This is a genomic window from Nostoc sp., from assembly GCF_036917275.1.
GTDB lineage: Bacteria > Cyanobacteriota > Cyanobacteriia > Cyanobacteriales > Nostocaceae > Nostoc.
Window position 1 is genome coordinate 57,672 of record NZ_JBALDF010000060.1, and the last position, 57,671, is coordinate 115,342.

The 57,671-nt window shown below is 42.9% G+C and carries 50 protein-coding genes and 1 pseudogene (2 of these 51 cut by a window edge); 32 read left to right on the forward strand and 19 right to left on the reverse strand.

Annotation, left to right across the window (positions count from 1 at the left end):
- A protein-coding gene (cphA, locus tag V7K35_RS23545; protein ID WP_335082285.1) for a cyanophycin synthetase crosses the window boundary here: on the forward strand, positions 1 to 2,165 show its 3' portion. 541 nt of this gene lie to the left of the window's left edge; the window shows 2,165 of its 2,706 coding nt (coding positions 542–2,706); its start codon lies off the left edge, out of view; the stop codon is at positions 2,163 to 2,165.
- Between the two features lie 57 nt (positions 2,166 to 2,222).
- On the opposite strand, the gene V7K35_RS23550 is transcribed toward cphA, so the two are convergent.
- The 4 genes from V7K35_RS23550 to V7K35_RS23565 all read right to left on the reverse strand — a co-directional run bounded on the left by V7K35_RS23550 (position 2,223) and on the right by V7K35_RS23565 (position 6,804).
- Entirely contained in the window at positions 2,223 to 2,396 is a 174-nt protein-coding gene (locus V7K35_RS23550; RefSeq protein ID WP_334724757.1) for a Sec-independent protein translocase subunit TatA/TatB, read from the reverse strand.
- 170 nt (positions 2,397 to 2,566) lie between these two features.
- Positions 2,567 to 4,042 carry a restriction endonuclease gene (locus V7K35_RS23555; protein WP_335082145.1) on the reverse strand — a complete coding sequence of 492 codons (1,476 nt, stop codon included), beginning with the start codon at positions 4,040 to 4,042 and terminating at the stop codon, positions 2,567 to 2,569.
- A gap of 45 nt (positions 4,043 to 4,087) precedes the next feature.
- Positions 4,088 to 5,173: a DNA-methyltransferase gene (locus V7K35_RS23560; RefSeq protein WP_335082147.1), complete on the reverse strand. Its 1,086-nt coding sequence runs from the start codon at positions 5,171 to 5,173 to the stop codon at positions 4,088 to 4,090.
- Positions 5,174 to 5,382: 209 nt separating this feature from the next.
- A complete protein-coding gene (locus tag V7K35_RS23565; RefSeq protein WP_335082149.1) occupies positions 5,383 to 6,804 on the reverse strand; it encodes a serine/threonine protein kinase in 1,422 nt (473 codons plus the stop codon).
- A 94-nt stretch (positions 6,805 to 6,898) separates the two neighbouring features.
- On the opposite strand from V7K35_RS23565, the gene cbiT reads away from it, so the two are divergent.
- The 4 genes from cbiT to V7K35_RS23585 are packed head-to-tail and all read left to right on the forward strand — an operon-like array spanning position 6,899 to position 8,882.
- Positions 6,899 to 7,501, forward strand: a complete 603-nt coding sequence (gene cbiT / locus V7K35_RS23570) for a precorrin-6Y C5,15-methyltransferase subunit CbiT (protein ID WP_335082151.1) — start codon at positions 6,899 to 6,901, stop codon at positions 7,499 to 7,501.
- A 15-nt stretch (positions 7,502 to 7,516) separates the two neighbouring features.
- Complete coding sequence (locus V7K35_RS23575) at positions 7,517 to 8,407, forward strand: phosphatidate cytidylyltransferase (protein WP_335082153.1); 891 nt, start codon at positions 7,517 to 7,519, stop codon at positions 8,405 to 8,407.
- A 45-nt stretch (positions 8,408 to 8,452) separates the two neighbouring features.
- Positions 8,453 to 8,743 (forward strand): hypothetical protein, encoded by a 291-nt coding sequence (locus tag V7K35_RS23580; protein ID WP_442939757.1) that lies wholly within the window; start codon positions 8,453 to 8,455, stop codon positions 8,741 to 8,743.
- Positions 8,736 to 8,882, forward strand: coding sequence for a hypothetical protein (locus V7K35_RS23585; RefSeq protein ID WP_335082157.1), 147 nt, complete (start codon positions 8,736 to 8,738; stop codon positions 8,880 to 8,882). The genes V7K35_RS23580 and V7K35_RS23585 overlap by 8 nt, the downstream gene beginning before the upstream one ends.
- 171 nt (positions 8,883 to 9,053) lie before the next feature.
- Here V7K35_RS23585 and V7K35_RS23590 read toward each other — a convergent pair whose 3' ends face one another.
- Entirely contained in the window at positions 9,054 to 9,767 is a 714-nt protein-coding gene (locus V7K35_RS23590) for an LmeA family phospholipid-binding protein (RefSeq protein WP_335082159.1), read from the reverse strand.
- Between the two features lie 134 nt (positions 9,768 to 9,901).
- On the opposite strand from V7K35_RS23590, the gene V7K35_RS23595 reads away from it, so the two are divergent.
- Both V7K35_RS23595 and V7K35_RS23600 read left to right on the forward strand, forming a co-directional pair.
- Positions 9,902 to 10,660, forward strand: coding sequence for a pseudouridine synthase (locus tag V7K35_RS23595; protein WP_335082161.1), 759 nt, complete (start codon positions 9,902 to 9,904; stop codon positions 10,658 to 10,660).
- Between the two features lie 29 nt (positions 10,661 to 10,689).
- Positions 10,690 to 11,502: a helix-turn-helix domain-containing protein gene (locus V7K35_RS23600; RefSeq protein WP_335082163.1), complete on the forward strand. Its 813-nt coding sequence runs from the start codon at positions 10,690 to 10,692 to the stop codon at positions 11,500 to 11,502.
- A 284-nt stretch (positions 11,503 to 11,786) separates the two neighbouring features.
- Here V7K35_RS23600 and malQ read toward each other — a convergent pair whose 3' ends face one another.
- Positions 11,787 to 13,295, reverse strand: coding sequence for a 4-alpha-glucanotransferase (malQ, locus tag V7K35_RS23605; RefSeq protein ID WP_335082165.1), 1,509 nt, complete (start codon positions 13,293 to 13,295; stop codon positions 11,787 to 11,789).
- A gap of 153 nt (positions 13,296 to 13,448) precedes the next feature.
- On the opposite strand from malQ, the gene V7K35_RS23610 reads away from it, so the two are divergent.
- Positions 13,449 to 13,880 (forward strand): NUDIX hydrolase, encoded by a 432-nt coding sequence (locus V7K35_RS23610; protein ID WP_335082168.1) that lies wholly within the window; start codon positions 13,449 to 13,451, stop codon positions 13,878 to 13,880.
- A gap of 110 nt (positions 13,881 to 13,990) precedes the next feature.
- A pseudogene (locus tag V7K35_RS23615) lies at positions 13,991 to 15,181 on the forward strand (Rid family detoxifying hydrolase).
- 32 nt (positions 15,182 to 15,213) lie between these two features.
- Here the strand turns inward: V7K35_RS23615 and V7K35_RS23620 are convergent.
- Together V7K35_RS23620 and tumE are read right to left on the reverse strand one after the other, a co-directional pair.
- Positions 15,214 to 15,378, reverse strand: a complete 165-nt coding sequence (locus tag V7K35_RS23620; RefSeq protein WP_335082287.1) for a toxin-antitoxin system TumE family protein — start codon at positions 15,376 to 15,378, stop codon at positions 15,214 to 15,216.
- Positions 15,379 to 15,384: 6 nt separating this feature from the next.
- Positions 15,385 to 15,618 carry a toxin TumE gene (gene tumE, locus V7K35_RS23625; protein WP_335082170.1) on the reverse strand — a complete coding sequence of 78 codons (234 nt, stop codon included), beginning with the start codon at positions 15,616 to 15,618 and terminating at the stop codon, positions 15,385 to 15,387.
- Positions 15,619 to 15,941: 323 nt separating this feature from the next.
- On the opposite strand from tumE, the gene V7K35_RS23630 reads away from it, so the two are divergent.
- The 3 genes from V7K35_RS23630 to V7K35_RS23640 all read left to right on the forward strand — a co-directional run bounded on the left by V7K35_RS23630 (position 15,942) and on the right by V7K35_RS23640 (position 20,641).
- On the forward strand, positions 15,942 to 16,415 hold the full coding sequence (locus tag V7K35_RS23630; RefSeq protein WP_335082172.1) for a hypothetical protein: 474 nt from the start codon (positions 15,942 to 15,944) through the stop codon (positions 16,413 to 16,415).
- A 645-nt stretch (positions 16,416 to 17,060) separates the two neighbouring features.
- The gene (locus V7K35_RS23635) at positions 17,061 to 19,736 is read left to right on the forward strand and encodes a tetratricopeptide repeat protein (protein WP_335082174.1); all 2,676 of its coding nucleotides are present in this window, start codon (positions 17,061 to 17,063) and stop codon (positions 19,734 to 19,736) included.
- A gap of 593 nt (positions 19,737 to 20,329) precedes the next feature.
- Entirely contained in the window at positions 20,330 to 20,641 is a 312-nt protein-coding gene (locus V7K35_RS23640) for a hypothetical protein (protein ID WP_335082176.1), read from the forward strand.
- A 327-nt stretch (positions 20,642 to 20,968) separates the two neighbouring features.
- Here V7K35_RS23640 and V7K35_RS23645 read toward each other — a convergent pair whose 3' ends face one another.
- From V7K35_RS23645 to V7K35_RS23655, 3 genes are all read right to left on the reverse strand, one after another.
- Complete coding sequence (locus tag V7K35_RS23645; protein WP_335082178.1) at positions 20,969 to 21,337, reverse strand: hypothetical protein; 369 nt, start codon at positions 21,335 to 21,337, stop codon at positions 20,969 to 20,971.
- 359 nt (positions 21,338 to 21,696) lie between these two features.
- The gene (locus V7K35_RS23650) at positions 21,697 to 22,353 is read right to left on the reverse strand and encodes a (2Fe-2S) ferredoxin domain-containing protein (protein WP_335082180.1); all 657 of its coding nucleotides are present in this window, start codon (positions 22,351 to 22,353) and stop codon (positions 21,697 to 21,699) included.
- 74 nt (positions 22,354 to 22,427) lie between these two features.
- Positions 22,428 to 22,676 (reverse strand): Asr1405/Asl0597 family protein, encoded by a 249-nt coding sequence (locus V7K35_RS23655; protein WP_335082182.1) that lies wholly within the window; start codon positions 22,674 to 22,676, stop codon positions 22,428 to 22,430.
- A 450-nt stretch (positions 22,677 to 23,126) separates the two neighbouring features.
- Here V7K35_RS23655 and V7K35_RS23660 point away from each other — a divergent pair, with 450 nt between their 5' ends.
- The 7 genes from V7K35_RS23660 to nblB all read left to right on the forward strand — a co-directional run bounded on the left by V7K35_RS23660 (position 23,127) and on the right by nblB (position 32,287).
- Positions 23,127 to 23,681: a Dps family protein gene (locus V7K35_RS23660; protein ID WP_334797996.1), complete on the forward strand. Its 555-nt coding sequence runs from the start codon at positions 23,127 to 23,129 to the stop codon at positions 23,679 to 23,681.
- A gap of 602 nt (positions 23,682 to 24,283) precedes the next feature.
- A complete protein-coding gene (gene carB, locus V7K35_RS23665; protein ID WP_335082184.1) occupies positions 24,284 to 27,550 on the forward strand; it encodes a carbamoyl-phosphate synthase large subunit in 3,267 nt (1,088 codons plus the stop codon).
- A 638-nt stretch (positions 27,551 to 28,188) separates the two neighbouring features.
- Positions 28,189 to 29,145, forward strand: coding sequence for an RNA polymerase sigma factor, RpoD/SigA family (locus V7K35_RS23670; RefSeq protein WP_334975453.1), 957 nt, complete (start codon positions 28,189 to 28,191; stop codon positions 29,143 to 29,145).
- A gap of 228 nt (positions 29,146 to 29,373) precedes the next feature.
- Complete coding sequence (locus V7K35_RS23675) at positions 29,374 to 29,718, forward strand: DUF760 domain-containing protein (protein WP_298918048.1); 345 nt, start codon at positions 29,374 to 29,376, stop codon at positions 29,716 to 29,718.
- Positions 29,719 to 30,497: 779 nt separating this feature from the next.
- Entirely contained in the window at positions 30,498 to 30,914 is a 417-nt protein-coding gene (gene mutT / locus V7K35_RS23680) for an 8-oxo-dGTP diphosphatase MutT (protein WP_334797999.1), read from the forward strand.
- Positions 30,915 to 31,094: 180 nt separating this feature from the next.
- Entirely contained in the window at positions 31,095 to 31,559 is a 465-nt protein-coding gene (locus V7K35_RS23685; RefSeq protein ID WP_334798000.1) for a CBS domain-containing protein, read from the forward strand.
- Positions 31,560 to 31,621: 62 nt separating this feature from the next.
- On the forward strand, positions 31,622 to 32,287 hold the full coding sequence (gene nblB, locus V7K35_RS23690; RefSeq protein WP_334798001.1) for a phycobilisome degradation protein NblB: 666 nt from the start codon (positions 31,622 to 31,624) through the stop codon (positions 32,285 to 32,287).
- Positions 32,288 to 32,451: 164 nt separating this feature from the next.
- Here the strand turns inward: nblB and V7K35_RS23695 are convergent, their stop codons facing one another.
- Both V7K35_RS23695 and V7K35_RS23700 read right to left on the reverse strand, forming a co-directional pair.
- A complete protein-coding gene (locus tag V7K35_RS23695; RefSeq protein WP_335082186.1) occupies positions 32,452 to 33,186 on the reverse strand; it encodes a PEP-CTERM sorting domain-containing protein in 735 nt (244 codons plus the stop codon).
- 714 nt (positions 33,187 to 33,900) lie between these two features.
- On the reverse strand, positions 33,901 to 34,419 hold the full coding sequence (locus V7K35_RS23700) for a DUF456 domain-containing protein (RefSeq protein WP_335082188.1): 519 nt from the start codon (positions 34,417 to 34,419) through the stop codon (positions 33,901 to 33,903).
- A 212-nt stretch (positions 34,420 to 34,631) separates the two neighbouring features.
- On the opposite strand from V7K35_RS23700, the gene V7K35_RS23705 reads away from it, so the two are divergent.
- Positions 34,632 to 35,546 carry a M48 family metallopeptidase gene (locus tag V7K35_RS23705; protein ID WP_335082190.1) on the forward strand — a complete coding sequence of 305 codons (915 nt, stop codon included), beginning with the start codon at positions 34,632 to 34,634 and terminating at the stop codon, positions 35,544 to 35,546.
- 261 nt (positions 35,547 to 35,807) lie between these two features.
- On the opposite strand, the gene V7K35_RS23710 is transcribed toward V7K35_RS23705, so the two are convergent.
- Positions 35,808 to 36,446, reverse strand: a complete 639-nt coding sequence (locus V7K35_RS23710; protein WP_335082192.1) for a cofactor assembly of complex C subunit B — start codon at positions 36,444 to 36,446, stop codon at positions 35,808 to 35,810.
- A 75-nt stretch (positions 36,447 to 36,521) separates the two neighbouring features.
- Complete coding sequence (gene rpaB, locus V7K35_RS23715) at positions 36,522 to 37,250, reverse strand: response regulator transcription factor RpaB (protein ID WP_273769721.1); 729 nt, start codon at positions 37,248 to 37,250, stop codon at positions 36,522 to 36,524.
- Between the two features lie 170 nt (positions 37,251 to 37,420).
- On the opposite strand from rpaB, the gene radA reads away from it, so the two are divergent.
- The gene (gene radA / locus V7K35_RS23720) at positions 37,421 to 38,947 is read left to right on the forward strand and encodes a DNA repair protein RadA (protein WP_335082194.1); all 1,527 of its coding nucleotides are present in this window, start codon (positions 37,421 to 37,423) and stop codon (positions 38,945 to 38,947) included.
- A gap of 759 nt (positions 38,948 to 39,706) precedes the next feature.
- Entirely contained in the window at positions 39,707 to 40,954 is a 1,248-nt protein-coding gene (locus V7K35_RS23725; RefSeq protein WP_335082196.1) for a serine/threonine-protein kinase, read from the forward strand.
- A 39-nt stretch (positions 40,955 to 40,993) separates the two neighbouring features.
- Here V7K35_RS23725 and V7K35_RS23730 read toward each other — a convergent pair whose 3' ends face one another.
- Complete coding sequence (locus tag V7K35_RS23730; protein ID WP_334797500.1) at positions 40,994 to 41,902, reverse strand: Tll0287-like domain-containing protein; 909 nt, start codon at positions 41,900 to 41,902, stop codon at positions 40,994 to 40,996.
- Positions 41,903 to 42,195: 293 nt separating this feature from the next.
- Between V7K35_RS23730 and V7K35_RS23735 the strand changes: the two genes are divergently transcribed.
- Entirely contained in the window at positions 42,196 to 44,085 is a 1,890-nt protein-coding gene (locus V7K35_RS23735) for a serine/threonine-protein kinase (RefSeq protein WP_335082198.1), read from the forward strand.
- Between the two features lie 173 nt (positions 44,086 to 44,258).
- On the forward strand, positions 44,259 to 45,152 hold the full coding sequence (locus V7K35_RS23740; protein WP_334797523.1) for an SDH family Clp fold serine proteinase: 894 nt from the start codon (positions 44,259 to 44,261) through the stop codon (positions 45,150 to 45,152).
- A 29-nt stretch (positions 45,153 to 45,181) separates the two neighbouring features.
- Here the strand turns inward: V7K35_RS23740 and V7K35_RS23745 are convergent, their stop codons facing one another.
- Complete coding sequence (locus tag V7K35_RS23745) at positions 45,182 to 45,919, reverse strand: peptidoglycan-binding domain-containing protein (RefSeq protein WP_335082200.1); 738 nt, start codon at positions 45,917 to 45,919, stop codon at positions 45,182 to 45,184.
- A gap of 503 nt (positions 45,920 to 46,422) precedes the next feature.
- On the opposite strand from V7K35_RS23745, the gene V7K35_RS23750 reads away from it, so the two are divergent.
- The 7 genes from V7K35_RS23750 to V7K35_RS23780 all read left to right on the forward strand — a co-directional run bounded on the left by V7K35_RS23750 (position 46,423) and on the right by V7K35_RS23780 (position 55,167).
- Positions 46,423 to 47,871: a hypothetical protein gene (locus V7K35_RS23750; protein WP_335082202.1), complete on the forward strand. Its 1,449-nt coding sequence runs from the start codon at positions 46,423 to 46,425 to the stop codon at positions 47,869 to 47,871.
- A gap of 298 nt (positions 47,872 to 48,169) precedes the next feature.
- Positions 48,170 to 48,631 (forward strand): ribosome maturation factor RimP, encoded by a 462-nt coding sequence (rimP, locus tag V7K35_RS23755; RefSeq protein WP_335082204.1) that lies wholly within the window; start codon positions 48,170 to 48,172, stop codon positions 48,629 to 48,631.
- A gap of 222 nt (positions 48,632 to 48,853) precedes the next feature.
- Entirely contained in the window at positions 48,854 to 50,131 is a 1,278-nt protein-coding gene (nusA, locus tag V7K35_RS23760) for a transcription termination factor NusA (RefSeq protein ID WP_335082206.1), read from the forward strand.
- A 148-nt stretch (positions 50,132 to 50,279) separates the two neighbouring features.
- Entirely contained in the window at positions 50,280 to 50,549 is a 270-nt protein-coding gene (locus V7K35_RS23765) for a YlxR family protein (protein WP_335082208.1), read from the forward strand.
- Positions 50,550 to 51,027: 478 nt separating this feature from the next.
- A complete protein-coding gene (gene infB, locus V7K35_RS23770) occupies positions 51,028 to 54,180 on the forward strand; it encodes a translation initiation factor IF-2 (RefSeq protein ID WP_335082210.1) in 3,153 nt (1,050 codons plus the stop codon).
- Positions 54,181 to 54,283: 103 nt separating this feature from the next.
- Positions 54,284 to 54,904, forward strand: coding sequence for a low-complexity tail membrane protein (locus V7K35_RS23775; protein ID WP_335082212.1), 621 nt, complete (start codon positions 54,284 to 54,286; stop codon positions 54,902 to 54,904).
- 65 nt (positions 54,905 to 54,969) lie between these two features.
- Positions 54,970 to 55,167, forward strand: coding sequence for a hypothetical protein (locus V7K35_RS23780; RefSeq protein ID WP_335082214.1), 198 nt, complete (start codon positions 54,970 to 54,972; stop codon positions 55,165 to 55,167).
- 11 nt (positions 55,168 to 55,178) lie between these two features.
- Here V7K35_RS23780 and V7K35_RS23785 read toward each other — a convergent pair whose 3' ends face one another.
- Positions 55,179 to 55,337, reverse strand: a complete 159-nt coding sequence (locus tag V7K35_RS23785; RefSeq protein WP_334797524.1) for a hypothetical protein — start codon at positions 55,335 to 55,337, stop codon at positions 55,179 to 55,181.
- A gap of 344 nt (positions 55,338 to 55,681) precedes the next feature.
- Here V7K35_RS23785 and V7K35_RS23790 point away from each other — a divergent pair, with 344 nt between their 5' ends.
- Positions 55,682 to 57,376, forward strand: coding sequence for a DUF1565 domain-containing protein (locus V7K35_RS23790; RefSeq protein WP_335082216.1), 1,695 nt, complete (start codon positions 55,682 to 55,684; stop codon positions 57,374 to 57,376).
- Positions 57,377 to 57,591: 215 nt separating this feature from the next.
- Here the strand turns inward: V7K35_RS23790 and V7K35_RS23795 are convergent, their stop codons facing one another.
- Positions 57,592 to 57,671, reverse strand: partial view of a DUF3493 domain-containing protein gene (locus V7K35_RS23795; RefSeq protein WP_334724710.1) — the 3' end only. 214 nt of this gene lie beyond the right edge of the window; the window shows 80 of its 294 coding nt (coding positions 215–294); its start codon lies beyond the right edge, outside the window — the gene reads right to left on this strand; the stop codon is at positions 57,592 to 57,594.

A 57,671-nucleotide genomic window follows, 5' to 3' on the forward strand; every position in this document is an offset into this window, starting at 1 on the left:
GGATGTCTCTGGAAGCCCGCTTTTTAATTCAGCTAGGCTACGGCGTGAACCAAAAGCGGATGCAGGCCACAATGACGGACAACACGAGCATTCTGGGCGTAGAACTAGCCTGTGATAAAGAAGCCACTAAACGCATCCTCGCTGCCGCTGGTGCGCCAGTACCTAGAGGTACAGTGATCAACTTCCTAGACGATTTGGAACAAGCCATTGAATACGTTGGCGGCTATCCGATCGTCATCAAGCCCGTGGATGGCAATCATGGACGTGGGATCACCATTGATATCAGAACTTGGGAAGAAGCTGAAGCCGGATACGAAGCTGCTAGACAAGTTTCCCGGTCAATTATCGTCGAAAGATATTACGTTGGACGCGACCACAGGGTACTGGTAGTAAATGGCAAAGTAGTAGCAGTAGCCGAACGCGTTCCGGCTCATGTGATTGGCAATGGCAGATCGACCATTGCCGAACTGATTGAACAAACAAACCTTGACCCAAATCGCGGTGAAGGGCATGATAATGTCCTAACGAAGATTGAACTAGACCGCACCAGCTACCAGCTGCTAGAAAGGCAAGGCTATACCTTAAATAGCGTGCCACCCAAAGGAACCCTTTGTTATCTCAGAGCAACGGCAAACTTAAGTACAGGTGGTAGTGCCGTAGACCGTACCGATGAAATTCACCCAGAAAATCTCTGGTTGGCACAACGGGTAGTCAAGATTATCGGTTTGGATATCGCCGGACTGGATATCGTCACCACAGATATTGGTCGTCCGCTACGGGAAGTGGATGGGGTGATTGTCGAAGTTAATGCCGCTCCCGGTTTCAGAATGCACGTCGCCCCAAGCGTGGGTATCCCCCGCAACGTTGCCGGCGCAGTCATGGATATGCTATTTCCCAACGAGCAATCTAGCCAAATTCCAATCCTCAGCGTTACTGGTACTAATGGCAAAACCACTACTACCCGACTACTAGCACATATTTATAAACAGACGGGGAAGGTAGTAGGTTATACTACGACCGATGGAACATATATCGGTGATTATTTAGTAGAAGCTGGCGATAACACAGGCCCCCAAAGTGCCCACCTCATCCTCCAAGATCCCACAGTGGAAGTAGCAGTGCTAGAAACGGCTCGCGGTGGAATTCTCCGTTCTGGGTTGGGCTTTGAAGCAGCAAATGTGGGGGTGGTATTGAATGTAGCTTCTGACCACTTAGGAATAGGTGATATAGATACCATTGAGCAGTTAGCTAACCTCAAGAGTGTAGTAGCGGAAGCTGTATTCCCTGATGGCTACGCGGTACTTAACGCCGACGATCGCCGCGTCGCCGCTATGTCAGAAAAAACTAAGGCTAATATTGCTTACTTTACAATGAACCTCGACTCGGAATTGGTGCGAAAGCATATCCAAAAGGGCGGAGTAGCGGCAGTATATGAAAATGGTTATTTGTCAATTGTTAAAGGTGATTGGACACACCGCATAGAAAGAGCAGAAAATATACCTTTAACAATGGGCGGACGCGCACCGTTTATGATTGCCAACGCTTTAGCAGCAAGTTTGGCAGCATTCGTACAAAACGTCACGATTGAGCAGATTCGTGCTGGTTTGAGGACTTTCCGGGCTTCAGTTAGTCAAACGCCAGGACGAATGAATTTATTTAATTTAGGAAACTACCACGCTTTGGTAGACTATGCCCACAACGCAGCCAGTTACGAAGCTGTAGGTTCTTTTGTTCAGAACTGGACTACAGGACAACGGATTGGCGTAATTGGTGGGCCAGGCGATCGCCGCGATGAAGACTTTGTTACTTTGGGCAAATTAGCAGCGCAAATTTTTGATTACATCATTGTCAAAGAAGACGATGACACACGGGGACGCCAACGGGGTTCAGCCGCCCAGTTGATTATTCAAGGCATCACCCAAGTTAAACCGGATAGCCGCTATGAATCAATTTTGGATGAAACCCAAGCGATAAATAAAGGCTTAGATATGGCTCCTAATAACAGTCTGGTGGTAATTTTGCCAGAAAGCGTCACTCGCGCTATTAAGTTAATTAGGGCGCGTGGTGTAGTGAAGGAAGAGACACATCAACAAAATCCTGGCACAATTGTCATTGATTCCCAAAATGGGATCACACCTTCTTCTGTTGTTAATACACTTTTGTAGTCAAAAGTCAAGAGTCCAAAGTCTAGCATCTAAAAGTTTTTCACTTTTGACCTTGGACTATTGTTTTTCTTGTTCCGAATTGGTTTCGTCACTGGGAGTTTTCATCTCCTCCTTAAAACCTCGTAGGGTTTTGCCCAGTGCGGTTCCCAGTTCGGGAATTTTTTTAGGGCCAAAAATTAGAACAGCGACTATGGCAATTACAGCGATTTCTGGCCATCCCAGTCCAAACATATAAATTTCCTCTAAGGCATCTTTAATTAAATATAGACATGTGATGGCTCAAATCCGATGAGTTCGCCACTGATAAGCGCTCTACCCTCTTTCAAAAACAGGGTATAAATAAAATTAATAATGTCTTGCATTTTTACTTGTATAAATACCGATATCGCCAAAGAAATATCTCAAATGTTATCATCTATTTCTTCTTCGATAGCTTCAGCCATCAAATCTTCTTCCTGTTCAATTTCATTTAACTCTTCATCAGACACGTCGAGTTCTTTCTTTGCAAAGACTCGCCTAGCCTTTCTATCGAAAATTTCAACAATATTTGTCTTATCCCTTTTAATTGCTTCAATATCATCTTTTTGTAACAAAATCATATAATAGCGAGATACTTCCATCATTCTATAAGCATATTGATAAGCATCCCTTGTAAACTCACCAGTTGTTACAACCATTACCACGTCTGCCCCTGTAACAAATGTCAGGCCGATTTCTTTGGCTAAAACATCAATATCAACCTTCTTTGTGTTTTTGCATTGAATCTGCCACCGACTATAAACAAACCTGTCTGAAGCTGCCAGAACATCTACTTCCCCTTTGCCATTTTCTCTACTGCGCCATTTTGTAAAACGCAGACTGGTTAGGCGTATCATCCAGACTGCCAGAAGCTCTAACGCTTTGCCTTTAATATGTTTATCTGGATGATTTAATTCATTTACAACATCATCAAAGGTGCGGTTGAGTTCAATTTCCGAAAGCCTTGTTTCATTAGCGATTGATTTTAGAAGGGGTGCTAATAGTTCAGACTGGGCTTTACTGGTTAATTTGACTTTATTCGATTTAGCTCCTCTGCCACCTGTGGTTTTTTCTGTTTCTATTAAACTGAGAGATGCAAGAGGTTCAATAACATCCTTGACTAAATTTTTAGTTGTGAGTCTAAGTTTATAAATACTCCTGGTATGTTGAGCAACTTTATTAGCTGCTATAAGTTCTTTGACATCGAGATTAAGCAGACTCAGCAGAAAATGTTTTTGTCCAGGAGTCAGAGTATAAAGCTCGTCGATAAAATCTTTGTTGATGCCTAGAATTTCTGAAACAATATCCCAGTTTATTTCGTATTCCCGTTCAAAAACACCTGCCTGGGACAACCAACTTCTCATAGTACTTGTGTAAGTGCCGCTAGGTGATATGATATATCCCCTTTCCTGTAATTCATAGGCTATTGGCTCCAGTTGTGCTTCTTCTCCTCTAGCATTAACTGCATCAATAGCTTTTAATAAAGCCATGCCTGACAAATTATTTAATATATGCGCCGCAAACCTTTGATTTACAAATGAAGTATTGTCAGCATTAGCTAAAATTTCTTGAGCAAGAGAAGTAAGTTGATATTGGCGTGGCTGTTCCAAGTCCTCAATCAGCTGATAAGCTCTGAGGGATAAGAAACAGTTCATTGCCAATATGCCGATATTTTTTGCAGATAGTGTAGATGAAGCTCGTTGAGAATGTTTAGAAAAATAACGTTGGCCAATATTAGCTTCCAGTCTATTCCTACTTGGTTGACACTCTTTACATAACTCCAAAATTTCGACTAAAGAAAATTTAGTTGGCTCAAACTGATCTCCATAAGTAAACTTTTTTAATCTTTTAGACTCCATTCGACAATTTCCTTAAAATCTCTAATTAATTTGAGAAAGCCTTTTTTAAAACAGTCCTAACTGTACTCCGTAGTTTTTATTATCAGCATTTTGTGTTGCTATTGGTGGTAAATCTGCTGGAGGTTCAACAACCAAAGGAGCATTTTCTTCAAATCTCAGTTTTGAGCTTATGATATAGTCTTCATCAATCTCAAAAGCTAACCAGCGTCTTTGTAAAGTTTCTGCAACTCGACCTGTCATATTAGAACCAGCAAAAGGTTCTAAAACAATATCACCTGGTTCTGTACAAAGGTTGATGACAAACTCTGGTAAAGCTTGAGGAAATCTTGCCGGGTGTGGCTTAAAACCTTCTTTTTTGCAACGTCTTTGGTAATAATCGTTAGAAGCAGTATTCGAGGCAGAAATCACATTCACAGGTTGGACCAAATCTTCAAATAAAATTTCTTGTATAAGAGTCTGTTGACCTATTTCTTCTTTGTCTGAATTACAACGTCCATCAATAATATTCGGGGGAATAGCTCCTCCCCTGTCCTTCCCAAATTTATCGGAAATATCATGACCTGATGGTCTAACTTTTGGTTTATAGCCATTCTTGAGAAGGTTTTTCATTGCATCACTATAAGGCTTTAAAACCCTTCTATTATTAGCTTTAGGATGCGGTTCTTTTGACAGCCACCAAATTGTATTTACCGAATCTTTAACTCTTTCCCTGCGAACTGTTACCCATTCGGCAGGGGTGGGTAGTTTTGCTGGATTATACCAGTACAATTCTTGTGCCAGATAAAATCCAAGTCCGCCTTTTTCTTTTGCTTTGCACAAAGCAACAACCAATTCAAAATGATAAAGAGAACGAACTGGCATCCCCTTAATCCAACTGCCACCAATATCAATAACCAGTGAGCCTGTTGGTTTAAGAATCCGGTAAAACTGTGCCGCATAATCTTTAAACCATTCAACATATTCATCGGCATCAACATTTCCGTATTCTTTTTTACGAACCAATGCAAATGGTGGAGAGGTACAAATTAAATCGATACTTTCGTCGACAATACCTGCCATTAATTCTAGGCTGTTTCCCAAATAAGCAGCACCAAATTTTGTTTCGTAGTAAGGGTTACAATTAAGTCTCATCTAAACTTTTTTAGTGCAATTGTACTATCTATAAAGACAGTATTATCTATAAAAGCATAAGTTTTCCAACTGTTAGCTATTTTTTTTGATCAATTTGCTGAATGAATAGGGCATGTGCCAAGTATCTGCACTAATAATAGTACTTTTGTTCTATTTTGAGTAGGTCGAGACAGAACTGGACACCTTGAACAAAGCGATCGCTTGCTCAACTAACTTCCCATTGGATTGGTAATTGGCAAACCTAACCACTGACTTAATTCATGAGCTAACCATTCAAGTTCTACTTCGGATTTAATACCGATATCGTTTCCACTAATCTGATATTTTTGCAATCCTGAGCAAATATATAATTGTGCTGGAACGGCAATTCTAGTGCCTTGAGAGCCTTTAGTAAAGTGTTTTGGAATGTAAACCAACTTATTAATACTTTGCCTTCGAGATGGACGGGGACGCTCAAACTTCCAACTAAACAACTCCCAGCTTAGGGCAATTTGTTCTGCATTCAGGCGTAAGCAGATGCGTCCAAACAAACTAAAGAAAAATTTATACACCATCCGAAAGCCAGCAATCCAAAAAGGAAGTGAGAATAAGGCAATGGGAATGTTGGTAGGAAAAGGGGCCGAGAGAACGCTAATTGTCCAAAGCAGGATAAATGAATTCCAGGCGATCGCAAATACACCTGTGAATACTATTGATGGATGGAAACCAGTCGGTGGAATGAGAATTTCTAGAGAATCCCAATTTTTGGTTAGTTGAATTTTACTCCCGTCTGGTTTGCTGCCAACTAAAGCAGGTAATGTCGCTTGTGGTTTCTCTAAGGCTGCGTAGGCGGAGCCCGTCGTAGACATCGCACCAGCAGCAGAACTAAAACGCTTTTCTAAACTGGGTTCTATCATCCACTTTAGCCAATTGGTAAAGCTGGGACTCACATTAGCCGCTTGTTCAAACTGAATGCGAAGATCCTTTTGCGGTAAATCGGCTGGGTGATTACCCGTCATTAAATAAATTAAGGTTGCGCCTAAACTATAAAGGTCAGATGCTGCAACAGTACGTCCACCAAATTGCTCTGGTGGCATATAGCCATAGGTTCCCACCACAGTTCTTGTCCCGCTTTCTGTGGCGAGGACTGTCTGAACTGAGCCAAAATCTACCAAATAAACTTGACCAACATTATTACCAGAACGCTCCCCCAATAAAATATTGCTAGGCTTAATATCACGGTGAATTACAGGCGGATACAGCCCATGTAAGTAAATAAGAATCTCTAAAAGCGCTTTGGCTATCTGTTTGACTTCAGGTTCTGTAAAAGTTCGCCCACTTTGTAAATATTGTTCTAAAGTTTTTGCTGGGATATAAGTTTGTACTAGGGCAAATCCTTTGATGGTTGGTAAATTTACCTCAAAATAGTTTAAATACTGAGGAATTAAGGGATGTGATAAAGATTTTAAAGTTTCAGCTTCCCGTTCAAACAGCTTGAGTGAATCCCATTCAAAATCATCACCAAAAGAGAGTAACTTGATGACAACTAATTCCTGAGTTTGCAAATCACGAGCTAACAAAGTCCGCCGCCCTGCTTTTTTTCCTAGTAGCTGCTGAACTTCGTAGCGTTCGCCTAATATTTCGCCAATCATTATGGTTTCTTATAATGCTAGGTTTGAAAAGTTTTTAGAACTTATAGCTTTTCAATTTGGCAAATCCATATCTTTAGTATAATTGCGTAGTTCTATGCCCTCCCAACTTTGGCCTTATATTACCCCTGGTATTCCCGATGATTTATTCGAGCACTTGCCAGGAATTCCCCTGAGCCAGCGAGAAGTCCGACTACTGTTAATTGCCCAACTGCGATTAAAATCAGATTCTGTGTTGTGGGATATTGGCGCAGGGACAGGTACAATTCCGGTAGAGGTGGGGCTATTGTGTCCAGGCGGAAAGATTATCGCTATAGAAAGGGATGAAGAAGTAGCTAATCTGATCAAGCGTAACTGCGATCGCTTTGAGGTGAAAAACGTCGAAGTAATTGAAGGTAGCGCCCCAGAGTGTTTACATGATCTTAAGATTACTCCTCACCGCGTTTGTATCGAGGGAGGACGCCCCATTCAGGAAATTCTGCAAGCAGCTTGGCATTATTTACCACCATCCGGTCGGGTTGTAGCCACAGCGGCTAATCTAGAAAGCTTGTATGCTATTTCCCAGAGCTTTTCCTTGTTAAGAGCTAGAAATATCGAAGTTGTCCAGTCTGCGGTTAACCGCTTAGAGACACGCGGCTTTTCTCAAACCTTTACCGCCGTTGATCCCATTTTTATCCTCAGTGGTGAGAAACTAGACTAAATCCAAAATACTTCTATGCCTTGGTCTCGGATTATTAGTGGAATTGTTGCGATCGCTCTTGCTCTTTTTGCAACCCTTTTGGGGGGTTGGTACTTTACCATCATCTTTGCAGTTATCATCTTTTTGGGTCAACAGGAATATTTTAATTTGGTGCGAGCCAGAGGTATCGCTCCTGCCGCTAAAACCACTATGGCTGTCAGCCAAGTTTTGCTGGTAATTTGTACCCTTGATGGCAGTTTAGCTGATGCTGTAATGCCAATTGCTGGCACACTTATTTGTTTTTACCTGCTGTTTCAGCCCAAATTTGCCACGATCGCTGATGTTTCCGCTTCTATTATGGGGCTATTTTACGTAGGTTATTTGCCGAGTTACTGGGTGCGGTTACGAGCGATTGATAGTGCTGCTTTTAGCAATCTTCCTTTTGGAGGTTACTGGCCCATAACCTGGACAGATTTCTGGGAAAAGGCAAATTCGGCGTCTTTACCACAAGGTTTTACAGCAACACTGCTGACTTTTTTGTGTATTTGGGCAGCTGATATCGGCGCTTACACTATTGGCAAATTCTTTGGGAAAACCCGTCTGTCTGAGATTAGCCCGAAAAAAACTGTAGAAGGTGCTGTCTTTGGTATTACTTCAAGTGTTGCTGTAGCCATAGCAGGAGCCTATTATCTCCACTTGCCTAGATCCCTTCTTACTGGTTTAGCATTGGGTTTGTTAATTGGGATTGCTAGTCTTTTAGGGGATCTTACTGAGTCTATGCTCAAGCGGGATGCTGGAGTCAAAGATTCTGGACAATTAATTCCCGGTCACGGTGGTATTTTAGACCGTACTGATAGTTATATTTTTACAGCTCCTCTGGTTTACTATTTCGTAACACTACTTTTGCCACTGATAACAGATAGATAAGTTGGGCATTGGGCATGAGGAATAAGGGATGAGTCTTTGATACTCGTGAACGAGTCTTTGATACTCGTGAACGAGTCTTTAATACTCGTGAACGAGTCTTTGATACTCGTGAATGAGTCTTTGATACTCGTGAACGAGTCTTTAATACTCGTGAACGAGTCTTTGATACTCGTGGACAAGTCTTTGATACTCGTGGACGAGTCTTTGATACTCGTGGACGAGTCTTTTTTACTCGTGGACGAGTCTTTGATAGGACTTACGCAAAAATTGCCAAAAAGCTTAATTTATCGAACCGCCAAGACGCCAAGAACGCCAAGAATCGTAGAGTGTGCGTAAGTCCTATTTGATACTTGTGGATGAGTCTTTGATACTCGTGGACGAGTCTTTGATACTCGTGGACGAGTCTTTTTTACTCGCTGACAAGTCTTTGATACTCGCTGACGAGTTTTTGAACTCCACTCCTTCGCCCCCCTAATTACTGAGCTTGTCCTGAGTGTAGCCGTTAACGCAGCCTCTGGTATTGAACGCAGTTGTCGGCGCAGCCTCTGGTAGAGTTGTATGCCCCCCTGCCCCCTGCCCTTAGTTCGAGAAGCATTATGTTATTTAAAGTAAGTAATTGGTATTTTTAATTTTTAATTTTTAATCATCAAGGGTTAACGTTAATCCGCCCACGACACACTAGCTTGCCTGGGATCAGCGTTAGTTCTTGGATATCAACATCTGAGCCAAGATCCAAAATGTACTCATGATTGTCCTCTAATATATTTTCTTGGTCAGGCTTGATTTGGATATTTGCCAGTCGCAACTCATGGCCATTGAATAATTGTAAGCCCAGACAAATCTCTAGAGGTGTTGTTTGACTATTGGTTACTTTGATGCCTCGCAGTATAATTTGGTTGTTCTGAAGGAGAATTTCTTGCCAATTAATTGGTTGTGGCTCTGGGTAATGTGTTGGTGAAACCTTAACCAATAGATCACTCAAAGCAGTCGATAATAAGTTAGATGAGAGAGAAGCATTCAGATCCTTCTCGTCTACAATCAACTCGCCAACCACTGGTACTGTTTCTAACAGTCGCAGTGGCTGTCCCTTGACTACCGAGCCGATATTTATCCGAATATTTTCTGCGATTAATTTAATTTGTGTAATTAGGAGACCTTTATAAACAGCATGAGTAGCAAATATAGATACCAAAGGAATGCGTCCAGAGAGAATTTGACGATCGCTCGCTTTAATCTCCACTTCTAATTCAGATATTTGGCTGACTTGCGTTCTCAACCAGAGCTTTAGGGCTGTTGTGAGTACCTGCGTAATTATGCGGATTTTGTTAGTATTTTTTGTTTGGGAATTTTGCTCTGGCATCTAACTAATCTGTTTATGAGTATTTGCTTAACAACCGAACATAAATTAAATAAGTCTTAAATTTAACATTTATGCCTACTCACTACAAAATGCAAATATCATTTAATTGTTAACAGTAAATAAGCAATTTCCACATGGAGGCACGGTTACAAAAAATTCTCGCTCAATGGGGTATCGCCTCACGTCGTGAAGCCGAAGAAATGATTAGGCACTCACGGGTGCGAATTAATGGGGTGATAGCACATTTAGGTCAAAAAGTTGATCCTCAAAAAGATGCGATCGCGATCGATGGTAAGCCTATATCCGAAAAGCAGCGTCCGGCTTTAATATATCTATTGCTGCATAAACCAGCAGGCGTGGTTTCTACTTGCTACGACCCTCATGGCAGACCAACAGTCCTGGATCTACTACCGAAAGAATTACGAGAGGGTTTAGGTATTCACCCAGTTGGGCGTTTAGATGCAGACTCTACAGGAGCATTAATCCTGACAAACGACGGAAATCTGACATTTGGACTAACGCATCCACGCCACAGCATTTCTAAGACATATCATGTTTTGGTCAAAGGACATCCTCCAGAAACAGTACTGCAAATGTGGTGTCAGGGTGTGATGTTGGAGGGTAGAAAAACCAGGGCCGCTAAGGTACACCTCATAGAACGTCGTGCCGAGCAAAGCTTTTTAGAAATCGTGTTGCAGGAGGGAAGAAATCGCCAAATTCGCCGGATAGCTCAACAGTTAGGATACCCAGTAATCAAGCTGCATCGGACTGCTATCGGCCCAATTCAATTACAAACTCTAAAAGAACCCTTTTTATCAGAGGGTAAATATCGTTCCCTTAAAGATCAAGAGATTCACTTTTTACAACAACAGATAACGCAACCTAATTATTGATTCAGCAGAGTTAAGGAGTGTCAGCAGGCATGAAATGGCTAAGAAAGAAGAATAATCACCAGCCATCAATTTCATTAGAGCAACAACGAGCCGAAAAGTTAGCAGAATTGGGCGCTCAACTTTGGGCATTGCGTCAAGAACAGGGTCTATCTTTAGAGCAAGTGGTTGTATCGACCAGGATTTCTCGGCGATTATTGCAGGCGATCGAAGAAGGTAATTTAACCGAACTGCCAGAACCAATCTATATTCAGGGTTTGATTAGGCAATTTGCCGAGGCACTAGGTTTGAATGGAGTAGAATTTTCTGGCACTTTTCCGATCAGTTCTGCACAAGTGAACCCCCAAGTTAGGGGGAATACTTCACCTTTGAGTCAACTACGCCCGATTCATCTTTACTTTCTTTACATATTCCTAATTGTATGCTCTGTAAATGGCTTATCTCAGTTATTAAATAATGCTGTACTACAAGCAAATAATAGTCAAAACCAGCCATCTCCAAAACAAAAATCTGTCGTTAAACCAGAAATAGCCCAACTAAAAGAGTCAGTAAAGGTTCAGCCTGTCAGCGATACCCTTAGCGGCGTCAAACAGAGACAGGCTGTACAGATTGGTGTCACTTTGAAAGCGTCATCTTGGATTCGCGTAGTAGCCGATGGCAAAACCGAGTTTGAGGGTATTCTACCAGAGGGAACTCACCGGATTTGGAAAGCTCAGAAGCAACTGACAGTGAAAACTGATAATGCTGGTGGTGTTTTAATGAGCGTCAATCAAGAGAAAGCTAAGGAAATGGGAGAGCCTGGGAAAGAGGAAGAAGTTAGGATTGCTGCCAAGCCTAAGTTTTGAAATATGGGGTATGGGGCACTTGTACTGAGCGACTTATGCCGAGCGCTAGCGCAGCGTCTCGTAGAGAAGTCGAGGTAGCCGAGGTAAGCCGTAAAGCCTGCGGCATAGCTACGCTTAGGGCGCAGCCTCTCCAATAGTTGTATTGGGTATAGCGGTTCTCTTTTACGTGAGGGGCACGGCACTGCCGTGCCCCTACACCTCGCAATATAATGTTGTACCGCATCTGAATGGGAACCGCTATATTGGTTATTCTTTCTTCCCCTGCTCCCCCTGCTCCCCCTGCTTCATTGTTCTTGTGGGGCGCGTCCATTGAGTTCAGTAAGAACTTTCAAGCGATCGCCTAATTCCTGTGTCAACGCTGCTGGTTGATAGCGCCACTCCCAGTTACCCTCAGGAATACTGGGAAAATTCATCCGCGCTTGGTTCCCTAATCCCAAAATATCTTGCAAGGGAATAATCGCTTGGTTGGCTATGGAACTCAAAGCTAGGCGAATTAAATCCCAGTGGATGCCTTCAGGACTAATAGAACCCAAATAAAGCAACAAGTTTTGCTTTTCCTGATCGCTAGCTGTATCGAACCAGCCTAAAGTTGTGTCATTATCGTGAGTCCCGGTATAAACTACAGAATTGCGCGGATAATTGAATGGTAAAAATGGATTAGCGGAATCAGCACTAAAGGCAAATTGCAAAATTTTCATCCCTGGAAATTCATACTTGTCTCGCAGCGCTTCTACCCCTGGTGTAATTACTCCCAAATCTTCTGCTAAGACGGGTAGCTTGCCCAACTTTTGCCTAATCACTTCAAAAAAAGCATCTCCAGGTGCTTCCACCCATCTACCATTTATGGCAGTTTGTTCACCTTGCGGCACAGCCCAATAAGCCTCGAAGCCCCGGAAGTGGTCAATGCGAATTATATCTACATAATCTAGCATTGCCTCGAAGCGCTGTACCCACCACTTAAAGTCTTGTTTTTGCAATTCCTCCCAGTTGTAAACTGGGTTGCCCCACAATTGACCGGTGGCGCTAAAGTAATCTGGTGGAACTCCTGCCATTTGGGCGGCAGCTCCTGTCTGTTCATCTAGACAAAAGATGTTGGGATGCGCCCATACATCAGCGCTGTCATGAGCTACGTAGATGGGGATATCGCCGATAATGTCAATACCGCGCATGTTGGCGTAGCTTTTAAGCTCTGACCACTGGCGGAAAAACTTAAATTGGACAAACTTGTAATAAAAAATCTCTCCATTGAGCCGCTCCTGTACTTGCTCCATTGCTTGTGGATCACGCTTGACAAGTTCTGACGGCCATGTGTGCCAATTTGCATTCTCGTTGGCATCTTTCAACGCCATAAATAAGGCGTAATTATCTAGCCAATAGGCTTTGCTGTCGCAAAAACCTTCAAACTCTTTTTGTTGGATGGGTGTGGCATTGGCTCTAAAATGTTCATAGGCTTTTTTGAGTAGCCCAACCTTAACCGACACAACCTCCTTGAAATCTACCTTTTCTTCTGGAAATCCTGGTAAATTAGCAAAGTCTTCTTCTGTCAGCAAACCCTCATCTCGCAGTTTTTCTGGGCTAATCAGCAGGGGATTTCCCGCCATTGCCGAGTAGCACATATACGGAGAATTACCGTATGCAGTCGGGCCCAAGGGTAAAACTTGCCAATATCGTTGATGGCTTTCTTTGAGAAAATCGATGAAGCGATAGGCTTCTAAGCCTAAATCGCCAATGCCAAATCGACTGGGAAAAGATGTGGGATGCAGCAAAATGCCACTTGATCTAGGAAAAGGCATATTTAACCTGAATTATGAGAGGAAGCAATTATCTGATCGACACGCTAGGCGATCGCATCGAATCTATCACGGAACAGCATTCGGTTATCAGTTATCAGTTGTCACAGAGCTAACAAATACAGTTAACTATTAACTGTTCACTGTTAACAGATTATGACTTACCGAAATCCTACACCGACAGTTGATATCATCATTGAACTCGTAGATCGACCTCATCGGCCAATAGTGTTAATTGAAAGACATAATCTACCCTTAGGTTGGGCTATTCCTGGTGGTTTTGTGGATTATGGGGAAGCTGTGGAAGTGGCGGCCCGGCGGGAAGCTGAGGAAGAAACGGGTTTGCAGGTGGAGTTAGTTGAACAATTACTGGTGTATTCTAACCCTGATCGCGATCCGCGTCAGCATACGATTAGTATTGTGTTTTTGGCGACAGCGACGGGGGAACCGATAGCTGGGGATGATGCTAAGGGTATAAGCATTTTTGAGTCTTGGCGTGTGCCTGGTAATTTATGTTTTGATCATGATCGCATTTTGCGGGATTATTGGCGATATCGGCATTATGGGATACGTCCGAGGTTGGGGTAGGAGGGACGAACCGCCAAGGCGCAGAGAGCGCAGAGAGAAGAGGGGAGAGGAATATCTATGACACAAAGTTTTTGTGATTATACTGTGTCAGTGGTATTTAAAGGTGCATTATGGACGCTGAAGAACTTTTAAAACAATATGCACAAGGTCAACGAAAGTTTGATTCAGTAAATCTGAGAGGAGTAAACCTCAAAGGTGCGAATCTGAGTGGGATAGATTTAACAAGTGCAGATTTAACGGGAGCAGATTTAAATAATGCCAACCTGAGTAAGGCATGTCTTAAAAGCACAAATCTCACCAGGGCATCTCTGACAAGTGCAAACTTAAGTAGTTTAGTGGAAAGTTCTAGTTTAAATTTGAGTTGGGCAGACCTAGATAATGCCAATTTGAGTGATGCTACGCTAAATTCTACCAATTTAACTGAAGCTTCTTTCAAAAAAACAAATCTCGTGAGAGCTAACCTTAGCGGTGCAATTTTAAGTAGCGCTAACTTTTTTGAAGCTGATTTGAGCCAAGTAAACCTAATTCAAGTACATTTCAAAGATACCAATTTGCAGGGAGCTAAAATTCGGGGTGTTAATTTATCTCAAAAGAATTTGTCTGGTATGAATTTGGCTGAGGCTGATCTAGGTGCAGCAAATCTCAGAGCTACAAATTTCAGAAAAGCCTGTCTAAAAGAGACAAATTTAGAGAGAGCGGATTTATAACAAGCGGATTTAATGAAAGCAAATCTGAATGGAGTAAATCTTAGAAAAGCTGACTTAACTGGAGCAAATCTTTACGGAGCTAATCTTCAAGATGCAGACCTCACTGGTGCGATAATGCCAGATGGAGAAGTCTACAAACCGATCGCAGCTGAAGCAGAAATCGGTAAACAGGAAACATCGTTAAACAAAGTAATATCTATGACCCGTAAAGTAATTAATACTGATAACGCACCCGCACCAGTCGGCCCTTATAATCAAGCGATCGCAGCTTCTGGTCAATTTGTATTTATCGCTGGACAAATTGCCATCGATCCCCGCCTTGGTGATGTCGTCTACACTGATGATGTCAAAAAACAAACTGAGCAGGTTTTAGCTAACCTGGAAGCCATCCTCACAGCATCTGGTGCGACTTTTCAAGATGTGGTAAAGACCACTGTATTTTTAGCTGATATGAATGATTTTGCGGCGGTGAATGCTATATATGCTAAATATTTCCCGGAAAATACAGCCCCAGCGCGGGCTTGTGTGCAGGTATCGCGCTTACCTAAAGATGTGTTGGTAGAGATTGATGCGATCGCAGTGATTAGCGGTTAGAAGGAACGTATCAATCAGCAAAATCTTAACGTTTACATTTGATTGTTCTGTTTTGACTCTAAAAACTCCATCACTTCTTGTAGCACATCCGCTATATGTGGCTTTTCGCAAGCAATTACATTGTCGAAAAGATGTTTATGGTGCGGGAAGCTAGGCAAGTTAGGAAAGTGTGGTGTACTGTCGTAACGAAAAATCAGATTATTTTACTCATCTTGAAAGTGATAGCGGTAATCGCTATATGTAATCTGATTATCTACAATAACAAAGGCTTCACTGACAGCCAGTAAATATTTAAGAGCGAAACGTATTCTCATGCGGAGATTAGCTCTCTCTGTAGTTAAAATTACTGCACTATATTCCTCAATGTATGTGTTACAGCAGTTGAATAAAAGTTGCTCAATTTCATTTAAATAGGCTTGGATAACTTTACGCGACATCTCTGAGTTTACTCTTTATATCTTGGTGTATAGCTAGATAATGTTGGTAGTTTGCCGCCCATTCGACAAATACTTCATCGTCAGAAGTTTCGCCTTGGCTATATTTGGCAAAAAATTCTTCTGAATTCATTTAGTACTTTATTTCATAGGTATTTAACTGTTTAGTCAGGGCAATGAGCGCATCTAGTAAAGATGTATATTCGATGATTTGTTTACGCATTGACTTCTGCATTCAATTTCATTGTTAATTATCTCTCAACAAACGCGATCGCCTCTATAACTTTGGGAATACTGAAATTAAGTACCCTAAAGGAGTATTAAAAATGGCAGAAAATCGCATCAGTGCCAACTTAGCCCCAGCAGACAAAGAAGCAGTCATGCAGGCGATCGCTACAATTAGAGAAAAGTTACCGTTTTTGGTTGATTTGACCCCTGAAGACCGGCGAACGATGCTGAAGATGGGAGATAAAAGTCGGGCTTTTGTCAGCAAGGCTTTAGAAGTAGCGACACAGAACCCTAACTTTTTACCCCGTTCTTTTGATTTAGAAGAGATGCGCCGAGATTTGGAAATATATGAGGACTTGTATCCAGTGCTGTTGTCTCTAACGCAACTGCAAGAATTAGTGGATGATACCTGTATAGCCTCTGCTAGCGAAGCGTATGCTGCTGCATTAGCAGTTTATAGCTATGCCAAAGCTAGCGGTGATGTTGCAGGTTTGGATGCAGTAATTGATGAGATGGGACGCAGGTTTAACCGCCGTTCTAAGAAAAAGAAACCCGAAGTCCCAGTTAGCTAAACCTTAAAACAGGTAATCATACCAGTTATCAATTTGATAAAATACACATCATTTGTAGGGGCATAACAATGTTATGCCCTTTTCGCGTCTTGTATCCAAAAATTCTTGAAACCCGCGCAGGCGAGTTTTGTGTGTATAGCCGCAACTTTTTTAGCGCATCTCGTTTATCTAAAATACATTTTGACCTCTCTCCAAACCTCTCCCCTACAAGGAGAGAGGCTTTGAATCTTACTCCCCTTCCCTTATAGGGAAGGGGCTGGGGGTTAGGTCTATATTAGACTCCACCGAAAAGTACTAAGTTGCCAAGGCATTTTTGAGCCTCAGAAGGTCAACATCGAGCCTTAGAAGGTCAACATCGAGCCTTAGAAGGTCAACATCGAGCCTCAGAAGGTCAACATTGAGCCTTAGAAGGTCAACATCGAGCCTCAGAAGGTCAACATTGAGCCTCAGAAGGTCAACATCGAGCCTCAGAAGGTCAACATCGAGCCTTAGAAGGTCAACATTAAGCCTCAGAAGGTCAACATTGAGCTTACAATCAAGGTTATACGTAAAAATTACCTAGAAAACATTAGGTATTTCCGAAATACAGCGTGGGTATTGGGTAGTTATTCTGTAAGCATTAACATCTCAAAATTAAATCTGGTCATGAACCCGCAAAACAAGCCCAAGAGTCTACAAGATATTCTTAAGCAGCGCCAGCAATCAGGTTTTGTGGGTCGTGAAGACCAAGTAAACCAATTTCGCCAAAATTTAGGTTTACCGTTAGAAGATGACCGCCGTTGTTTTTTGTTCAATGTTTGGGGTCAAGGTGGGGTTGGTAAAAGCACCCTGTTACGGCAGTTTCGCAAAATTGCTGATGAAGCAAAAATTATCTCGGCTTATATCGATGAAGCTGAAAAAAGTGTCCCAGAAGTTATAAATCGTTTAGCTGAAGAGTTTGAACGGCAAGGTCACAAACTAACGCAGTTTACAGAACGCTACAAAGTTTACCGTCAAAAGCGCCAAGAATTAGAAACGGATCCAGAAGTTCCTCAAGGCTTTTCGGCTTTTGTAGGCAAAACTGTAGTTAAAACTGGTGTGCGTCTGGCGCGTCGAGTTCCCGTTGGCGGTGCTGTCTTTGACTTTGTAGATGAGGATGCTTTGGCTACCCAAGCCGGAGAATGGGCATCTTATGTTGCAAAGAAAATAACAAATAAAGATGAAGTGCTATTAGTTCAAGAACCTGTAGAAATCCTAACCCCGCTATTTTTGCAAGATATTTTTAAAATTGCTAAACAAACTGCTGTTGTTTTGTTTTTTGATACATACGAGCGCACTGGGGAATTCCTAGATAACTGGTTACGAGAAATTTTGGAGGGTCGCCACGGTGAAGTTTCTCTCAATATATTGATAACTATCGCCGGTCGGCAAGAATTAGATAAAAATCATTGGACACCTTACGAGGGGTTAATTGTTCGTTTCCCTCTGGAAGCCTTTACAGAAGAAGAAGCCCAACAATATCTAACTCGCAAAGGCATTACAGACAATCGCATTATTGAAGTGATTTTGCGCCTTTCTGGAAATTTACCCCTGCTGGTAGGAATGTTAGCAGATGCTCATCCCAATGACCCTAACCAAGTAGTTGAGCCTAGCAGCAGTGCTGTAGAACGCTTTTTAAAATGGATTGATGACCCCAAACGCCAACAAGTTGCTCTCGATGCTGCCATTCCTCGGTGCTTGAATCGAGATGTTATAGCCAAATTAAGAGGAGAACAAGAAGCTGATGAGCTATTTACTTGGCTCAAAGAAACATCCTTTGTCAATGAACGCTCTGATGGCTGGGCTTATCATAATGTTGTTAAAACCCAAATGTTACGCCACAAGCGCCTTTCATCGCCGCAAGGTTGGGCTGACATACATGGCAAGTTAGCAGAATATTATGACAGCCTGCGGAACGATCTGCAATTGGACGAAGAGAATAAACAGCGCGATCCTAGCTGGCAAAGTCATACATTAAACGTGTTGTACCACAACTTATGTCAGTCACCGCAAAGGAATTTATCTGTAGCTCTGAATGAATTTCTTGCTGTACTCGAAAATCAACGCAAATTTGCCCAACAATATGCAGAAATGATGCTTCAGGCTGGTAAAGATACGGATTCCTCTGAAGTTGAGCGTTGGGGTGAACAACTAGCTAGTGGGTTAAAAGCCTATGACGAAAATTTTTACCAAGTTACATTAGAAATGTTTACCGCAGTCCTAGAAAATTTTAGGATTGAAGTTAAATGGCAACCAATTGCTTTAGGTTGGCGCGGTGAAACTTACCGCTTAATGGAGCGTTACCCAGAAGCCCTACAAGACTTTGACCGCGCCATTGAACTTAACCCCAAACTTGACTGGGCGATCGCACTTCGCGGTCTAACTTATTACTTAATGAACCGTTACCCAGAAGCCCTAGAAGATATTGACCGCGCAATTAAACTTAACCCCAAACTTGACTGGTCGATCGGACATCGCGGTCTAACTTACCGCTTAATGAAGCGTTATCCAGAAGCCTTACAAGATTTTGACCGCGCAATTGAACTTAACCCCAAACTTTACTGGGCGATAGCAGCACATCGCGGTTTAACTTATTACTCAATGAAGCGTTATCCAGAAGCCCTACAAGATTATGACCGCGCCATTGAACTTAACCCTAAACTTGACTGGGCGATCGCAAGTCGCGGTGAAACTTATCACTCAATGAAGCGTTACCCAGAAGCCTTACAAGACTTTGACCGCGCAATTGAACTTAACCCCAAATCTGACTCGGCGATCGCACATCGCGGTGAAACTTATCGCTCAATAAAGCGTTACCCAGAAGCGCTACAAGATTTTGACCGCGCGATTGAACTTAACCCCAAACTTGACTGGGCGATCGCACGTCGCGGTCAAACTTACCTGATGCTAAAGCTATATAATGAGGCTCTTGCAGATTTCAACCGCGCTATTGACTTAGATTCTGACAGCAATTGGAAATTGTATAATCGCGCTTTAGCCTACCAAGCCCTTAACCAACCAGATAAAGCATGGGCTGACCTAGCACTTGCCATCAAGCTTGCTAAACAGCATTACGAAAAAGATGCTAAAGACTCGTCTAATGCCTTTAATTTAGCCCTTTACTATTTAGCTGCTCAATATCATCAACCAGCAGAGCGGTTATATCTCCATGTTTTATCTCAAGGTGTTTCCTTAGAGCATACCCATGCTGCTATTCAAGACCTAAATGACTTTTTAACCGTGTTCCCTGACCATGTGCAGGCTATATCCATGCGACGGTTGTTGCACTCTTCTCTAACTTAGGTCATGTAATTTCCAACCTACCCGCCAAGAAGCGTGTAAGTCCCAATAATCGCCTGGGAATCAATTCCCTTTTATATACCTAAAATCTTCTAAACAAGACTGGAAGAGAGTTTTAGTCCACTTGAGTAGACTTGCGCTATCAGCCAGAGATTTCAATCTCTGGCGGACGCACGGATAAGCGCAAGATCCGAGCTAACTTGCCTTCTGGAGACTCGCGGCTAAACCTAATTACGTCTAAATATTAAGCGATTTTAGCCTTACGAACTATGCCAAAGCTAGCGGTGATGTTACAGGTTTAGATGCAGTCATTAGACCTCTTGCATAAGTCGTATTACCCCCCTTAATCCCCCCTTATAAAGGGGGGAAACAGGAATCTAGTTCCCTCCCCTTGACAAGGGGAGGGTTAGGGTGGGGTAAAACTGACGCGAAAAACCAGATGAGTAAACTATTTCAGACTTGTGTATACACTGTAGCTTCTAAGAGGAGAGAGGCTTTGAATCTTACTCCCCTTCCCTTGTAGGGAAGGGGCTGGGGGTTAGGTCTTTCTTAACTCCACTAAGAAGCGCTAAGTTCGCCAGGGCATTTTTGAGCCTTTGAACCTCAACGTTGAGCCTTTGAACCTCAACGTTGAGCCTTTGAACCTCAACGTTGAGCCTTTGAACCTCAACGTTGAGCCTTTGAACCTCAACGTTGAGTCTTTTAACCTCAACGTTGAGCCTTTGAACCTCAACGTTGAGCCTTTGAACCTCGACGTTGAGCCTTTGAACCTCGACGTTGAGCCTTTGAACCTCGACGTTGAGCCTTTGAACCTCGACGTTGAGCCTTTGAACCTGAACGTTGAGCCTTTGAACCTGAACGTTGAGCCTTTGAACCTGAAATTACAAGTTTATTTAGAGAAATTATGAAATTTCCTGCTGGTTTTCAGGAAAAATCTGATCGAACATTGTTTAAATATATTGGCTCAGTACATCTACCAGCGTCATACAACAACTATGAGCAATACCTCTGGATTTTCAGTCAGCAAACCTGTTGCATTATGGAATAAACCCATTAAAGCTGACTTTAAGGAACTATTCAAATCCCTAAGCAAAATGTAGGCAATGCTTACAGCAGGGCGGGCTACGGCTACGCAATGCTGTGCCCCTACCGCATATAGGAAAAATTCAAAGTCTCTCTCCTTTTAGGAGAGAGAAATAGAAGTGAGGTTTTCCACATCTCCTGAAAAGTCAAGTCTAAATCCACTCAAATCCCTGTGTGGCTAAAAATTCTTTAGCTGGTTCCAAAATATCTCTGCTTAAAATCAGCGTGATTTTTGGGGAATTAAGATACAAACGAAAACGCTTAATAATAAATAGTTCGTTAGCAGGTTCAATTTTTTTAATAGCACTCCAGGGAATCAACAACGGCGTAAGTCCAAAGCTAAATAAGAAGAAAATACTCAGATAAATCCCTTGAGGAGTTGTACCAACATTTAAAGTTCCTTTGTAGTACACCAAACCCACAGAACCGCTTTGCATTCGGGAGAAGTTTTGTGGCGGCGCTTCTTGGGTGCGGTAGAGTTTAGCAAGGCGATTCCAGTCATGACGGAAAAGAAAAATCATGACTATGGTGGAAAATGCAAAAAAAACGATGTATATCCACTGAGGGATATGTGGCATTTGTTTTTAAGTCATTGATGATTGACGCTTCCACTGTAAGCGATGTCTAACGACAAGCCTCTGTGCGTCTACGTACTCACCAATCAACCACGTTCCCTTGAATCTTTACAAATTATGGGAGCATCGCGGTTAAAAATTGCTCAATAAAGACCCTATGAACTCAAAAAACTGGCCTTAATAAAGCCAGTTTTTTGATTTTATTGCAAACTTTTAGCAAAGTTTACAGCCGAGTCTTAATGGAACACACTTGAAAAGCTATTATTAAACCTTCTCATTAAAATGTCAAGATTTCACTATTTATTTCAGTAAAGCTTGCCATTATATTTCGCCACTTCCTTTAAATTCTTAGGCTGTGCTTCTAAACTTTTGTCACCAAAATGCTGATTCATCAACGCCGGAACAAGTGAGGCTTGAATTCGGCTATGGCGCGTTTTATCTGGCATAACTAGGTTAGGCCCAGCTTTACAGTTCTTCATACAACCAGTGCCCTTGATTGTAACTTGGTCTTCTAAACCGCGATCGCTTAAAGCCGCCTCCAACGCCTGACAAACTTCTTTACCACCGCGTTTTATGCAATCAGACTTTTGACACACCAAAATCGTAGCTTTAGTCTTAACTGGTTTTGCCTTGGCATTATCAATTGATGGTGGTTCTTGTACTGGAGTAGGCGTTTCAACTCTCCCTATCTCAGATTGCACCGCCATCACCCGTTCAGCTTTCAGTGTAATTGTGCCATCCTTCAAATCATGCATTTTGTAACCAACAACTTGCAGCCAAGTCCCTGGTGGTAAGCGTAAATCAAAAGCAGCCCGTAAATGTTTAGCAAGTTTAATATAAAATTCACCCTCATGAGTTGCCAGCAGTAAGCCTTTGAGCTTATAGCCATCTTTAATAACAAAATTTATAAATCTGCCTTCAAGACAAAATTCTGATACTTCCATTTTGTGAGATCCACCCATTTTTTTGACCTCCTTTTAACTAATACAAGCTACTAAGTGAGATATTTTCAAGCAGCAGCTAAAGATTCTAACTGTTAGTAGCGACTTTGCCAGCAGTACTCAAGAATCCAAATCTGGTCTTGACGGGAAGCTGTTAATTGCCGTATTACACTCCAAAGTTGAACAGCTACTATAGGAGAGCCAATTTCAACTTTCAATGGCTGGTTAGCCGTACAACTACAGGGAATGTCTAATTCCTTTAGGCGTTGATAGACTTGCCAGCGATCTGCCCAATTCACCTCTACAAGGTGCTTTATTTCTATTTCTGAACTAAACGATTTCAAGAGAATTGCCCTCAAGTGCAACAAACTTGGAGTAACTACCGCGATTTAACTCCCGGCTTTTTAAAAGTCTCAGGAGTGTAATCTCTTAAAACAGCATACCTTAAGTGCAAAGAATTCTCAGTAATTTTGGAAAAAAAAATCAAATTTTTACAGCGATCGCATATTCAAAAGGGGATAAGGGAGATCGGAAAGACAAGGAAGATAAGGTAAAATTTTCTCTTTCTGCTCATCTCTAGGATAATGCACATTTAAGCATAAATGTCAACAATAATGATAAATACATGCAACTTGATGAGCGTGCCATCATTCAGCAAACAATAAACTTGAGACTTTTTGTAGGCAAAAATACAAAATCTTGTAATGGCAAATCGGCTTGTTATTATTATTAAAATGTTAATATGTAAGGAATAAGCAGTTAAAACCTATAACTGCTAAAGAGCGAGGAGAACAATGTCTGAAACGCAAACTTTGTTACGGAATTTTGGTCATATATATGACAATCCTGTGTTGCTGGATCACAGCGTAACTGCTCCAGTTACAGAAGGATTCAACGTTGTATTAGCCAGTTTCCAGGCGCTATACTTGCAGTACCAAAAGCATCATTTTGTAGTTGAAGGCTCAGAATTTTACTCTCTGCATGAGTTCTTTAACGAAAGCTACAACCAAGTACAAGACCACATCCATGAAATTGGAGAACGCTTGGATGGACTAGGTGGTGTGCCAGTAGCGACCTTCAGCAAATTGGCAGAATTAACCTGTTTTGAGCAAGAATCTGAGGGCGTATATTCCTCTCGCCAAATGGTGGAAAATGACCTAGCCGCAGAACAAGCCGTTCTGGGCGTGATTCGTCGTCAAGCTGCTCAGGCAGAGAGTTTAGGCGATCGGGGTACACGCTATCTGTACGAAAAGATTTTGTTGAAAACAGAGGAACGTGCATATCATTTGTCTCACTTCCTCGCCAAAGACAGCTTGACCTTAGGGTTTGTCCAAGCTGCTCAAAGCTAAAACTCTCATCATCTAGATTTGTCTACCTAGACTGAAAATAAAAGTTGGCACCACTAACTCTTAAAATATTATAAAAAATGGCAGAGAATGATATCCCTATCTCTCTGCCATTTTTTAATCTAAGTAAACATATTCACATAATATTTAACGTTGAAAATATTTAGCAATTAGCTAGTTAATAAATATTTTTAGCTAAGAAATTTCTTTGTGCTGAATAATCAGATAGATATATGCCAGAATAAATCACCATCTGTTACAAAGTATTACCAAATTAAATAATAAAGATTCCCAAAAACTTTAAAAATTTCAGCATCACAATTAAATAAAATTAGAAATACAAAATAATCGTTGGGCATTGGCAAACCCCTTCAAAACCTCGTTTCCAGCTAGAGGCTGGAAATGTTCCTCATTGCAACTCTGCCGCAAGTAAGGGAGGCAGAGCCTCAATGAGGGGGCATTCCCAGTCGGAGACTGGAAACGAGGTAATCCCCACTCCCCTCTCTGTGATCAAACTTAGAAAACTTAATAATAAAAAGGACGACAGAGGGTAAAGACCCTTAAAATAATCAGGATTTGTATTCTCGTATTCCAAGGCAACGACTATGCCCCGCCGTGACGACCTCCGGAAGATTCTCCTGTTAGGCTCTGGTCCAATTGTGATCGGACAAGCCTGTGAGTTTGACTACTCTGGCACTCAAGCCTGCAAAGCGCTGCGAGAAGAAGGCTATGAAGTGGTTTTGGTCAACTCCAACCCTGCAACAATTATGACCGACCCGGAAACAGCCGATCGCACTTACATTGAGCCGCTGACTCCGGAATTGGTCGAAAAAGTCATTGAAAAAGAACGCCCTGATGCTCTCTTGCCAACAATGGGAGGACAAACTGCCCTCAACCTCGCCGTTGCTTTAGCCAAAAATGGGGTGTTGGAAAATTACAGCGTTGAGTTAATCGGTGCTAAACTACCAGCCATTGAAAAAGCCGAAGATCGAAAACTTTTTGGTGAGGCAATGGCAAGGATTGGGATAGCTGTGTGTCCCAGCGGCACGGCCGAATCTTTGGAAGAAGCCAAAGCTGTTGCCCGCAAAATTAGTACTTATCCCCTAATTATTCGTCCAGCTTTCACAATGGGTGGAAGTGGCGGCGGTATTGCCTACAACCAAGAAGAATTTGAAGAAATGGCACAGGTAGGTATAGATGCCAGTCCCGTCTCACAAATTCTCATTGACCAGTCTTTACTCGGCTGGAAAGAATATGAACTCGAAGTAATGCGTGATTTAGCAGATAACGTGGTGATTATCTGCTCCATCGAAAACCTTGACCCTATGGGCATTCACACCGGGGACTCAATTACCGTCGCTCCCGCGCAAACCCTCACTGATAAAGAATATCAAAGGCTGCGGGATATGGCAATTAAAATCATCCGCGAGATCGGTGTGGAAACTGGCGGCTCTAATATCCAGTTTGCCGTCAATCCGCTTACTGGCGATGTGGTTGTAATTGAGATGAATCCCCGCGTTTCCCGCAGTTCGGCTTTGTCTTCCAAAGCCACGGGTTTCCCGATCGCCAAAATGGCAGCAAAATTGGCTGTGGGCTACACCCTGGATGAAATTAAAAATGACATCACCAAGAAAACTCCGGCATCCTTTGAGCCGACAATTGACTATGTGGTGACCAAAATCCCCCGCTTCGCCTTTGAAAAGTTCCCCGGCTCCGAACCAGTGCTGACAACCCAAATGAAGTCTGTCGGGGAAGCAATGGCAATTGGGCGGACTTTCAACGAATCCTTCCAAAAGGCGCTGCGATCGCTAGAAACAGGACGTGCTGGTTGGGGTTGCGACAAAGCCGAGAAATTACCTAGTGGTGAACAAATTCGCGCCCAATTGCGGACACCTAACCCTGATCGCATTTTCGCTGTGCGTCATGCCTTGCAACAAGGGATGACTATTGAGGAAATCTACGAACTCACTGGTATTGACCGATGGTTTTTAGATAAATTCCAGCAACTGCTAGATGTGGAGAAATTCCTGAAGCGGACACCTTTGCAGCAATTGACAAAAGAGCAACTTTATGAAGTGAAGCGGGACGGATATAGCGATCGCCAGATTGCTTATGCCACCAAAACCACCGAAGATGAAGTTCGCGCCTACCGCAAACAACTAGGAATCATCCCGGTTTACAAAACAGTGGATACCTGCGCCGCTGAGTTTGAAGCGTTTACCCCCTACTACTATTCTACCTACGAAGAAGAAACAGAGGTCTTGCCAGCAACTAAGCCAAAAGTATTGATTTTGGGTGGTGGCCCCAACCGCATTGGGCAGGGAATTGAGTTTGATTATTGTTGTTGTCACGCCGCCTATGCTTTGAAGGAAGGGGGGTATGAGACGATTATGGTCAACTCTAACCCAGAGACGGTTTCGACTGACTATGATACCAGCGATCGCCTTTACTTTGAACCGTTAACAAAAGAAGATGTTCTTAACATTATCGAAACTGAAAATCCAGTTGGGGTAATTATCCAGTTTGGCGGACAAACACCGCTAAAGTTGGCTCTGCCGTTACAAGAATTTCTTAACAATGACACTTCAGGACTGCTCACTAAAATTTGGGGTACATCACCAGATTCCATCGACATGGCAGAAAACCGGGAGCGGTTTGAAAAGATTCTTCAACAGTTGAATATTGCCCAACCGCCCAATGGTATTGCCCGAAGTTACGAAGATGCGCTGATTGTCGCCAAACGCATTGGCTATCCAGTGGTGGTACGTCCCAGCTATGTGTTAGGGGGACGGGCAATGGAAATCGTTTATTCCGATGCTGAGTTGGAACGCTACATGACCTTTGCAGTACTAGTGGAACCAGAACATCCGATTTTGATTGATAAGTTTTTGGAAAACGCGATTGAAGTCGATGTAGATGCGATCGCTGATCATACAGGACGAGTAGTGATTGGTGGCATCATGGAACACATCGAACAAGCAGGGATTCACTCAGGAGATTCCGCTTGTTCTTTACCTTCCATTTCCCTATCACCAGCAGTTCTCAATCAAATTCGCACTTGGACGGTGCAGCTAGCACAAGCGCTGTCAGTCGTAGGGTTGATGAATATTCAATTTGCCGTTGTTGGCGCAAGTAGTTATTCTCCCCAAGTTTACATTTTGGAAGCCAACCCCCGCGCCTCCCGCACAGTCCCATTTGTTTCTAAAGCAACGGGCGTACAGTTGGCGAAATTAGCATCCTTAATTATGTCAGGTAAAACCTTAGAGGAGCTACATTTCACCGAGGAAGTCATTCCCACACATATTGCTGTAAAAGAAGCAGTATTACCCTTTAATAAATTCCCAGGAACTGATACAATATTGGGCCCAGAAATGCGATCTACTGGTGAGGTGATGGGGATTGACAGCGACTTTGGCCGGGCCTTTGCCAAAGCAGAAATGGGTGCTGGGGAGCGTTTACCACTGACGGGAACTGTATTTGTATCAATGAGCGATCGCGATAAAGCGTCTGCCGGTGCTGTGGTGAAGGAATTTATCGATTTGGGCTTTAAAGTGATGGCTACCCTTGGTACACGACGAGTTCTCCTGGAACAGGGATTAAATATTGAATTAGTGTTGAAACTCCACGAAGGTCGTCCCCACGTCCTAGATGCAATCAAAAACCAGAAAATCCAACTTATTATCAACACACCTTCAGGGGAAGAAGCCCAGACTGATGCTAGGTTAATCCGCCGCACAGCCTTAGCTTACAAAATTCCCATCATTACTACCATCGCCGGCGCAAAAGCTACTGTCGCCGCCATCCATTCTTTACAAAATACGACTTTGGATGTAAAAACCATTCAAGAGTTCTGCCCTATTACCAGGGAGTAGGAACTGGGAAGTGGGGAACAGGGGAGCAGAGGGGAAGTTGCTTGCAGTAAGTCTTTCTCCTCTGCCCCAATGAGGCCACTTGCTTGTTCTATTCAAAGACGCAACTCTTAGAGAGGCTTTGCCAACGCGAACAACCAGGGGAACCCCAGCAACGCAGTGGCTCCCTAATGTCCAAGAAAATTAAGTAATTGTTATAAGAGAATGACTATAGTTCTCATTAGAGATACCTTAACAAATATGAGGAAGCTTATGTCAACCAAATAATTTCTTAAATTGACTTCTAGTCAGCCTGGAGAGAAAGGGCAATATTGGATGAACTGGAACAACCAGGAAATTTAATGTCGCCATCTAGCCAAAACATTCTCATAAATGTTACAATTGTTAATAAGGTTTATATAAAAAAATGTTTAAAAAGCTACCTTTTATCTAACTGTAGATACTTGTGAGAAGTAGGAAATAACTGTAACTTTTAGCAGTTAAGAAGCCTAAATTTGATCATTATGAGCGCTACGTGTTTATCGGGCGCGTAAATTGCAAACCATAGTATAGGTTCCCAGTCTGACTGGGTAGCACCCTAATAAAGCATCTATCCCTTAATGACCCTACCGCCAAACCCATCATTACCAAAGAGTAGCGCCATGAAGACCGCTCAGACAGCCACAGACCTCGTGCGGACTTACCTGCGTGAGATTGGCCGTGTGCCACTCTTAACCCACGAGGAAGAGATTTTCTATGGGAAACAGGTGCAACGTTCCTGCGCTTTGCACGAATCAAGGGAATCTCTTGCCACCCAGTTAGGTCGTCAACCGACTTTAGAAGAGTGGGCCAAAGCGACAAAGTTAGAACCAGCAGATTTGAACGAAGCGATCGCTGATGGTGAAATTGCCAAGCGTAAGATGGTAGAAGCCAATTTGCGGCTGGTAGTCTCTGTTGCCAAAAAGTACATAAAACGCAACGTTGATTTACTGGACTTGATCCAAGAAGGTAGTATTGGTATGCAACGGGGTGTAGAAAAGTTTGACCCCACCAAAGGGTACAGGTTTTCTACCTATGCCTATTGGTGGATTCGGCAAGCGATCACCCGTGCTATAGCCGAAAAAGCTCGTACCATTCGGCTGCCTATCCATATCACTGAAAAATTAAATAAAATTAAAAAGGCACAGCGCCAATTGTCTCAAAAGTTGGGACGCGCTCCGACAGCTGGTGAGCTAGCTCAAGAATTAGAATTGACACCCAAACAAGTGCGAGAGTATCTAGAAAAGGCGCGTTTGCCCCTTTCCTTAGATTTGCGGCTAGGTGATAATTATGACACCGAACTCGGAGAAATGCTGGAAGATCCAGGAGCATCTCCGGAAGAGTTTGTCATGCAAGCTTCCTTATCTTATGACCTAGATCGCCTGATGGGCGACCTCACGTCACAGCAGAGGGAAGTGATCACGCTGCGCTTTGGCTTAACTGATGGGCAAGCGCTGACTCTGGCTAGAATCGGTGAAATACTGAATATCAGCCGGGAACGAGTCCGGCAAATTGAGCGGGAAGCCTTAACCAAACTTCGCAAGTCTAAAGCCAACATGGATGAATATTTGGCAAGTTAGGGGAAAGTTAGGAGTTATGAGTTTTTAATTAACTCTTCACTCCTAACTTTATTAGGGTGAGAAAATACGCTGACTTTGGTACGGTTACAACTACTTCCACTCTTACGCTAGGCTGTTACATTAGTTGGCAGGAAGACAAAATAGCTAGCTTAAGTCAAATCCAAAACAGACATTTAATATTTAAATCACAAGCACCGCAGCCAGCAGTGGTAGTTAAGGAGCTAAAAAATGAATAACCAATCCAATCATGTCTCAGAATTTTTTAATAGCGAATCAGAAACTAGCGATTTACTATGGCAGTACGTTAAATCCTTGAATCCTGAGACAGTTACCCAACTATCTAAACCCACATCTGCCGAAGTGTTTCAGGTGATGGAACGGAATATTACAGGACTATTGGGTAATCTACCCTCAGAACATTTTGGCATCAGCGTAACCACCAGTCGGGAAAGTCTGGGTAGGCTTCTGGCTTCTGCGATGATTAGTGGTTATTTCTTGCGTAACGCTGAACAGAGAATGAATTTTGAAATCGCCCTACAAGGGACTGAAAGCAATAACAGTGAAGTTGACTAGAAACATAAAATTTGGGAAATTCAATATTGTTGGGCTGATAGCTACTCATAGTCACGGCAGTCCGAATTGAAAATGAGCCTCTGCAAAATCTTCGCGACTAATTCCGAGTCATGCATCAGCTAAATTTTTTAAATATCCAAAAATAGTGACAAATTAGGGTTGAAATTTAAATGCATAGACTAAATGCATAGACGCTTGCCTTGCGGCAGCGTAAAGCAGAGTTTTTGGATTTGGTTATCTGTGAACTCCTGTAAGTTGGTGATTAGTTAAATTAGAGGCGTATTGCTAAATAATTAACACACACTTGTAGATAAACTAACAACGGTAGACGACCTTCGCAATAAATCAAAACTCGGCAGAATTCAAACCAATCTGCCGAGTTTTGTTATTAGAAGTTAGTATCCCTTACAGCATTTTGCATCTAAATGAAGTACATCCTTACCCCCCTTAATCCCCCCGATGTATTGGGGGGAAATTCCCAATCTAGTTCCCTCCCCAATCTATCGGGGAGGGTTAGGGAGGGGTATTTTTGTACTTCATTAACTTGCAATCTGCTGTATCATTTAATCCGCTTGGGTTAAGTCTAAAACTCTGTTATCAAAGTCAATTTTTTAACGAACTATTTACACTTACTTAAGCTATTCTAAATCTACACCATGTTTTCCGAGGTCTTAATATTTTCGTGTTCTTTAATAATTATTAATACCAGCTTTGTACGGATATGAATAGTACATGGATTTATTATTAGCAAAAGTAGTTCCTCATCTCCCCAATCAATTATGAGTGAAACCAGTTTTTTGCCACCCCATAAAATTATTGGTGTTGCAGTAATTTGGAATGACCAAAAGCAAATTTTAATTGATCGCCGTCGCCCAGAAGGAGTGATGGGTGGTTTGTGGGAATTTCCTGGTGGTAAAATTGAGCCTGGTGAAACTATCAGCGAGTGTATTCAACGAGAAATTTCCGAAGAACTGGGAATAGTAATTGAAGTGGGAGAGCATTTGATTACTATCGACCACAGCTATACAAACTTGCGCGTTACCCTCATAGTACATCATTGCCGCCATGTTACAGGTGTTCCCCAACCTTTGGAATCCGATGAAATTCGCTGGGTAACTTTGGAAGAACTGGAGCAGTTTACTTTTCCTAAAGCAAATACTCAAATTATTGCTGCCTTAAAAGGGACTGGGGACTAGAAAAAAGTAGGGAGAGCAGGGGGTAGGCGGAAAGAGGAGAAACAAGTAATTTTAATTCTCCCCCTCTGCCTCTTGTGCCCAATGCCCAATCACCGTAACAATCTATTAATTGCATCAGGTTGAGTCCCGCAATTTTCTACAATAGGCGCAGGGACTTTGATTAAAGGTGTCAGCAAACAAATGCCTAAAACCGTTGCCGATGTGATGAGCCGCGATCCAGTTGTCGTTCGGACAGAAACTCCACTCAACGAAGCTATCCAAATTCTTGCAGAACGCCACTTTAGCGGATTACCTGTTGTGGATGATGTCGGTAAATTGGTGGGCATTATCTCGGAAACCGATTTAATGTGGCAAGAAACTGGTGTTACTCCACCTGCGTACATTATGTTTCTTGATAGCGTTATCTATTTAAAAAATCCTGCTACATATGAACGTGACTTGCACAAGGCACTAGGGCAAACCGTTGGGGAGGTGATGAGTAAAAACCCGATCGCTATTTCCCCTGATAAAACTTTAAAGGAAGCCGCTACAATCATGCACGATCGCAGCGTTCACCGATTACCAGTACTTGAGGGCGCGGGTGAAGTAATTGGTATCCTCACTCGTGGTGATATTATTCGGGCAATGGCAGCAAGTCAAGATTAGTCAGTTAACAGTTATCAGACTGTTAGCTATTTTTTACACCTTTGAAAATTAAGGATAATTAAATGAGTATTAATGCGGAGTCTGTTAAGCAATTGCTCAGTTCTGAGGATTTAGGCGATCGCTTACGTGCAGTAAATCAAATCCGCCAACTGGAACCTGCCATCGGCTTTGAATTAATTCAAAATGCTATTGGCGATCGCAATTCCCGTGTCCGTTACTCAGCGGTGAGTCAAATGGATACACTCGGAACACAAAATTTACAGTTATCCTTAGATATCTTGCGCGATCGCTTACTTCATGACTCTGAAGTAGATGTACAAGCAGCAGCAGCAGACTGTTTGGGTGCTTTAAAGTTACATGAAGCTTTTGAAGACTTGCAACAGCTTTATCATACAACCGATGAATGGTTAATCCAATTCAGTATCATTGCTACATTAGGAGAGTTGGGTGATCCACGAGCCTTTGAACTACTCAAAGAGGCGCTCTCATCAGAAAACGAATTAGTTCAAACTGCTGCTATTAGTTCTTTGGGTGATTTGGGAGATTCACAGGCAGTTACCCTGTTGGCTCCTTATGCTACTAATCCAGATTGGCAAATTCGTTACAGAGTTGTACAAGCCTTGGCTCGTTTGGGTAGTGCAGAAGCCAAATCTATATTAGAAACTCTGGCTAATGATCAAGTAGAAGCGATCGCAATTGAAGCGAAACAATCTTTGCAATCAGTTTAAGTCTATCTAAGGTTAAAAAAATTCACCTTTAATATAGATTTGTCTGACAGGATAAAAAAATTTGACCTGGCTGGTACAATGTTGCATTCCAGCCAGATCGAATAGATAAATTAGAGTTACTTTTAGTTTCTAAAAGTAACTTGTTTATATTTAGGATTGGTCTATTAAATGACACTTTTGCGACGGTGAGACATAACCATTACTGCACCTACTGCACCTAAACCTAGTAGAGTTGCGGGTTCGGGAACAGTAGCGAATACACCACCAGAAAAGCTTAAATTCTTAATTGAACCACCACTAGAAAGAATTGAATTGACGCTTTCAACAGTCGCATTGTTGACTTGGAAAGTTAAGTTTCCCCCTCCATTAGATGTTTCCCCAGTTGCACTGGTAAAAACTCCAAAAAGTGCAACGTCTATACCAACGTTAAGACCGCTTTGAATTATCGAGCGGGTAGCAGATTTCAAAATAAAAGTATTCAATCCATCTGTTAGAGAGCTAGTATCTGCTCCAGGGAAAATGGTGCCAGGAGTAGCAAAACCAAAAGCAGCAAGAGAACCAAAGTCAAGAAATGGATTGTCTGCTTTTTCTGATGAGAATGAGATGATGTTACCTATGTTGGCTGAGTTAAAAGCTGAAAAGTTTCCGGTTGCAGAACCAGTTGTAATTGCAATTGGAGTAATTGGCTGAGGAGTAAAAGTTAGCGCATCTTGAGATAATTCGATTGTGCTACTAGTAGCGAAGGGAGAGTAAGTTGTGCCACCGACAAACTGAACAGCACCACTAAGCGCAGCAGCTTGAGCAGACTCAGCAGAGGTAAATAATCCAGCAGTAGCCAAGGGAATTGCAACAGTAACAGCTAAAGTTGCATTTAGTAATGTAGATTTAAAACTAATCATTGTTGTTTGAGGCTCCTAGTAATAACCTTAAATCAGAGCGATCGCTTTACTTTTAATCTCAATAATTTATTAAAACTACTGTCAGTGAAAGTGAAACTTGTCTGATGTATTTCTTATCTCCATGAAATCACATAGACTTAGAGCCTGCAAGATTTACTGAGTGGTCTTCATAACATCTTCAATGCATTACTATCCTTAATGAAATTTTAATTACTTACATACCTGTGCTTCGTATATCTTTCATTTCACAGGGTTTAAATTGTTGGCAATAGCTCTAACTTGAAGAAAGGTAATTTTTGTATAAGTACAATTGATATTTTTAATACTTAAACTTACTCAACCATATTTTAGATAGATGGAGTATGCAGTTTATTTATAATAGACCTCTTGCATAAGTCGAATAGACCCCCCTTAATCCCCCCGATATATTGGGGGGAAACTTTAAATCTTGCCCCCTCCCCTTCATAAGGGGAGCCACTGCGTTGGGCGGCTCTGCCGACTTGAAGCAAGTGGCGTGAGGGTTGGGGAGGGGTGATTCAAGGATTTTTGCAAGAGGTCTAATCTCTCCAGTTACTAATATTTACTGAAACGGTTCCTCTCAGAGAATAAATGGGAGGAACCGCTGTATTTGTTTACTACAGATAGTCTTTGTTATCAAATCGAATTGTTTGTAATAAATAGCTAACTGCTAGCTGTTAGCGTTGTTCTCAAATGCTAAGAGCCAAATACCTGTGACCAAGTTGTCACAACGAAAACTACAACTGCTGCGATCGCTAACAACCCTTGAATCAAATTTCCAACTAAAGACCCGACTATAATTCCTATACCCGCCTTAACCGCCAACCCTAATTCACGTCTGTAAAGGTACTCACCAATAATTGCTCCCAAAAGCGGTCCTAGTAAAATTCCTAACAGTGGGCCCCCAAAAGGTAGTGTTGGTAATAATCCCAAAAATCCCACAACCAAACCGACAATTGCGCCAATTTGCCCCCACTTGCTAGCTCCAGCTTGTTTTGCTCCCACATAGCTAGCTAAAAAATCTACTCCGAGACTGAGCAGTAAAACTATAACTGTCACAATTAGTGGAATCTTGATAGCTGTAAAAGAACTACTAACGATTCCCCAAACGATAATTGCAATTAAAATTAAGCTGCTACCAGGAATGGCTGGAACTACGGCACCGATAACACCCACAACCATTACGGCAATTAATAACCAATAAGTAATTTGCATAGATCAATTGTAAATTTCCTCGTAAGAGCGCACAGCCGTGCGTCCCTACTGTATATTCTATCTGGGCAAGATGGTGACAAATGCTTAGTACGCTGTGGTGGAATGCCTACTTTCAACCAGTTTGCGTAAGTCCTGTCTTAATTGAGATGGTAGCTGGATTTATGCCATATCGCCTAATGCTTCCTAAACTGCTATTTTAAAGCTCAAAACCCATGACGAGAAAAATATTAACTGGACTAAGTTCTAAAACCTACGAACACCCCTTTGATCGCAAAGCCTTGGCTTCTTTACAAAATATGCCCGGTGTCTCTCTGCTACTCAAAAAAGTTAACGAATACGGCATTGATCGCTTACTCAGATTGCAAAGCCTTGGTAGTGAAATCAGAATTTCGCCCCGTAATTTTCCGCAATTGCATCAGGCATTTGTAGAAACCTGCCAAATTCTTGATGTTGCTCCACTTCCTGAACTGTATCTGTTTCGAGGCACAGGTCACATTCAAAGTTACATTGTTGGGGTGGAAAAACCCCTTGTTGGTATCAATTTAGATGGAATGGAGTGGCTTGACCCGGATGAGTTACTTTACGTTTTTGGACACGAAGTTGCTCGCATCAAGAGTCAGCACATGGTTTATCACCAAATGGCAATTGTGATGCCGACTTTGAAAAATTTGTTGAGCAGTACCACACTGGGTGTGGGTGGCTTAGTAGCTAGTGGAATGGAACTGGGTTTGTATAATTGGCGAATGATGGCTAGGTTCACTGCTGATCGGGCTGGTTTGCTGGCTTGTCAAGATATTGAGGTAGCAACCACTACACTGATGAAACTCGCAGGGTTACCAGATGAGTACTTGACTACTGCTGTAATCGAAGATTTCCTCGGACAAGCCCGTGAGTTTGCATCCAATAACTTTGATAGTGTTGATCAGGTCACCAAAATATTAAGCTATACAGAATCTGGGCTTTCCTGGGTGGTTATGCGGGCTGGCGAGTTATTAAAATGGGTTGATTCAGGAGAGTATGATAATTTAATTCAACAGAAAAATTTAAATATACCTGAAGAACCCGAAGAAAAAGAAGGAGAGACACCACAGGAAAAGGAAGGTTGGAATTTTTTGACTTCTTGGTAATTGAATTTTAGATTTTAGACTCCGGCAACTCTTAGAGAGGCTTTTGCGTTAGCTTAGAGCGAGTTTGCGTACTCCTACGGAGAAGCAAGCTACGCGCGGCGTCTCGTAGAGAGCGTCTTTTAAATGAAATTTTTTAATCAAAAATACGTTCGTGACACTCAATGACTTGCTAATAGCGATTACCCGTGACTTTGCTCCATAACTTGGGGCAAAATCCCCAAGTCTCACCAAAATTGGCTGATTTCTAAACTAGCGAATAACCTAAGTATTAAGAGTAACGGCTAATTTATCAGCAATTCCCGCAATCCAGTTTTCATCTTGTTTGGTGTAACTGCGAGGAGCATTCGCTCCCAAAATAAGCGCACCTTGATTGCCAATAGGTTGACAAATTACACCTTGAGTATTTTCTGGTAAATAATCAAATTCAAGCTTACCCGGATATATTTTTAGAGCAACTAGATAAATCGGCTTTTGTTTTTCGAGTGCCTGTTTTAAGATTACTCCTGGTACAACCTCAGATTTAGTACCCAGAATACCGCGACGCAACAAAACTTTACCTTGATAAAAAACCACCAGCGATCGCGTTACTGTATTGGTTAACAATAAGTGAGATGCCCAAGCTAGCTCTGTTTTGATAGCTTCAGGTAAATCTGCTGCGAGGACAAAACCTTCTTCTCCAATTAGTTCTACAGTATCAGGCGATCGCGGCTGAACTTGCTGCCAAATTAAACCCGTCAAAATTAACACCGCACTCAAAATCACGCCTACCACATCACCACGCGATTGAGATTGGGTTAGTTCTGGTGTCAACAAACGGTTAATCAACAAAAGCACAGCGCCTAGCCCACCCACAACAATGGGCAGACGCCGCAAAACTCGATTAGGATCAGATTTAGTCATTGGGCATTGGGTATTGGGTAATAATCAAATGTTCTTCTTCCCCTGCTTCCCCTGCTCCCCTTGTCCCTCATTTTCTCACTCCTCCCCTGGTTCAATAATCCGCTGGAAAAGATAACCAGTACCCCGCGCTGTGAGAATCAATTCTGGGTTGCTAGGATCATCTTCTAACTTTGCCCGTAAACGGGATATATGCACATCTACTACACGGGTATCCACATGACGTTCTGGTGTGTAACCCCAAACTTCCTGCAAAATTTCCGAACGAGAAAAAGCTTCTCCAGAGCGACTTACTAACAACTCTAATAAGCTGAACTCCATACCTGTCAATCGAATGCGCTCATCGCCTTTGTAGACTTGTCGCTTATTCGTATCGATTTTAATAATAGCGACATGAATTACCCCAGAACTGGGAATACCAGATCCACTGGTTTTGTCTACCCGCCGCAGTACCGAGCGAATTCGAGCTTCTAGCTCCTTCGGGGAGAATGGTTTAACTACGTAGTCATCAGCACCTAACTCTAGCCCAGTGATGCGATCGGCTACATCCCCTAAGGCTGTTAACATAATAATGGGGACATCTGATTCTTTTCGTAATTCTTGACATACACCATAGCCGTCTAGCTTTGGCATCATTACATCCAAAACTACCAGGTCAGGATCAGTTTTGCGAAAAGTTTCCAAAGCTTCTTCCCCATCGCCAGCTGTCACTACATCGTAGCCAATCATGGAAAGGCGCGTTTCCAAAATCCGGCGAATGCTGGCTTCGTCATCTACCACCAAGATTTTTTCTTTATGGCTTTCCAAGTTTTTCAACGCTCCTTCACTAAAAATTTACATGATTAATTTTTAATACCATAATATTAAGATATCATTCCATCAATTGATTTGGAAAAAGCTCTAAATACTACTATTATTAGTTTTTAGTTTTTCCCAAGAACTAAGCAAATATTAAGAATATTTAATAAGATTTAAGAATGGCAAAGCCAAAAACCTTTTACGTTTGTAACGAATGTGGAGCAGAATCGCCCCAGTGGTTTGGTAAGTGTCCAGCTTGCGGCACATACAATTCTCTCGAAGAACAGATCACTATCCAGTCTTCAGTAGATGTACCCAGTCGAGGGGGAGTAAGTAGTTGGCAATCAACTCAAACCAATGGCAAATCTCATGCCAAACCAGCTAAAGCGCGAGCCTCTTTAACATTTGACCAAATTACCGATCGCCAAATTGCTCGATGGGAGTCTGGTTATGGAGAATTAGATCGGGTGCTTGGTGGTGGAGTTGTCCCAGGTTCTATGGTGCTGATTGGTGGTGATCCGGGTATTGGTAAATCGACTTTATTGTTACAAGTATCAAATCAATTAGCACAGAAATATCGCATCCTTTACGTAACTGGTGAAGAATCGGGACAGCAGGTAAAATTACGAGCTTCTCGTTTGGGAGTATCAAAAAGCGTAAATCTGGTTAATGATCAGGAGGTAACAGTGGTAGTAGATACTACACTTCCCATAGACCCTGACAGTATAGGTGCAGATTTATATGTATTACCAGAAACAGATTTAGAAGAAATTTTACGGGAAATAGACTCTCTAAAACCAAACGTGGCGGTGATTGATAGTATCCAAACAGTGTTCTTTCCGGCGCTGACTTCTGCGCCCGGTTCGGTAGCTCAGGTACGGGAATGTACAGCAGCATTGATGAAGGTGGCGAAGCACGAAGATGTGACTATGCTGATTGTGGGACACGTCACCAAAGAAGGAGCGATCGCTGGGCCAAAAGTTTTAGAACATTTAGTAGACACGGTGTTGTATTTTGAAGGCGATCGCTTTGCCTCCCATCGGTTATTACGGACAGTGAAAAACCGCTTTGGCGCAACTCACGAAATCGGCATCTTTGAAATGGTAGCCGAAGGACTGCGGGAAGTTGCCAACCCCTCAGAGTTATTTTTAGGTAACCGTGACGATCCTGCGCCTGGTACTGCGATTGTCGTTGCTTGCGAAGGCACTCGCCCGATAGTTGTGGAATTGCAAGCTTTGGTGAGTCCCACCAGCTACCCCTCCCCTCGGCGTGCTGGGACTGGCGTAGATTACAACCGCTTGGTACAAATTCTCGCTGTCTTAGAAAAACGGGTGGGAATTCCCATGTCCAAGTTAGATTCCTACGTTGCTTCTGCGGGTGGGTTGAATGTGGAAGAACCAGCCGTAGATTTAGGAATAGCGATCGCGATCGTTGCCAGTTTCCGTGATCGCATCGTCGATCCCGGTACAGTATTAATCGGTGAAGTTGGGTTAGGCGGACAAGTGCGATCGGTTTCCCAAATGGAACTGCGGTTGAAAGAAGCTGCTAAGTTGGGATTTAAACGAGCGATCGTGCCAAAAGGGACGAAATTCCTTGACCTTAATATTGAGATATTACAAGTATCTAAAGTCATAGATGCAATTATCGCCGCCATCCCCCATCAGGAACTGACAACCGACGATTTAGAACCCGATGAAGATGAGTAACCATAGCCCCCTTTTTTAAGGGGGTTGGAGGGATCAGCGTAAAATCCGAGACTTTAACACCACACCACCATGACAACCCACCATAACAGCCCATTGGTGTATGCGGTGGACAGCCACGAAAAGCAGAACGTTTGCGTCAGTTAGGCGTGAATCCTGATCAACTAGATGAATTATTGTAGCTTTAGGAGTCTTTTATTGTACGCAGGATAATTTTCTGCTTTTGAGAAATTACCTGTACTGAAAACTTTGATAGCCGATGCTGAAGCAGCCATATTACAACAATATTCGCTCCCAGAAAGATTAACTTTTGAGAGCGATCGCATATTCAGCACTTGAAATACATATAATATTCACTTTGGGAAGTCTATAGCAACCTCAGTTTTCTGAAAAACCATAATGTCACGCTATATCCTTACTGTTCCAAAACTCAGTGCCAATTGAGTTACTAGGGGTAAGATGTGGTTCAACAGCAAATCCAAAAGGCGATGCCTTCAATACTTGCAGATATTACCGCAGACACTGATTATGTTCCGGCTGCTAAAATACGTAAGTATGAGTAGTATGATCTAACTACCCAGCTAAAAATTGTCTATTTGGTTACATAAGACTGGATAAAGATGTAGAAAAGTGTGTTTCCCTGTATTGATAGTAGTGCTAACCTCAATTTTAAGGATGTTATCAGCCTTTATCTGCTAGAGTTTCTGACTTTCAGCAAACAAGATAATCTATCAATAATAAAATCGCTAGGAGTGCGATGAGATGTCACAGTCCCCGATGACAAGACCAGAAATAACTGCTGGAACTCTAATTGATAACCGCTATACTATCCAAAAACTTCTAGGACAGGGAGGATTGGGACGAACTTACTTGGCGTTTGATACTCGTCGGTTTAATGAAGCTTGTGTTCTCAAGGAGTTTGCACCCATTGGCACAGGGGAGAGTGGACTAGAACAATATCGCAACTTATTTAAAAGAGAGGCAAAAATTCTTCATCAATTGCAACATCCTCAAATTCCCAAGTTTTTAGCTTGCTTTGAAGGAGATAATCGGCTGTTTTTAGTACAAGAGTATGTTGACGGTAAAACATATTCTCGGCTGCTAGGAGAACTTCAACGTCAAGGAAGAAACTTTTCCGAAGAGGAAGTTATAGAGTGGCTAAAGAATTTACTACCTGTTTTGGAATATGTCCACCAACACAACATCATCCATCGAGATATTTCTCCTGACAACATCATGTTACCCGATGGCAAGGATCTGCCAGTGCTAATTGATTTCGGTGTAGGCAAGCAAATTGCTGATATCAACGAGGCGAGAAGTTCTAACCATCAGGTAACCTTTGTTGGCAAAATGTCCCTTGTAGGCAAAGTGGGATACGCTCCCCGCGAACAGATTAGCTTGGGTTTATGTTCCCCCTCTAGTGACCTTTATGCTTTGGGGGTAACAGCTATTGTATTACTCACAGGTAGAGATCCATCCTTACTAATGGATCAGTACTCTTTAGAATGGAACTGGCGTTATTATACGTACGTTACTGATGATTTGGCTCAAATACTTGATTATATGTTGGCTGATAGGCCTAACAACCGATATCAAACAGCCAGGGAAGTTCTTATAGATTTAGAGCGGATTGGAGAACCAGAAGTGGCAATGTCTCCTCCAATCATGGTTGATGATTTGCCTGCCACGATATTTAATCCTGAATTTCAGGCTATGTCGGCAATATCGCCGTCATCCAACCAACCTGGAGAAACAATTTTTAGTCCACCTAGTTCACCTATTAGTCCACAAATTGGGCGAATTGAACAACAATCTTCACTAAAACCAGGATTTATTAAACATTGTCAGCAAGAATTAGCTTACCACATCGGACCAATGGCAAATCTGATTATAGAAGAAATATTAGCTGAAAATCCTTACATTTCGCCTGACCAATTTGTTGAACTCATCATCAGGGAAATTCCTGATTTTCAGGCAGCTTTTGAATTTAAAAAAAGCTTATTTTCATAGACATTTAGACCACCGTTAATTTAGAGAATTTTAAATTGTTTAATCTACTGCACCTCCCTGAGTGCGTTTAATTCTTTTCATTGCCATTTCCAGACTTAACTGCATCCGTTTAAAGGCTTTAGCTAAATTACCGATTTCATCATTAGACATCTGCTCAAATTCAACTTCCATATGTCCCGTACTGACTTCTTCAGCTATGCGAGTCATGCGTTTGAGAGGCAAAACAACTTGTCGATTCAAGAACAAGTTGACTAACAGGATAGTTGCTATAAATATAGTTGATACAATTAGGATAATGAGTAAAGAAGAGTGATTAGCTTTGCTGATGACATTATTCGCCGGCACTGATATAATCTGAGCGCCGACAATTTCATTCAGCTTCCACCCAAATCCATTAGCTGTACCATACTGAGTAATCATACTTTGAGGTGCAGCTTCAGGTACGCTATGACATACGAGACAGCTTTGCTCAGAAATTGGCAGCGGACGAGCAATGTAAAAGATATCCCCACCAGGAATTGAGCGAAATCCACTCACTTCTTTAAGGTCTGATTTATTTCTGAACCTTTCTACAATTTCCGTCTCAAAACTGTCAGCCTTATCCCGAAGATTTGTGGGATTGAGAGTTGCTTCTTTATAAAAGAAGTCACGGTAATCTGTCGTTTTTCGTAAAATTTCAAATACCTCCCGTGCTGAGTATGCAGGCACACTTTGCGGCAAAAACTCAGTTGCCAATTTATCAGCTAGCTCTGGATTAACTTGAGTACTGGTGTATTTACGAACAGAACTCATTGTTTGCATGAGGATGAGACCTGTTGAGCTAATATCTTGTTTAGCATTCTCCCTGAGCAGAGAAGAAAGAGCAAAGCCACTCAAGCTCAGACCGAATGTTAGAATTACCAGTAGTAAAATTGTAAATTTTTGTTTCAGTTTCAGATTCTTTAGCATAATTCTAGATCACCTACAAATCAAATTATTATGAACAAATATGGCAAAACTTATCGTTTACTTTATCATGATCAATCAACTTTTATATTTGGGTGTGAAAACATAGTTTAGTTAAAACTATTAGGGTAGACCCGACTTTATACTATTAGTAATTATTCAGGTTAATGAAAATGTTCTCTAAGTAACTAAGTTCCAAAAAGCTACAACAGCAATTCAAATAGAATTCCAAAAAATTTCTATTGCTGTTTTGATCCCGTGCCAAAATAAATACTATCAATTGTCAAATATTACTAATGGTGTGGAATGCAAGAAAGTCTTTATTCGGGGGACGCTACATTATTGAAAGCCAACTAGGTGAAGGCGGAATTGGCATTACTTACCTTGCCAGAAATCAGCGAAATCAACTGCGAGTAATTAAAACCCTCAAAGAAGAAATCCTGAACCACCCTGCCTGGATACTCCACCGAAACAAGTTACGGCAAGACTTCCGTGATGAAGCAGTTCGGCTGGCTGTGTGTCACCATCCTCATATAGTGCAGATAGAAACCATCTTCGATGAGGGAAATTTGCCCTGCATGGTGATGGAGTACATTGAAGGCGAAGACTTAGCACAGTACTTGAGACGGATGGGGGTGCTATCAGAAGCAGAAGCGCTGCTGTACATCCGGCAAATTGGCGACGCTTTGACGCTAATTCATTCTAAAGGACTGCTGCATCGGGATTTGAAACCACGTAATATTATGATCCGCATTGATAAATTAGAAGCAGTGCTGATAGACTTTGGCATCGCTAGAGAATTTATTCCCAATATGATTCAAAGGCATACAGTGTATCGCACTCCTGGTTTTGCCCCACCTGAGCAGTATGAATCAGAAGCACCACGAGGAGAATACATTGATATCTACGCCTTAGCTGCTACCTTGTATAATTTACTCACCGCCGTTATACCGACGAGTGCAGATGATAGACGTCACAATATTAATTTAGAACCACCACAATATTTTAATCCTAACATCAGCAACAGAGTCAATCAGGCTATTATGTGCGGCATGGATTTGGACTCAACCTATCGTCCCCAGTCTGTGCAGGAGTGGTTAGATTTATTGGGTTCTGATACCGGAAATAATGTAGCCTTAGTAATACCTAAGGTAGTGAGAACGCTTAGACTTAAACCACCTCCACCTGTTGTATTAAATCAGCATAACTGGCAATGCATACAGACCCTCAAAGGTCATTCTAGTATGGTTCATGCGATCGCCATTAGCTCAGACGGGCAATTGATTGCTAGTGGCAGTAATGACCATACTATTAAACTTTGGCAAGTGGGTACTGGCAAGCTAGTGCGTCAACTGGGTCGTTGGTCTTCTGGTCATTCTAGTATGGTTCATTCCGTCGCCTTTACCCCAATCTCTCCAAACCTTTCTTATCAAGGAGAGTCCGGCAAATCTGCGAAAGTTGCAGACCTGAACTGGGGAATCTTGGCTAGCGGTAGTTGGGATAACACAATCAAATTGTGGGATGTAAACACAGGCAAAGAAATTCGTACTCTCGTTGGTCATGCTAATTGGGTGAATTCCGTTGCCTTTAGTCCAGATAGTAAGTTTCTGGCTAGTGGCAGTGCTGACTGCACAATTAAACTGTGGCAAGTACACACAGGCATAGAAATCCAAACTCTCATAGGTCATTCTGACTCAGTTTCTTCAGTCGCCTACTCTCCAACAATGCCGACAACGAATAGCAAAGATAGACAGCTTGTGGCTAGTGGTAGTAATGACTACACCATAAAACTATGGCAAGTATACACAGGCAGAAACATTTCCACATTATTAGGGCATTCTTTCTTCGTCAACTGTATCGCCTTCAGCCAGGATGGGGAAATTATCGCTAGTGGCAGTGGTGACAACACGATTAAACTATGGCATGTAAATACAGGCAGAGAAATTCGTACTCTCATTGGTCATTCTGATTCAGTTTCGTCAGTTGCCTTTAGCCATGATGGGCAATTTCTTACTAGTGGCAGTTGGGACAACACTATCAAATTGTGGCATGTACACAGTGGCAGAGAAATCAGCACACTTACAGGGCATTCCAACTATGTTCGATGCGTCGTCTTCAGTCCTGATGGTCAAACCCTAGTTAGCGGTGGTGATGACGATACTATCAAGATTTGGCGACGGGGATAATAAATAATTCCTAATTCATAATGACGCTCCTGCGTCGCTAACGTAATTCGTAATTCGTAATTTTTTTGCTTAGTATGGTTCGATAGTTTTAAACCTAGAGATAGAAATGCGATCGCCCAAAAATTGTCACAATAATGACGGCAACCGTTATTTTTGAACAAGAATTAATATTTATGGGCTTTGGTATCGGTGATTTATTCTGGATTTTTCTGCTTCTGACTTCTTTGCAACCCCTTTGGCAAAAACGTCAAATAGAATATCGGCGCTTGCGTGCTTTAGAACAATTCCAGCAGGAACGCAAAAGTCGGGTGATTTTGCTGATTCACCGTCAAGAGTCTATTAGCTTCCTGGGAATTCCCTTATCTCGCTACATTACTATCGAAGATTCAGAACAAATATTACGAGCAATTCGCCTCACACCCCCAGATGTGCCAATTGACTTAATTTTGCATACTCCTGGTGGTTTGGTTTTAGCTACCGAACAAATCGCCAGAGCATTAATTCGCCACCAGGCAAAAGTTACAGTATTCGTACCCCACTATGCTATGAGTGGCGGTACTATGCTTGCGATCGCCTCTGATGAAATTATTATGGATGCTAACGCTGTTTTAGGGCCAGTTGATCCCCAATTGGGTAACTACCCCGCAGCGAGTATCCTAAAAGTGGTTGAAGATAAACCCATCAGTGAGATTGATGACCAAACTCTCATTATGGCCGATCTCTCACGAAAAGCAATACAGCAGGTACAGCGATTTGTACGAACTCTGCTAAAAGACAGTATACCCAAACAAAAAGTTCTACCAGAAAATATCGAATCGATTATCGAAGCTTTGACAACCGGGCGCGTTACCCACGACTATCCCATCACTATTGAGGAAGCAACAGAAATGGGGCTGCCCGTAACTGTCGGACTGCCCCATTCTATTTATGATCTCATGGATTTGTACCCACAACCACAAGGAGGGCGACCCAGCGTCCAGTACATTCCTATGCCTTACAATGACCGCCGTCCAATTTTACCTACACCCAAGGGCAGACCCTTAGAAGAACCAAATCAAATGATTTGAGACTTTGGGGTAGGAATTTTTTGTGACGACTAGGGTGTAGCTGTCGGTGTAGCCGTTGGCGTAGCCGTCGGTGTAGCCGTCGGTGTAGCTGTCGGTGTAGCCGTTGGCGTAGCCGTCGGTGTAGCCGTCGGTGTAGCCGTCGGTGCAGCCGTCGGTGCAGCTGTTGGCGTAGCCGTCGGTGTCGCTCTTGGCGTAGTTCTTGGTGTACTTCTTGGTGTACTTCTTGGTGTACTTCTTGGTGTACTTCTTGGTGTAGCTTTTGGCGTAGGCGTCGGTGTAGTTGTCGGCTGACTGAAGACTGTCTTTGCTTCTTCATTCAGCTTTTGGCGGAGTGCTAAATTGGCAATTCCAGTTTCTTGCAACTGATATTTCTTCTGATACTCCTTCACCACTGCTTCCGTGCGGGAACCATAAAAATAATCGCGGGGAAGGGGAGGATTTGGCTTCACCACTGCATTCAAATTTGTTTGCAGAATTTTTATGATGTTAGCAGCAAAATCTTGGGTTTTTCGTCCTGCTATCCCATCAACTGGTTGTAGCTTATACCCCGTTTGAAATTCACGAATTGCCTTTTTAGTTTGATCATCCGTCAAAGGCGTATTTGTTAGCTTGACGTTATAGCCTAATCCTCGCAACACAGCACGAAATTGCTGTGGCGTATAGCTACGTTGAGAGGCCGCGAAACCTGTGTCTGCAATTACCAAACTAGCAGTTATCAGGCAGGTAGCTGCAAAAGTCGCGCTTGATTTTCCAAACCCACACCACATATTTAAAACTCCTTTGGATTAAATCAGCAGGATTATAAAGGTTAACAGCTGCATTTTAAGTTTGTTTAATAACTTTTTTCGCTATTTTTTAATGATTTTTGAATAATTTATGATTTATTTTTGTCAAATTTAACTAAGATTGCAAAAACTAATTTGTGTCATCCATCAAAAGAAGTATCTTGTATTAGCAGAGATACAGCGGTTATCATTTGAATCGAATACACTCCTTGAACACTAAATTAAAGTAGGGGCATACATCTGTGCGCTTCTGAGTTGAGTTGAATACAGACCTAACAAGAATAGCCCCAACCCTACAAGGGTTGGGGAGTAAGATTCAAAGCTTCGGCATCGGAAGTCGCTCATAGCTACTGCGGTGGACATGGCTCCCCAACGCAGTGGCTCCTTTGAGGAGAGAAGAATGGAAGTGAGGTTAGAGTGTATTGGATACAAACGAGAAACGCTATATTCCAAATATCAAAAAAGCGTATAATATATGACAGAAAATGAAAAATATCAAATCTTCTAAGCAGCGGAATGTTTGGTTTGAAAGATTTATGGCAATTACTGCCACCGTAAATTTAGGTTTAGTTTTGTTTGATTTAAGTTACGTACCTTGGCGAGATTTCTACTTGCGAAAACTTCCCCAAATTATTGAGATTTATGACCCAATAAAAGGTATTGAACCCCATCGAGAGACGAAAAATTATTTAGAACTAGTAAAGGCATTAGAAGAACAAGTCAGCCAAACAGGATTACAGTCGCCTCAGGTAAATAGCAGGCTAGAGGAAATAAGGCGTCTGAGCAATGAGATGATTGACACTAACCCGTTTGCGGGAGTGAACAAGAGTGGTACTCTAGAAAAAATCAAAAAGCGGATGCGATCGCACATCGGTAACGAATCAGCAAAACAGTCCTTTGCCACTTTTTGGAGTCAGCCTTACATATCACAAAATGGCTGGTTTAAAGAAATTAATTTTTTCAACCAGAGCATCCGCCCTTTGATTGCCTCTAACTACTACCGCCAAATCGGTGAAAATGGCGAATTTGTTGATAATTTCTGGGAAATTGACTTACCCTTTGTGATTTTATTTGGTCTAGAATTGCTGGGGCGTACCTTCCTTCTTAGACGCCAACATCCTGGTTTTAGCTGGTTGGAAGCAGTATTGTGGCGTTGGTATGATTTATTTTTACTACTGCCATTTTGGCGGGGGTTGCGAATCATACCTGTATTAATTCGCCTCGATCAAGCGCGGTTATTGGAGCTGCATCCAGTACGAAAGCAAATTAATCAGGGGATTGTCGCCAATTTTGCCGAAGAACTCACAGAAATTGTCGTGGTAAGGGTAATTAATCAGGTTCAGGGTTCAATTCAGCGAGGTGAGTTAACGCGCTGGCTTTCACAACAGGAAAATTTACGTCCCTACATAGATATTAATAATGTGAATGAAGTGGAAGCGATCGCAGGTCTTTTGGTAAAAACAATTGTCTACCAAGTGCTACCCAAAATTCAACCTGCGATCGTTGCTATTTTGTGCCACAATATCGAAACCGTCTTCCATCAAGTCCCCGTCTATCGCAACCTCCAGAACCTCCCTGGCGTGGGACAAGCCCAAACCCAGTTAAGTGAACAACTGGCGACCCAAATTACAACTAATCTTTACAAAACTTTAGTTAGTGCTGTTGAAGACCCTGTAGGAGCAAAACTCACCAGTCAACTGGTACAAAGCTTCAGCGACGCCTTAGGATCTGAAATAAAGGAAAAACACGTACTTTCAGAAATTCAGAGTTTACTTTTTGACTTTTTAGAGGAAATCAAACTCAACTATGTCCAGCGTTTATCCCAAGAAGACATAGATCAAATTATCGAGCAAACCCGGCAGCTACGAACACAAGTATCAGTTCCAGCAGTAGTGGATAAAGGTACTACTCTCCCAAAAATACGGGAAGGGTAGAGAGCAGGGGAGCAAGAATTTTAGATTTTAGATTTTGGATTAAAGAATTGAAATTTAATCCAAAATCCAAAATTGAATTGCCCAATGACGCCAGTTGCTTCTCCTGTCGGAGACCCTGCACAAACAACGGAGGGAACCTCCGCAACGCACTGACTCCCCAATGCCCAATGCACGACTGTAAAAGAAATGCGCTAAACTCGAATGAGGCGAATCATTATTGGTTCGTCACAAGACTTCTTGAAAGATATATCTATCACAGGAAGTGGGTCGATGCCCACTTTTTTTATTGAATTCTCTCATGGCTCATCCTTTAGTTCCACAAATTATTGATTTGGCGACACCAGTGGCAGAAGAACTGGGATTGGAAGTGGTTGGCGTGGTTTTTCACACTAACCAAAGTCCACCAGTGCTGCGGGTAGACATTCGCAATCCTGAGCAAGACACTGGGTTGAATGATTGTGAGAGGATGAGCCGTGCTTTAGAAGCCTCCTTAGATGCTGCCCAAATCGTTCCAGATGCCTATGTCTTGGAAGTGTCCAGTCCTGGTATTTCGCGGGAACTGGTAACAGACAGGGAGTTTATTTCCTTTAAAGGATTTCCTGTCATTGTCTCCACAACGCCCCCCTACGACGGACAACAAGAGTGGACTGGTCAGTTGATTCGCCGGGATGAGACAGCACTTTACTTAAACCAAAAAGGTCGTGTAGTCGAAATTCCCTGCTCCCTAATTACTAAGGTGCAGTTAGACGAGCGCCGATAAACAAAGGGCTAGGGCTTAGGAGCGAGAGACTAGAGCACCTTTGCTCAAGGCTAAAGATTAGGGGCTAGAAGTTATGAACTAAGGGCTAGAGATTAGGGGCTAGTGTAAAGCTATTCTCTAATCCCTAGCTCTATCTAATGTGTAGTTTTCAGTCCCCATTACTTTTTATCCCCTCCAGGCCCCCCGAGTCCCCCACTCCCTAATTTTTAAAGGAGATTGCTTATGTCAATGGTTACTTTACCTGGATTAAAAGAATTAATTGAAAGTATAAGTCGCGAACGGAATTTACCCCGGCTTGCAGTTCAATCAGCTATTAGAGAAGCACTAGTCAAAGGCTACGAACGTTATCGTCGCGCTCAAAATATAGAGCGCAAACAGTTTGATGAAGATTATTTTGAGAATTTTGAAGTAGAACTCGATATTGAAGGAGAAGGATTTCGCGTTCTTTCTACCAAAACCATTGTCGAAGAAGTCAATAACACAGACCACCAGATTTCCCTAGATGAAGTTCAACAAGTAGCTCCCGAAGCGCAGTTAGGAGACTCTGTAGTGCTGGATGTTACCCCTGACCAAGGAGAATTTGGTCGGATGGCGGCGATGCAAACCAAGCAGGTACTGGCGCAAAAATTACGGGATCAGCAGCGCCAAATGGTGCAAGAAGAGTTCCAAGACTTGGAGGGAACTGTCCTGCAAGCAAGAGTCCTGCGGTTTGAACGGCAATCAGTGGTTCTAGCAGTTAGCAGTAACTTTGGTCAGCCAGAAGTAGAAGCCGAATTACCCAAGCGCGAACAGCTGCCCAATGATAATTATCGGGCAAATGCCACCTTCAAGGTATATCTTAAAAAAGTATCTCAAGGTCAGCAACGAGGGCCACAGTTGCTTGTGTCTCGTGCTGATGCTGGTTTGGTGGTTTATCTTTTCGCCAACGAAGTCCCAGAAATCGAAGATGAAGTGGTACGGATTGTTGCCGTAGCTAGGGAGGCAAACCCCCCTTCCCGTTATGTCGGTCCCCGGACTAAAATAGCAGTAGACACTCTTGATCGCGATGTAGACCCAGTTGGCGCTTGCATTGGAGCCAGGGGATCGCGAATTCAAGTGGTAGTCAACGAATTACGCGGTGAAAAAATAGATGTAATTCGCTGGTCGCCAGACCCAGCAACATATATTGCTAATGCCTTGAGTCCAGCCCGGGTGGATGAAGTACGCCTAATGGACCCAGATTCCCGGCAAACTCACGTACTAGTGGCTGAAGATCAACTAAGTTTGGCCATAGGGAAAGAGGGACAAAATGTCCGTTTGGCAGCCCGCTTGACTGGTTGGAAAATTGACATTAAAGATAAAGCTAAGTATGACTATGCAGGAGAGGATGCCAAATTTATAGCTGTAAGAACAAAATATCAATCAGAGGAAGATGATCTTGACTTTGAGGAAGAAGAGTTGGATGAAAATCAGGACGAATTAGAAGAAGAGGATACTTTTGACACTGACGATGATGAATAATTGATTAATTTTGTAAAGTTTTGATACTGTTGATTGTAGTCTCAGTCTCAATAGTTATTTTCTCAAAGGCTACTTGGTATGAGTAAAAAATAGTAATAATAAACTTCTTTTTACATCCCAAATCCTAGACTGAGATTGCAGAGAACCGATGAAACCAAATTATCGGCGCTGTATTAGTTGCCGCAAAGTAGGCTCAAAAGATGAGTTTTGGCGGATTGTCCGCGTCTTTCCATCGGGAAAGGTACAATTAGATCAGGGCACGGGGCGTTCTGCCTATATTTGTCCAGAAACGAGTTGCTTACAAGCTGCTCAAAAAAAAAATCGACTAGGGCGATCGCTACATGCATCAGTGCCAGAAACACTGTACCAAAGCTTGTCGCAACGTCTAGCCAGCACCAATACGCAAAACCAAATTTAGTTGGAATAACTTTGTGAGGTGATCACCAGAGGAATTGTGCCAAAGCCGAAGTCGTGCTTTCATCACACCCTCTGTTGATCGTTAAGGTTAGTGTCAAAATAGTAAATGGGTGTAAAAGGCATTCGGCTCTCGAATAATTAAGAGGGACGAGGCAACATTCCCAGAACAAGATGTAATCGATTGTGTTGTGGAAGACTCAGAATCAACAAAACAAGAAACTACAAAATGGCAACCTGGTAGCGCTCAGGCGCAGTTCGGCGTCAAGGGTTCCCATAAAAATCTTTTAAAGAAATTTTTATGGGTCTCCCTCAACCATCATTCCTGGTGGGGATGCCATTATTAAACCGAAACATCTCTCTTTCCTGATTGGAGGCACCGGCAAAAACTGAACGGCAATCTAAAAACAGTAATTCAAGGATGGAGATGTCGCAAACCAGGCAACCATCCGCTAAAACTGTAAATTAAAGGGGAAGAGTGGATGAACAACGGCAAAGTTAGAATCTATGAATTATCAAAGGAATTGAATTTGGATAACAAAGAGCTACTAGCAATTTGCGACCAGCTCGACATCGCGGTCAAAAGCCATAGCAGCACGATTTCAGAATCCGAGGCAGAAAACATCCGGGCGGCAGCAGAAAAGCTTGCAGCTACAAGTGTATCGGCCAAAAAGGAACTAGGTACAACCAGCCATAAACCAAATTCACCACCGAACGGCGGACCCCCGCGACCTGCTGCACCCCACAAACAGCAAATTTTGGAAATACGCAAACCCAAAATCTTGAGAAATACTACCTCCAACGCCCCAGAGGCGTCACTTGCTACCAATACCCAAGCTGCCTTGTCTGAAGCTAATCCTCCCTCTCCTCCACGGCCATTCGCTACACCAGTCTCACCCATGAAGCCGACGGCACCAACTCGACCTGTACCCCGGAATCAAGCTGAGACCCAAGAGCAACCAACGATCACAGACTTGGAACAAACGCCTAATCAAAATCAGGCGCCGGAAAAAATAGTATCCCAAAAACCGGAAAAAATAGTTCCACCGAGACCGAAATCGGAAAAACCTCAAAAACCGCAACTAGTTGCCCCTCCAGCAAGGCCTGCGGAAGAAGTTGTCCAGGTGGCAGATGAGCAAGTATCTCAGGCAGACAAACCGATCCTCAAACGCGACCAACGGCTACGGCCTGTTGAAGGCGATCGCGATCAAATTAAGCCAAAAGTCGCTAAACTGCCAACTGACCAGTCCGCACCATCTGCACCACAAAGAGCAAGTCGTCCCACCACTGCGCCAAGCAGACCAGAGCAGAGGGGCAATAGACCGTCTGCTCCATCGCAACTGGGAGAGGGGCAACGACCCAGACCAGCGCGTCCAGGCGAAGCTGTAGCAGCCGCGATGCCGATCGCTACTCCACCCAGACAGATATCAGGAATAGCAGGCAAATCTCAAGGATTGGGTGATGAGCCAGTCGCACCTGATCTCCTCGATTTGAAACGCCCAAGTCCGCCTCGCCCGACCAAAGGCGGCAAAAAGTGGGTAGAAGAGGAAATAATTGACGAAGTTAAAGAGAAGGCTAAAGCTGGCGTCAAAGGCAAGCGGATCAAGCCGATACTGGATGATGAGTTTGAAGAAGATTTGCTGGATGATGACGATATCGACTCACCAGCCACCGTCCAAGTCAGCCTTTCCATCGCCCGTCCTCCTAAACCTAAAGCGACTCGACCTGTACAGATGCCAGGCGCAACCCTTGCTAGCGCCCCAACTGCTAGAGGAAGTAGAAAGTCTGGTTCCAAATCTGGTTCTAGCCGTGACCATCACAATAACCGTCGCCAAGAAGCCGAGACAAAGCGTGACCGTCCAGAAAAAGTGGTCGTAACAGGCCCGTTGACTGTGCAAGAACTGTCTGACGTTTTAGCCGTTGCCGATACAGAGATTGTAAAAATCCTGTTCCTTAAAGGCATGGCGGTGAGTATCACCCAAAATCTGGATATTCCCACAATTACCCTGGTAGGAAAAGAACTAGAAATAGAAGTCGAAACCGCCGAGCCAGAAGCAGAAGCTCGGAAAATTACGGAAATGGTCGGTGCAGAAGACCTAGAATATCTCCACCGCCGTCCGCCAGTCGTGACAATTATGGGTCACGTAGACCACGGTAAAACAACCCTGCTCGACTCAATCCGCAAAACAAAAGTGGCTGCTGGCGAAGCTGGTGGTATCACTCAACACATCGGTGCATACCATGTGGATGTGGAACATGAGGGCAAACCGCAACAGATAGTCTTCCTAGATACACCCGGTCACGAAGCCTTTACAGCTATGCGGGCCAGAGGAGCGCGGGTAACAGACATTGCCGTATTGGTAGTGGCTGCTGATGATGGTGTCCGTCCCCAAACTATTGAAGCCATTAGCCACGCCCAAGCCGCGGGAGTGCCAATTGTTGTTGCAATCAACAAAATCGACAAAGAAGGGGCACAGCCAGAGCGGGTGAAACAAGAACTCACCCAGTATGGTCTAACCGCAGAAGACTGGGGCGGGGAGACAATCATGGTTCCGGTGAGCGCTATCAGGGGTGAAAACCTAGATACGCTCTTAGAGATGATTCTCTTAGTAGCAGAGGTTGGAGAACTATCTGCCAACCCAGATCGTTTCGCCAAAGGAACTGTGATTGAGGCACATCTGGATAAAGCCAAGGGAGCAGTTGCTACCCTGCTAATTCAGAATGGTACCCTGCATGTGGGAGATATCTTGGTAGCTGGCTCGGCTTTCGGTAAAGTCCGGGCGATGGTGGATGACAGAGGCAAGAGAGTAGACATTGCTTCTCCCTCCTTTGCTGTCGAGGTGTTGGGTTTAAGTGATGTGCCAGCAGCAGGCGACGAGTTCGAGGTCTTCCAGAACGAAAAAGAAGCCAGAGCACTCGCTAGCGATCGCGCAGACAGACAACGCCTATCCCGCCTGTTACAAGGACGTGTTACCCTTACAACCCTATCGGCTCAAGCCCAAGAAGGCGAGTTGAAAGAACTCAACTTGATCTTGAAGGGAGACGTACAAGGTTCGGTGGAAGCCATTGTGGGAGCGCTGAAGCAAATCCCGCAAAACGAAGTCCAAATTCGGATGCTATTGGCTACTGCTGGAGAAATCACCGAGACAGATATCGACTTAGCAGCTGCCAGTAACGCTGTGATTATTGGCTTCAACACCACCTTTGCCAGTGGCGCTAGACAAGCCGCCGATGAAGCGGGTGTAGATGTTCGAGAATATAACGTAATCTACAAACTCCTGGAAGATATCCAAGATGCCTTGGAAGGTCTTTTGGAACCAGAGTTGGTGGAAGAACCCTTGGGTCAAACCGAAGTCCGTGCTGTCTTCCCAGTCGGACGTGGTGCTGTTGCCGGTTGCTACGTTCAATCTGGCAAGTTAGTTCGCAACTGTAAAGTCAGGGTGCGACGCGGCGGAAAAGTGATCTTTGAAGGCGTCCTTGACTCCCTAAAACGGATGAAAGAAGATACCCGTGAGGTCAACGCCGGTTATGAATGCGGTGTCGGCATGGATAAATTTAATGATTGGGTTGAAGGTGACATCATCGAAGCCTATCAAATGGTTACCAAGCGCCGTACTCTCACCTTAACGAGATAGTGTTGAGGGTAAAATGGTTAGAAGTTAGGAGTGATAAATTAGGAGTTAGGAGTTAAAGGCTGCTAATTCCTAACTCCTAACTCTTAACTCATAACTTTTTATTATGCATTCATTTCGCTCTGAACCTATTTTGTGGATTCATGTCGCTGGATTGGCGACATTGCCTATTTTTTTAGTGCTCTGTTTATTCTTTCTGTCTGTAGGCGAGCCGTTTTTACCAGTCTGGATGGAGCTATTTTTAGTTGCCGCCATTGGTATCCTCCCTTTGCTATGGATGCAGTTGCGTCGCCCTTTTTATATATTTGCTCTTTTAGGAATAGCCTTAAAGCCAGAAAATCTGACCGAACGGCAGCGAAAAATTCTCTGTTTAATTAATACAAAGTTAAATCGTATCCTGGCATTAGTGGCAGCAGTATTGTCAGTTTGGGTGCTGTGGCAGCTTTACCAAATTGCCCCATTAGTCGCAAATTCAGCTAAATTTCTTCCCCAATGGCGCAGCCTTGCACTAGTGCTTGCGGGGTTAGCCTTTTTGGGCAGCAATTTATTTTTACAAATACCTGTGAGTGTGATGCGAGTTTTGGTGACTAATGACACAGAATTCGCTGGACTAGAGCCATTATCTTTAGAAAAGATTAAGCAGGATTTCACAATTTTAGGGGTGCGGGTTAATCAAATCGTGCCCCAATTATTGCAATCCTTGTTTAGGATTAATAGAGATTCGTAGCATACCAATGCCTAATGCCCAATCCCCAGTTACCGTTGAAGTTTAAAACAAAGGAATGAGAAACTATGGCTCAAATTCCAGCTTCTAGCGATCGCCAATTTTCTGCTGATACTAAAATTTGGTATAACCTCAAATGCGCGATCTCCACTAGTTCCGGTTTTCAACGCTGGCAACTAGAACCTAATGCTCAATTACAGGAAGTTAGCTTGGAACAGCAAGTACAACGGTATTTAAGAGAAACTTTAGAAACTTTAGCTTACTAAACACCAAATAACTATTGTAGGCTTGTTTGCAAGCGACGAAGTTGACGGTATGCCCTCTCCAAGCGATGCCTACGGCGGTAAACTACGCCATCAACTTCTACTTCATTTTTGGGATAATTCTTAATAATTTCAATCAGCGACACCTGCCCGTTTTGACTCGCAGAAAGTATTAACGCGGCTCGTCAAGCCTGCCGTTCGGCTCTGGGAGACGGTATATAAATAACTAAGCACTTAGTACAACTTGGCAAGAAAATCTACCTACCATCTCAATTAACACGACTTGGAGCAAAATCCTCTTGTTAAAGGTAGAGAAACTGACGCTACAGTGTACTAGTAGAATTTTATAAATAAAATAATATAACTAATGTATAAGTTCTGTGATCTATCTAGGGAATTTAGCTGAATCAGTGCTAATCATCCAGTATAGTTTTGCATGGGTTTTAAAGCAGCTACAAGACTGTTAACTTTAACCTTGTTCGACATACCATCATTCAGCACATCACAGACGGAAAAAATGAAATATCGGGGTTTTCACATTTCTCTCGCGAAAAATTTTCGCCTTTTTTCTAGCAGTCATCTCAGATATACTTTACGCGTGGGAGCCGGACTAACGGCAATGCTTGTTGTTTCTAGTGGGTCAATACTACTACCGGGTGAGGTTAATGCTGGTGCTACTCACCCAGAAGGTATCGCCCCAACTCTCACAGCGCAAGCTCCTGCAACTGCCGCAGTGATTTACGTTAATTCAGCAACTGGTGCAGATAGTGCTGGTGCTGGTACAACGTCAGCTGCACCCTATAAAAGCATCAGTTTCGCTCTCAGTCAAGCCCAAACAGGTGCAGTTATTCAATTAGCACCTGGGAACTATAACCAGGAAAGTGGCGAAACCTTCCCGTTGTTGCTTAAACCAGGGGTGACACTCCGGGGTGATGAAGCTACTAAAGGTCAGGCAATATTGATTACAGGTGGAGGATTCTACACTAGTCGCACCTTTGCCAGGCAGGACATTACCATCCTTGCCGACCAAGATACCACGATTAGCGGTGTCACCGTCACCAACCCAAATAGCCGGGGTACGGCTGTGTGGGTGGAGTCAACTAATCCCATTATCAAAAACAGTACTTTTACTAACAGTGTTAGAGAGGGTGTTTTTGTAACGGGTACAGGCAATCCCAAAATTGAAAGTAACCTCTTTGTGCAAAACAAAGGCAACGGTATTTCAGTTGCTAGAGCCGCCCAAGGAGAAATTCGGAATAACATATTTCAGGATACTGGTTTTGGTTTAGCGATCGGTGGCACTTCCACACCCCAAATTGTGGAAAACCAAATCATCGAAAATCAAGATGGTCTTTTTATCTCAGAGTCAGCAAAGCCCGTATTGCGTAAGAATGTCATTCAGAACAATAAGCGGGATGGCTTAGTAGCGACTGTCAACGCTCTACCCGATCTTGGCACCAACGAAAATCCTGGTGGCAATCTTATCCGCAATAACACTCGTTATGATCTGAACAACGCCACCAAAACCGGTAAAATTGTCGCTGTTGGCAACGATATCGATCAGAAAAAGATTTTTGGCTCAGTAGATTTTGTTGCCGCAACTGTTGATGTACCCTCTGGAGGGCCTGTAGCCTTTAAGGATGTCCCAGCAAATTACTGGGCAAAAAGTTACATCGAAGCTTTAGCCTCTCAAAATATTATTGCTGGCTTTCCTGATCGCAGCTTTAAACCCAATGAACCTGTAACCCGCGCTCAATTTGCCACTATTGTCACTAAAGCTTTAACACCACCAAGCAAACGCGCAGGCATTCAGTTTAAGGATGTAGCAAGTAATTTCTGGGCTTACGCTGCAATTCAATCTGCTTATCAGAGTCAATTTGTTTCTGGTTATCCCGATGGGACTTTTAAGCCACAGCAGCAAATTCCAAGAGTACAGGCGTTAGTAGCTTTAGCAAATGGTTTGGGCTTAACTGCGAATAATCAGAATGTCCTTTCCTTTTACACCGATGCTGCCCAGATTCCTGGTTATGCGATCGCTCCTGTTGCTGCTGCAACTGCACGGCAACTAGTGATCAACTATCCCACAGCGAAGCAACTCAATCCTAATCGTCAGGCGACTAGAGCTGAAGTTGCTGCCTTTGTTTACCAGGCACTCGTCAATGCTGGACGTGCCCAAGCAATTCCTTCATCCTATTTGGTAACAGTTCAGTAAATGCGTAGTTAGCATAATTGAAAGCGCCAGACTAACAAATTATCAGTCTGGCGCTTGCAATTAATGTGAGTTTTATTAATTTTAAGGGTCTTTAAATATAGCTGACCCCATTTGAAAGTGATTGGGTTTATAAATAATGTTGGCTGAAAACTTAAAGAATATAAAGATATATAAAAGGAAAGCAGCAAAAAAAATAATAGCTAAAATTTCTTCCTTCAAGAATTAGGATTTTTATCCGATTGGGGGCGTTGTTGCCGACGCTGTTCCCAGCGCCAGAGAAAGACCATTAAGGTAA

What these genes read in the sequence shown, in the direction of transcription:
- V7K35_RS23550 (WP_334724757.1), bottom strand. Translation starts at nt 2,396, where the DNA reads ATGTTTGGACTGGGATGGCCAGAAATCGCTGTAATTGCCATAGTCGCT.
- V7K35_RS23555 (WP_335082145.1), bottom strand. Translation starts at nt 4,042, where the DNA reads ATGGAGTCTAAAAGATTAAAAAAGTTTACTTATGGAGATCAGTTTGAG.
- V7K35_RS23560 (WP_335082147.1), bottom strand. Translation starts at nt 5,173, where the DNA reads ATGAGACTTAATTGTAACCCTTACTACGAAACAAAATTTGGTGCTGCT.
- V7K35_RS23565 (WP_335082149.1), bottom strand. Translation starts at nt 6,804, where the DNA reads ATGATTGGCGAAATATTAGGCGAACGCTACGAAGTTCAGCAGCTACTA.
- cbiT (WP_335082151.1), top strand. Translation starts at nt 6,899, where the DNA reads ATGCCCTCCCAACTTTGGCCTTATATTACCCCTGGTATTCCCGATGAT.
- V7K35_RS23575 (WP_335082153.1), top strand. Translation starts at nt 7,517, where the DNA reads ATGCCTTGGTCTCGGATTATTAGTGGAATTGTTGCGATCGCTCTTGCT.
- V7K35_RS23590 (WP_335082159.1), bottom strand. Translation starts at nt 9,767, where the DNA reads ATGCCAGAGCAAAATTCCCAAACAAAAAATACTAACAAAATCCGCATA.
- V7K35_RS23595 (WP_335082161.1), top strand. Translation starts at nt 9,902, where the DNA reads ATGGAGGCACGGTTACAAAAAATTCTCGCTCAATGGGGTATCGCCTCA.
- V7K35_RS23600 (WP_335082163.1), top strand. Translation starts at nt 10,690, where the DNA reads ATGAAATGGCTAAGAAAGAAGAATAATCACCAGCCATCAATTTCATTA.
- malQ (WP_335082165.1), bottom strand. Translation starts at nt 13,295, where the DNA reads ATGCCTTTTCCTAGATCAAGTGGCATTTTGCTGCATCCCACATCTTTT.
- V7K35_RS23610 (WP_335082168.1), top strand. Translation starts at nt 13,449, where the DNA reads ATGACTTACCGAAATCCTACACCGACAGTTGATATCATCATTGAACTC.
- tumE (WP_335082170.1), bottom strand. Translation starts at nt 15,618, where the DNA reads ATGTCGCGTAAAGTTATCCAAGCCTATTTAAATGAAATTGAGCAACTT.
- V7K35_RS23630 (WP_335082172.1), top strand. Translation starts at nt 15,942, where the DNA reads ATGGCAGAAAATCGCATCAGTGCCAACTTAGCCCCAGCAGACAAAGAA.
- V7K35_RS23635 (WP_335082174.1), top strand. Translation starts at nt 17,061, where the DNA reads ATGAACCCGCAAAACAAGCCCAAGAGTCTACAAGATATTCTTAAGCAG.
- V7K35_RS23645 (WP_335082178.1), bottom strand. Translation starts at nt 21,337, where the DNA reads ATGATTTTTCTTTTCCGTCATGACTGGAATCGCCTTGCTAAACTCTAC.
- V7K35_RS23650 (WP_335082180.1), bottom strand. Translation starts at nt 22,353, where the DNA reads ATGGGTGGATCTCACAAAATGGAAGTATCAGAATTTTGTCTTGAAGGC.
- V7K35_RS23660 (WP_334797996.1), top strand. Translation starts at nt 23,127, where the DNA reads ATGTCTGAAACGCAAACTTTGTTACGGAATTTTGGTCATATATATGAC.
- carB (WP_335082184.1), top strand. Translation starts at nt 24,284, where the DNA reads ATGCCCCGCCGTGACGACCTCCGGAAGATTCTCCTGTTAGGCTCTGGT.
- V7K35_RS23670 (WP_334975453.1), top strand. Translation starts at nt 28,189, where the DNA reads ATGAAGACCGCTCAGACAGCCACAGACCTCGTGCGGACTTACCTGCGT.
- V7K35_RS23675 (WP_298918048.1), top strand. Translation starts at nt 29,374, where the DNA reads ATGAATAACCAATCCAATCATGTCTCAGAATTTTTTAATAGCGAATCA.
- mutT (WP_334797999.1), top strand. Translation starts at nt 30,498, where the DNA reads ATGAGTGAAACCAGTTTTTTGCCACCCCATAAAATTATTGGTGTTGCA.
- V7K35_RS23685 (WP_334798000.1), top strand. Translation starts at nt 31,095, where the DNA reads ATGCCTAAAACCGTTGCCGATGTGATGAGCCGCGATCCAGTTGTCGTT.
- nblB (WP_334798001.1), top strand. Translation starts at nt 31,622, where the DNA reads ATGAGTATTAATGCGGAGTCTGTTAAGCAATTGCTCAGTTCTGAGGAT.
- V7K35_RS23695 (WP_335082186.1), bottom strand. Translation starts at nt 33,186, where the DNA reads ATGATTAGTTTTAAATCTACATTACTAAATGCAACTTTAGCTGTTACT.
- V7K35_RS23700 (WP_335082188.1), bottom strand. Translation starts at nt 34,419, where the DNA reads ATGCAAATTACTTATTGGTTATTAATTGCCGTAATGGTTGTGGGTGTT.
- V7K35_RS23705 (WP_335082190.1), top strand. Translation starts at nt 34,632, where the DNA reads ATGACGAGAAAAATATTAACTGGACTAAGTTCTAAAACCTACGAACAC.
- V7K35_RS23710 (WP_335082192.1), bottom strand. Translation starts at nt 36,446, where the DNA reads ATGACTAAATCTGATCCTAATCGAGTTTTGCGGCGTCTGCCCATTGTT.
- radA (WP_335082194.1), top strand. Translation starts at nt 37,421, where the DNA reads ATGGCAAAGCCAAAAACCTTTTACGTTTGTAACGAATGTGGAGCAGAA.
- V7K35_RS23725 (WP_335082196.1), top strand. Translation starts at nt 39,707, where the DNA reads ATGTCACAGTCCCCGATGACAAGACCAGAAATAACTGCTGGAACTCTA.
- V7K35_RS23730 (WP_334797500.1), bottom strand. Translation starts at nt 41,902, where the DNA reads ATGCTAAAGAATCTGAAACTGAAACAAAAATTTACAATTTTACTACTG.
- V7K35_RS23735 (WP_335082198.1), top strand. Translation starts at nt 42,196, where the DNA reads ATGGTGTGGAATGCAAGAAAGTCTTTATTCGGGGGACGCTACATTATT.
- V7K35_RS23740 (WP_334797523.1), top strand. Translation starts at nt 44,259, where the DNA reads ATGGGCTTTGGTATCGGTGATTTATTCTGGATTTTTCTGCTTCTGACT.
- V7K35_RS23745 (WP_335082200.1), bottom strand. Translation starts at nt 45,919, where the DNA reads ATGTGGTGTGGGTTTGGAAAATCAAGCGCGACTTTTGCAGCTACCTGC.
- V7K35_RS23750 (WP_335082202.1), top strand. Translation starts at nt 46,423, where the DNA reads ATGAAAAATATCAAATCTTCTAAGCAGCGGAATGTTTGGTTTGAAAGA.
- rimP (WP_335082204.1), top strand. Translation starts at nt 48,170, where the DNA reads ATGGCTCATCCTTTAGTTCCACAAATTATTGATTTGGCGACACCAGTG.
- nusA (WP_335082206.1), top strand. Translation starts at nt 48,854, where the DNA reads ATGTCAATGGTTACTTTACCTGGATTAAAAGAATTAATTGAAAGTATA.
- V7K35_RS23765 (WP_335082208.1), top strand. Translation starts at nt 50,280, where the DNA reads ATGAAACCAAATTATCGGCGCTGTATTAGTTGCCGCAAAGTAGGCTCA.
- infB (WP_335082210.1), top strand. Translation starts at nt 51,028, where the DNA reads ATGAACAACGGCAAAGTTAGAATCTATGAATTATCAAAGGAATTGAAT.
- V7K35_RS23775 (WP_335082212.1), top strand. Translation starts at nt 54,284, where the DNA reads ATGCATTCATTTCGCTCTGAACCTATTTTGTGGATTCATGTCGCTGGA.
- V7K35_RS23780 (WP_335082214.1), top strand. Translation starts at nt 54,970, where the DNA reads ATGGCTCAAATTCCAGCTTCTAGCGATCGCCAATTTTCTGCTGATACT.
- V7K35_RS23790 (WP_335082216.1), top strand. Translation starts at nt 55,682, where the DNA reads ATGAAATATCGGGGTTTTCACATTTCTCTCGCGAAAAATTTTCGCCTT.